At 64.5% G+C, this 55,582-nt stretch carries 51 protein-coding genes (2 of these 51 cut by a window edge); 28 read left to right on the forward strand and 23 right to left on the reverse strand.

Features of this window, described 5'->3' with window-relative positions; genetic code table 11:
• Positions 1–825 carry the 3' portion of a methionine ABC transporter ATP-binding protein gene (locus J5M73_RS06135; protein WP_115579988.1) on the forward strand. It extends 153 nt beyond the left edge of the window, so 825 of the gene's 978 nt are visible here — the last part of the coding sequence; the start codon falls outside the window, past its left edge; it ends in the stop codon at positions 823–825.
• Positions 822–1,493, forward strand: a complete 672-nt coding sequence (locus tag J5M73_RS06140; protein WP_115579989.1) for a methionine ABC transporter permease — start codon at positions 822–824, stop codon at positions 1,491–1,493. Before J5M73_RS06135 ends, J5M73_RS06140 begins: the two co-directional genes overlap by 4 nt.
• A 17-nt stretch (positions 1,494–1,510) precedes the next feature.
• On the opposite strand, the gene J5M73_RS06145 is transcribed toward J5M73_RS06140, so the two are convergent.
• Entirely contained in the window at positions 1,511–2,422 is a 912-nt protein-coding gene (locus tag J5M73_RS06145) for an AraC family transcriptional regulator (protein WP_102865116.1), read from the reverse strand.
• A gap of 104 nt (positions 2,423–2,526) precedes the next feature.
• On the opposite strand from J5M73_RS06145, the gene J5M73_RS06150 reads away from it, so the two are divergent.
• The 5 genes from J5M73_RS06150 to J5M73_RS06170 are packed head-to-tail and all read left to right on the forward strand — an operon-like array spanning position 2,527 to position 6,968.
• Complete coding sequence (locus J5M73_RS06150) at positions 2,527–3,087, forward strand: carboxymuconolactone decarboxylase family protein (RefSeq protein WP_102865115.1); 561 nt, start codon at positions 2,527–2,529, stop codon at positions 3,085–3,087.
• Positions 3,088–3,135: 48 nt separating this feature from the next.
• Positions 3,136–4,203: an acyl-CoA dehydrogenase family protein gene (locus J5M73_RS06155; protein ID WP_207815110.1), complete on the forward strand. Its 1,068-nt coding sequence runs from the start codon at positions 3,136–3,138 to the stop codon at positions 4,201–4,203.
• Positions 4,200–5,039, forward strand: a complete 840-nt coding sequence (locus tag J5M73_RS06160; protein ID WP_115579991.1) for an ABC transporter ATP-binding protein — start codon at positions 4,200–4,202, stop codon at positions 5,037–5,039. Before J5M73_RS06155 ends, J5M73_RS06160 begins: the two co-directional genes overlap by 4 nt.
• On the forward strand, positions 5,005–6,204 hold the full coding sequence (locus J5M73_RS06165; protein ID WP_115579992.1) for an ABC transporter substrate-binding protein: 1,200 nt from the start codon (positions 5,005–5,007) through the stop codon (positions 6,202–6,204). The genes J5M73_RS06160 and J5M73_RS06165 overlap by 35 nt, the downstream gene beginning before the upstream one ends.
• Positions 6,204–6,968 carry an ABC transporter permease gene (locus J5M73_RS06170; protein WP_102865111.1) on the forward strand — a complete coding sequence of 255 codons (765 nt, stop codon included), beginning with the start codon at positions 6,204–6,206 and terminating at the stop codon, positions 6,966–6,968. The genes J5M73_RS06165 and J5M73_RS06170 overlap by 1 nt, the downstream gene beginning before the upstream one ends.
• 75 nt (positions 6,969–7,043) lie before the next feature.
• On the opposite strand, the gene J5M73_RS06175 is transcribed toward J5M73_RS06170, so the two are convergent.
• The 4 genes from J5M73_RS06175 to J5M73_RS06190 form a co-directional block, all read right to left on the reverse strand.
• On the reverse strand, positions 7,044–7,838 hold the full coding sequence (locus J5M73_RS06175; RefSeq protein ID WP_115579993.1) for a type 1 glutamine amidotransferase domain-containing protein: 795 nt from the start codon (positions 7,836–7,838) through the stop codon (positions 7,044–7,046).
• Positions 7,839–7,950: 112 nt separating this feature from the next.
• Positions 7,951–8,793, reverse strand: coding sequence for a metal-dependent hydrolase (locus tag J5M73_RS06180; RefSeq protein WP_102865109.1), 843 nt, complete (start codon positions 8,791–8,793; stop codon positions 7,951–7,953).
• 38 nt (positions 8,794–8,831) lie between these two features.
• Complete coding sequence (locus J5M73_RS06185; protein WP_102865108.1) at positions 8,832–9,731, reverse strand: SDR family NAD(P)-dependent oxidoreductase; 900 nt, start codon at positions 9,729–9,731, stop codon at positions 8,832–8,834.
• Positions 9,718–11,286, reverse strand: coding sequence for an NAD(P)/FAD-dependent oxidoreductase (locus J5M73_RS06190; RefSeq protein ID WP_102865107.1), 1,569 nt, complete (start codon positions 11,284–11,286; stop codon positions 9,718–9,720). The genes J5M73_RS06185 and J5M73_RS06190 overlap by 14 nt, the downstream gene beginning before the upstream one ends.
• A gap of 265 nt (positions 11,287–11,551) precedes the next feature.
• On the opposite strand from J5M73_RS06190, the gene J5M73_RS06195 reads away from it, so the two are divergent.
• From J5M73_RS06195 to J5M73_RS06240, 10 genes are all read left to right on the forward strand, one after another.
• Positions 11,552–12,547 carry an alpha/beta hydrolase gene (locus tag J5M73_RS06195; RefSeq protein ID WP_207815111.1) on the forward strand — a complete coding sequence of 332 codons (996 nt, stop codon included), beginning with the start codon at positions 11,552–11,554 and terminating at the stop codon, positions 12,545–12,547.
• Between the two features lie 293 nt (positions 12,548–12,840).
• Positions 12,841–14,118 carry an alkane 1-monooxygenase gene (locus J5M73_RS06200; protein ID WP_207167875.1) on the forward strand — a complete coding sequence of 426 codons (1,278 nt, stop codon included), beginning with the start codon at positions 12,841–12,843 and terminating at the stop codon, positions 14,116–14,118.
• A gap of 145 nt (positions 14,119–14,263) precedes the next feature.
• Positions 14,264–14,755 (forward strand): alkane oxidation protein activator PraA, encoded by a 492-nt coding sequence (praA, locus tag J5M73_RS06205; RefSeq protein ID WP_102865104.1) that lies wholly within the window; start codon positions 14,264–14,266, stop codon positions 14,753–14,755.
• A 207-nt stretch (positions 14,756–14,962) separates the two neighbouring features.
• Positions 14,963–15,454, forward strand: a complete 492-nt coding sequence (praB, locus tag J5M73_RS06210; RefSeq protein ID WP_102865103.1) for an alkane oxidation protein activator PraB — start codon at positions 14,963–14,965, stop codon at positions 15,452–15,454.
• A gap of 123 nt (positions 15,455–15,577) precedes the next feature.
• Positions 15,578–17,014 (forward strand): outer membrane protein transport protein, encoded by a 1,437-nt coding sequence (locus J5M73_RS06215; RefSeq protein ID WP_102865102.1) that lies wholly within the window; start codon positions 15,578–15,580, stop codon positions 17,012–17,014.
• A 279-nt stretch (positions 17,015–17,293) separates the two neighbouring features.
• Positions 17,294–19,843, forward strand: coding sequence for an acyl-CoA dehydrogenase (locus tag J5M73_RS06220; RefSeq protein ID WP_207815112.1), 2,550 nt, complete (start codon positions 17,294–17,296; stop codon positions 19,841–19,843).
• Between the two features lie 30 nt (positions 19,844–19,873).
• Complete coding sequence (locus tag J5M73_RS06225; protein ID WP_207815113.1) at positions 19,874–21,226, forward strand: 3-oxoacyl-ACP reductase; 1,353 nt, start codon at positions 19,874–19,876, stop codon at positions 21,224–21,226.
• A 3-nt stretch (positions 21,227–21,229) separates the two neighbouring features.
• On the forward strand, positions 21,230–22,123 hold the full coding sequence (locus tag J5M73_RS06230; RefSeq protein ID WP_207815114.1) for a MaoC/PaaZ C-terminal domain-containing protein: 894 nt from the start codon (positions 21,230–21,232) through the stop codon (positions 22,121–22,123).
• Complete coding sequence (locus J5M73_RS06235; RefSeq protein WP_207815120.1) at positions 22,120–23,418, forward strand: acetyl-CoA C-acetyltransferase; 1,299 nt, start codon at positions 22,120–22,122, stop codon at positions 23,416–23,418. Before J5M73_RS06230 ends, J5M73_RS06235 begins: the two co-directional genes overlap by 4 nt.
• Positions 23,419–23,437: 19 nt before the next feature.
• Positions 23,438–25,141 carry an AMP-binding protein gene (locus J5M73_RS06240; protein ID WP_207815122.1) on the forward strand — a complete coding sequence of 568 codons (1,704 nt, stop codon included), beginning with the start codon at positions 23,438–23,440 and terminating at the stop codon, positions 25,139–25,141.
• Positions 25,142–25,340: 199 nt separating this feature from the next.
• Here J5M73_RS06240 and J5M73_RS06245 read toward each other — a convergent pair whose 3' ends face one another.
• Genes J5M73_RS06245 through J5M73_RS06260 form a run of 4 tightly spaced genes read right to left on the reverse strand, consistent with a single transcriptional unit; the run spans position 25,341 to position 30,009 of the window.
• On the reverse strand, positions 25,341–26,627 hold the full coding sequence (locus tag J5M73_RS06245) for an HlyD family efflux transporter periplasmic adaptor subunit (protein ID WP_207815124.1): 1,287 nt from the start codon (positions 26,625–26,627) through the stop codon (positions 25,341–25,343).
• The gene (locus tag J5M73_RS06250; RefSeq protein ID WP_102865095.1) at positions 26,617–28,116 is read right to left on the reverse strand and encodes a TolC family protein; all 1,500 of its coding nucleotides are present in this window, start codon (positions 28,114–28,116) and stop codon (positions 26,617–26,619) included. The genes J5M73_RS06245 and J5M73_RS06250 overlap by 11 nt, the downstream gene beginning before the upstream one ends.
• On the reverse strand, positions 28,109–29,308 hold the full coding sequence (locus J5M73_RS06255; RefSeq protein ID WP_207815125.1) for an ABC transporter permease: 1,200 nt from the start codon (positions 29,306–29,308) through the stop codon (positions 28,109–28,111). The genes J5M73_RS06250 and J5M73_RS06255 overlap by 8 nt, the downstream gene beginning before the upstream one ends.
• Positions 29,305–30,009, reverse strand: coding sequence for an ABC transporter ATP-binding protein (locus tag J5M73_RS06260; RefSeq protein ID WP_102865093.1), 705 nt, complete (start codon positions 30,007–30,009; stop codon positions 29,305–29,307). Before J5M73_RS06260 ends, J5M73_RS06255 begins: the two co-directional genes overlap by 4 nt.
• Before the next feature lie 353 nt (positions 30,010–30,362).
• Here J5M73_RS06260 and J5M73_RS06265 point away from each other — a divergent pair, with 353 nt between their 5' ends.
• Entirely contained in the window at positions 30,363–31,097 is a 735-nt protein-coding gene (locus J5M73_RS06265; RefSeq protein ID WP_102865092.1) for a TetR/AcrR family transcriptional regulator, read from the forward strand.
• A gap of 272 nt (positions 31,098–31,369) precedes the next feature.
• Here J5M73_RS06265 and J5M73_RS06270 read toward each other — a convergent pair whose 3' ends face one another.
• Genes J5M73_RS06270 through J5M73_RS06280 form a run of 3 tightly spaced genes read right to left on the reverse strand, consistent with a single transcriptional unit; the run spans position 31,370 to position 35,175 of the window.
• The gene (locus J5M73_RS06270; protein ID WP_207815126.1) at positions 31,370–32,683 is read right to left on the reverse strand and encodes an FAD-binding oxidoreductase; all 1,314 of its coding nucleotides are present in this window, start codon (positions 32,681–32,683) and stop codon (positions 31,370–31,372) included.
• Entirely contained in the window at positions 32,680–33,768 is a 1,089-nt protein-coding gene (locus tag J5M73_RS06275) for a polyamine ABC transporter substrate-binding protein (protein WP_207815127.1), read from the reverse strand. The genes J5M73_RS06270 and J5M73_RS06275 overlap by 4 nt, the downstream gene beginning before the upstream one ends.
• A 48-nt stretch (positions 33,769–33,816) precedes the next feature.
• Positions 33,817–35,175, reverse strand: coding sequence for a glutamine synthetase family protein (locus J5M73_RS06280; RefSeq protein WP_207815128.1), 1,359 nt, complete (start codon positions 35,173–35,175; stop codon positions 33,817–33,819).
• 163 nt (positions 35,176–35,338) lie between these two features.
• Between J5M73_RS06280 and J5M73_RS06285 the strand changes: the two genes are divergently transcribed.
• The 3 genes from J5M73_RS06285 (at position 35,339) to J5M73_RS06295 (ending at position 38,697) form a co-directional block, all read left to right on the forward strand.
• Entirely contained in the window at positions 35,339–36,244 is a 906-nt protein-coding gene (locus J5M73_RS06285; protein ID WP_207815129.1) for a helix-turn-helix domain-containing protein, read from the forward strand.
• 169 nt (positions 36,245–36,413) lie between these two features.
• A complete protein-coding gene (locus J5M73_RS06290) occupies positions 36,414–37,652 on the forward strand; it encodes a DUF4010 domain-containing protein (RefSeq protein ID WP_207815130.1) in 1,239 nt (412 codons plus the stop codon).
• Between the two features lie 121 nt (positions 37,653–37,773).
• Positions 37,774–38,697, forward strand: coding sequence for a universal stress protein (locus J5M73_RS06295; protein ID WP_115580006.1), 924 nt, complete (start codon positions 37,774–37,776; stop codon positions 38,695–38,697).
• Positions 38,698–38,742: 45 nt separating this feature from the next.
• Here the strand turns inward: J5M73_RS06295 and J5M73_RS06300 are convergent, their stop codons facing one another.
• Positions 38,743–39,306, reverse strand: coding sequence for a GNAT family N-acetyltransferase (locus J5M73_RS06300; RefSeq protein WP_102865085.1), 564 nt, complete (start codon positions 39,304–39,306; stop codon positions 38,743–38,745).
• A 256-nt stretch (positions 39,307–39,562) separates the two neighbouring features.
• Between J5M73_RS06300 and J5M73_RS06305 the strand changes: the two genes are divergently transcribed.
• Together J5M73_RS06305 and J5M73_RS06310 are read left to right on the forward strand one after the other, a co-directional pair.
• A complete protein-coding gene (locus J5M73_RS06305; protein ID WP_102865084.1) occupies positions 39,563–40,474 on the forward strand; it encodes a universal stress protein in 912 nt (303 codons plus the stop codon).
• 46 nt (positions 40,475–40,520) lie between these two features.
• Positions 40,521–41,894, forward strand: coding sequence for an MBL fold metallo-hydrolase (locus tag J5M73_RS06310; protein ID WP_102865083.1), 1,374 nt, complete (start codon positions 40,521–40,523; stop codon positions 41,892–41,894).
• Here the strand turns inward: J5M73_RS06310 and fnr are convergent.
• Positions 41,891–42,643, reverse strand: coding sequence for a fumarate/nitrate reduction transcriptional regulator Fnr (gene fnr, locus J5M73_RS06315; RefSeq protein ID WP_060843532.1), 753 nt, complete (start codon positions 42,641–42,643; stop codon positions 41,891–41,893). The genes J5M73_RS06310 and fnr overlap by 4 nt on opposite strands.
• 177 nt (positions 42,644–42,820) lie before the next feature.
• Here fnr and J5M73_RS06320 point away from each other — a divergent pair, with 177 nt between their 5' ends.
• Together J5M73_RS06320 and J5M73_RS06325 are read left to right on the forward strand one after the other, a co-directional pair.
• Positions 42,821–44,227 (forward strand): hypothetical protein, encoded by a 1,407-nt coding sequence (locus tag J5M73_RS06320; RefSeq protein ID WP_207815131.1) that lies wholly within the window; start codon positions 42,821–42,823, stop codon positions 44,225–44,227.
• 12 nt (positions 44,228–44,239) lie between these two features.
• Positions 44,240–46,519 (forward strand): P-loop NTPase fold protein, encoded by a 2,280-nt coding sequence (locus J5M73_RS06325; RefSeq protein WP_115580008.1) that lies wholly within the window; start codon positions 44,240–44,242, stop codon positions 46,517–46,519.
• A 91-nt stretch (positions 46,520–46,610) separates the two neighbouring features.
• On the opposite strand, the gene J5M73_RS06330 is transcribed toward J5M73_RS06325, so the two are convergent.
• The 3 genes from J5M73_RS06330 to J5M73_RS06340 all read right to left on the reverse strand — a co-directional run bounded on the left by J5M73_RS06330 (position 46,611) and on the right by J5M73_RS06340 (position 49,113).
• Positions 46,611–47,318 carry a peptidoglycan DD-metalloendopeptidase family protein gene (locus tag J5M73_RS06330; RefSeq protein WP_102879395.1) on the reverse strand — a complete coding sequence of 236 codons (708 nt, stop codon included), beginning with the start codon at positions 47,316–47,318 and terminating at the stop codon, positions 46,611–46,613.
• 176 nt (positions 47,319–47,494) lie between these two features.
• The gene (locus tag J5M73_RS06335; RefSeq protein ID WP_207815205.1) at positions 47,495–48,031 is read right to left on the reverse strand and encodes a histidine phosphatase family protein; all 537 of its coding nucleotides are present in this window, start codon (positions 48,029–48,031) and stop codon (positions 47,495–47,497) included.
• Positions 48,032–48,048: 17 nt separating this feature from the next.
• Positions 48,049–49,113, reverse strand: a complete 1,065-nt coding sequence (locus J5M73_RS06340) for an SDR family oxidoreductase (RefSeq protein ID WP_102865248.1) — start codon at positions 49,111–49,113, stop codon at positions 48,049–48,051.
• Positions 49,114–49,293: 180 nt separating this feature from the next.
• Between J5M73_RS06340 and J5M73_RS06345 the strand changes: the two genes are divergently transcribed.
• Positions 49,294–50,175, forward strand: coding sequence for a LysR family transcriptional regulator (locus J5M73_RS06345; RefSeq protein ID WP_207167893.1), 882 nt, complete (start codon positions 49,294–49,296; stop codon positions 50,173–50,175).
• A 19-nt stretch (positions 50,176–50,194) separates the two neighbouring features.
• Here J5M73_RS06345 and J5M73_RS06350 read toward each other — a convergent pair whose 3' ends face one another.
• From J5M73_RS06350 to J5M73_RS06360, 3 genes are all read right to left on the reverse strand, one after another.
• Positions 50,195–52,198, reverse strand: coding sequence for a U32 family peptidase (locus J5M73_RS06350; protein ID WP_207167894.1), 2,004 nt, complete (start codon positions 52,196–52,198; stop codon positions 50,195–50,197).
• A 124-nt stretch (positions 52,199–52,322) separates the two neighbouring features.
• A complete protein-coding gene (locus J5M73_RS06355) occupies positions 52,323–52,703 on the reverse strand; it encodes a RidA family protein (RefSeq protein WP_102865077.1) in 381 nt (126 codons plus the stop codon).
• 208 nt (positions 52,704–52,911) lie between these two features.
• Positions 52,912–53,532 (reverse strand): TetR/AcrR family transcriptional regulator, encoded by a 621-nt coding sequence (locus J5M73_RS06360; protein ID WP_207167895.1) that lies wholly within the window; start codon positions 53,530–53,532, stop codon positions 52,912–52,914.
• Between the two features lie 137 nt (positions 53,533–53,669).
• Between J5M73_RS06360 and J5M73_RS06365 the strand changes: the two genes are divergently transcribed.
• Positions 53,670–54,113 carry a nuclear transport factor 2 family protein gene (locus J5M73_RS06365; RefSeq protein ID WP_102865075.1) on the forward strand — a complete coding sequence of 148 codons (444 nt, stop codon included), beginning with the start codon at positions 53,670–53,672 and terminating at the stop codon, positions 54,111–54,113.
• A 9-nt stretch (positions 54,114–54,122) separates the two neighbouring features.
• Here the strand turns inward: J5M73_RS06365 and J5M73_RS06370 are convergent, their stop codons facing one another.
• A complete protein-coding gene (locus J5M73_RS06370) occupies positions 54,123–54,383 on the reverse strand; it encodes a hypothetical protein (RefSeq protein WP_102865074.1) in 261 nt (86 codons plus the stop codon).
• Between the two features lie 198 nt (positions 54,384–54,581).
• Here J5M73_RS06370 and J5M73_RS06375 point away from each other — a divergent pair, with 198 nt between their 5' ends.
• Positions 54,582–54,923: a hypothetical protein gene (locus J5M73_RS06375; protein ID WP_207815132.1), complete on the forward strand. Its 342-nt coding sequence runs from the start codon at positions 54,582–54,584 to the stop codon at positions 54,921–54,923.
• 12 nt (positions 54,924–54,935) lie between these two features.
• Here J5M73_RS06375 and J5M73_RS06380 read toward each other — a convergent pair whose 3' ends face one another.
• On the reverse strand, positions 54,936–55,079 hold the full coding sequence (locus J5M73_RS06380; RefSeq protein ID WP_082729243.1) for a DUF2256 domain-containing protein: 144 nt from the start codon (positions 55,077–55,079) through the stop codon (positions 54,936–54,938).
• Positions 55,076–55,582 carry the end of a cryptochrome/photolyase family protein gene (locus J5M73_RS06385; protein ID WP_115580013.1) on the reverse strand. 1,041 nt of this gene lie beyond the right edge of the window, so the window shows 507 of its 1,548 coding nt (coding positions 1,042–1,548); its start codon lies off the right edge, out of view; its stop codon occupies positions 55,076–55,078. Before J5M73_RS06385 ends, J5M73_RS06380 begins: the two co-directional genes overlap by 4 nt.

Genomic DNA, 55,582 nt, shown 5'->3' on the forward strand with positions numbered 1-55,582 from the left:
CTGGAGCGCCCCAGCAGCGGGCGCATCCTGATCGATGGCCAGGACCTCGGCACGCTATCCGAAGGCCAGCTGCGCAGGCAGCGCCAGGGCATCGGCATGATCTTCCAGGGCTTCAACCTGCTGCATTCACGCACGGTGCAGGACAACGTCGCCGTGCCCCTGGAAATCGCCGGCCTGGGCAAACCGCAGCGACAAGCCCGGGTCCTGGAACTGTTGGATCTGGTGGGGCTGAGTGATAAGGCCCAGGCCTTTCCTTCCCAACTGTCCGGTGGCCAGAAGCAGCGGGTAGGCATTGCCCGAGCCCTGGCCGCCGGTCCCCGTTATCTGCTCTCGGATGAAGCCACCAGCGCCCTGGACCCGGAAACCACCGCCTCGATCCTGCAACTGCTGGCGCAAATCAACCGCGAGCTGGGGCTGACCATCGTGCTGATCACCCACGAATTGGAGGTGGTCAAATCCATCTGCAGCCATGCCGCTTCCCTGGCCCAGGGCCGGTTGCTGGAGTGCGGTGCGATTGCCCAATTGCTTGCGGACCCGCAATCGGCCCTGGGTCGCGCCTTGCTGCCGGGCTACAACCTGCCGTTCAACGGCAGCCAGCCCGAGGCCGAGCTGACATTTTTCGACAACCAGCGTGCCGCGCCGCTGCTTGCGCAACTGAGTCGCCAGCAGGGGCTGGAACTCAAGGTGCTGGCCGGCGGGGTCGAGTCGGTGGGCGGCCGGCGGGTAGGGCGCCTGCGCATCGCTGCCGCCGGTGCCGACCACGGAAAATTCCAGCAACTGCTGACGGCCCTGGCCCAGCGAGGCATCCGGAGTGAACGCCTGTGAACCGCACTATTGATTGGCAGGAACTGGCGCAACTGCTGATAAGCGCCACTGGCGAAACCCTGTACATGGTGCTCCTGGCCTCGCTGTTCACGGTGCTGATCGGCCTGCCTCTGGGCGTGCTGCTGTTCGTCAGCCGCAAGGGCGGCCTGCGCCCCATGCCGCGGATCAATCGCCTGCTGGGCACCCTGGTCAACCTGGGACGTTCCTTGCCCTTTGTGGTGCTACTGATCGCCTTGATTCCCCTGACCCGGCTGGTGGTAGGCACTACCCTGGGCAGCACCGCAGCGGTGGTGCCCATCACCATCGGTGCCTTTCCATTTTTTGCACGGATCGTCGAGAACGCCCTGGATGAGGTGGACAAGGGACGGATCGAAGCGATCCTGGCCATGGGTGGGCATATCGGCCATGTGATCTTCAAGGCGCTGCTGCCGGAGGCCTTGCCGGCACTGCTGGCGGGGCTGACCCTGACCCTGGTGATGCTGATCGGCTTCTCCTCCATGGCCGGGGTCATCGGCGGCGGAGGCCTGGGCGACCTGGCGATCCGCTACGGCTATCAGCGTTTCAACAACCAGATCATGGTGGCCACGGTGCTGGTCCTGGTGTTGCTGGTGCAGGGAGTACAGAGCGCCGGCGACAGGCTGGTGCGCTCCCTGGCGCACCGCCGTTAAACCCTGTGCGGTGCGACTCAGCGCCCTTCATGCTGCTTGCGATAGGCCCCGGGCTGCAGGCCCACGGCCTTGGTGAAGGCCCGGGTGAAGGCGGCGATGGATTGATAACCCACGCTCGCCGCCGCCTGCTCCACGGTCTGGTTGGCCTTGAGCAACTGGCAGGCATGGCGCATGCGCAGGGCCAGCAGCACCTGTCCCGGGGACTGCCCGGCCAGTTCATTGAAACGCTTGAAGAACGCTGAACGCGACAGCCCGGTCAGGGCTGCCATGCTTTCCAGGGGCCAGGGCTGGCCGGGTTGCTGGATCAACTGTTCCAGCAGCGGGGCGAATCCCGGGTGCCGAGCCAGGGCCACCAGGCCGCCCAGGTCCTGGTTGTCGCTGACCTGTTGGCGCAGCACATAGAGGAACAGCAGGTGGCTGAGGCGCTCCAGCAAGGCCGAGGACGGTGCCGGGGTGCGCTGGCACTCGTCGAGAATCAGTTGGAACAGTGCGCGGGCGGCGCTGAGGGACGGATCGCCGGCCCGCAGGATCAGCCAGCCCGGCAAGCCGTCGATGATCAGCGAAGACAATCCCGACTTGAAGTGGAAGAAGCCGCAGACCAGGCCCACGCCATCCTGGGCGCTGGAATCCAGGGCCGTCATGGCCATGCGCGGCAGTTGTTGCGCCACTGCGGACTGCTGGGCGCTGGACAGTCGATAGCCCAGGTCCTGTAGCAGAAACACCGCATCCCCGGCGTCCAGGCGCAGCGCCTCGGGCACGCCATCGATGTGCAGCCAGCAATGGCCCTGGACGATCAGGTGGAAACTGGCCCGGGCCAGCCCCTGGGTGCTGGCGTGCCAGCCACCGCAGTAACGCCCGACATGAAACAGGCTGGCATCCAGTTCCAGGCCTTCTAATAACCAATCAACCAAGGGGCTTGATGAAATCATCTAAGGGAAACACTCAGGAGCAAGTAATCGCTACTTTAGAATATGGATCGGAATTCTTATAACCAACAGACTTGACGCACACCTACATACCAGGAGTCCACTCCATGTCCCGCGTCACTCTACACACCTTGCACAGCGCCCCAGAAGCCGCTCGGCCATTTCTTGAAAATGCCCTGAAAAATTCCGGCTACATTCCCAACCTGCTGGGCATCCTGGCCAACGCCCCGGCCGCCCTGGAGACCTACGTCACGGTCTCGGGCCTCAACGCCAAGGCTGATCTGAGCCTGGCGGAGCGGGAGGTGGTGCAGTTGATCGCCGCCACCACCCATGGCTGCGATTTCTGTGTCGCAGGTCATACCGCGGTGGCCCTGAACAAGGCCAAACTCCCGGACCCGGTGGTCAGCGCCCTGCGTGAGCAGAGCAGCTTGCCCGAGGCTCGTCTGGAAGCCCTGGCGGCCTTCGCCCGGGAAGTGATCGCCACCCGGGGCAAGGTCAGCGACCAGGGCTATGCCCGGTTCAAGGCCGCAGGGTACAGCGAAGGCAACGCCCTGGAAGTGATCCTGGGCATCAGCCTGGCGACCCTGTGCAATTTTGCCAATGTGTTCGCCGGGACCGAACTGAACCCCGAGCTGGCCCAGTATCGCTGGTCGGCCCAAGGTCAATGATTCAAGGCGCCGGTTATCCAACGGCGCCCCCTTCAAGGAGAAAACCACATGCTCAGTGCGCACTTGAGTGAATGGCTGGATGCCCAGGCCCAGGCGCTGGACCAGGGTCACTGCGATCCCCAGCAGGTACTCGCTCGACTGGCCGGGGCCGACGTGCTGCGGGTCGGCATCGACCAGGAACTGGGAGGCAGCGGCGGCGACCTGACCGATGCCCTGGAAGTCATGGCCGCGGTGGCCAGTCACTCCCTGGCGGCCGCCTTCGTGTTCTGGGGCCAGCGGGCCTTTATCGAATACCTGCTGCACAGTCCCAACCAGGCGCTGCGCGAGCGCTTGCTGCCCTCGTTGCTCAGTGGCGAGCTGGCCGGGGCCACCGGGCTGTCCAACGCCATGAAGTTCCTGTCCGGGATCGAGGCGCTGCAAGTCAAGGCGCGGGACCAGGGCCAGGGCTGGAGCCTCAACGGCCGCCTGCACTGGGTCACCAACCTGCGCAAGAGCGGTTTTGTGGTGGCGGCGGCCATCGAGCACGAGGAGGGCGGTGCGCCCTTTATCCTGGCACTCCCCGATGCCTTGCCCGGGCTGCAGCGCTCCGACGACCTGCAACTGATGGGCCTGCAATCGAGCAACACCGCGGCCCTGGACTTGAGTCAGGTGCAGGTTCCGCGAGACTGGCTGCTGCACGAGGACGCCCGAGTCTTCCTGCCAGCCGTGCGCCCGGCCTTTCTCGGTCTGCAATGTGCCCTGGCCATCGGCCTGGCGCGCCGGGCTCTTGGCGAAGTGGAAAGCCATGTCCAGGGTGCCCGCTCGATTCTCATGGAGCCGTTGCACGAGCAGCGCCAGCACCTGGAACAGACCGTTGCCGAACTCAAGGAGGGTTTGCTCGACGGGCGTTTCCTGACCCAGCCCGCAGCGCTGTTCCGGGTGCGCATCGCCTTGGCCGAGGCCACTGCCAACGCCGTGCAACTGGAGTTGCAGGCCAGTGGGGGCAAGGCCTACCTGAATGAATTCGGCAGCGGCTTTGCCCGGCGCTGGCGCGAGTCGGCCTTTGTGCCCATCGTCACGCCAAGCCTGGTGCAATTGCGTGCCGAACTGCAGCGCCAGGCGCGTAACGCAGCATGAGCCCGTTGTTGAATGCGCAGAACATCAGCCTGGGCTATCCCGGGGCCGAGGGCTGGCACGTGGTGCTGGAAGACTTCGAGCTGCAACTGCAAGCCGGTGAGGTGGTGTCCATCCTCGGCCCCAGCGGTGTCGGCAAGTCCAGCCTGTTGCGGGTCCTGGCCGGCCTGCAGCAGCCCAACAAGGGGCAGGTCAGCCTGCTGGGAGAAGTGCTCAGCGGTCCTCATCCTCGGGTCGCGGTGGCCTTCCAGGACCCCAGCCTGTTGCCCTGGCTGACCCTGGAGCACAACGTCGCCTTCGGCCTGGATTTTGCCCGCCAGCCGCACTTGAGCCAGACGCAGCGCCAGGCCCGTATCGACCACGCCATCGCCGCCGTTGGCCTGGACCATGCCCGTCGACAGTACCCGGCCCAGCTTTCCGGCGGCATGGCCCAGCGCACCGCCCTGGCCCGCTGCCTGGCCCGGCAGCCGCAAGTCTTGCTGTTGGACGAACCCTTCGGCGCCCTGGACGAGGTGACCCGGGCCGACATGCAGCAACTGCTGCTCAAGGTGATCGGCCAGCACCGCACGGCCGCACTGCTGATCACCCACGACATCGACGAAGCCCTGCTGTTGTCCGATCGGGTGCTGCTACTGGGTAACAGCCCGGCGCGCACCCTCGGCCAGTGGCACATCGACCTGCCGGCGCCCCGTGCCGAACGGATCGAGGAGCTGGGCGCCTTGCGTATCGAGATTCTCAAAACCCTTCGGCGGGCGAGCCGCAACCCCCTTAATTCCCCATTGCCTGCACCGTCGGAGATTGACCATGTGCCTGGACGACTTCACTCACACGCGTCGTGACTTCCTCAAACTCAGCGCGCTGCTGACCGCCGGCGGCGCCTTGCCGCTGCTCAACAGCCTGCACGCCCGCGCTGCCCAGGAGCCGGATGCGCCGGTACGCATAGGCTACCTGCCGATCACCGACGCCACGCCCTTGCTGGTGGCCCACAACAACGGCCTGTTCGAGGCCGAGGGCATCAAGGCCGAACGCCCGGTGCTGCTGCGCAGCTGGGCGCAGGTGATCGAGGCGTTCATTTCCGGGCAGGTCAATGTCATTCACCTGCTGTCGCCGATGACCGTCTGGGCCCGCTATGGCAGCCGGGTGCCGGCCAAGGTGGTGGCCTGGAACCATGTCGGCGGCTCCGGCCTGACCGTGGCCCCGGGCATTACCGAGATCAAGCAATTGGCGGGAAAGTCGGTGGCGATTCCGTTCTGGTACTCGATCCACAACGTGGTGGTGCAGCAACTGTTTCGCGACAACGGCCTGGTGCCGGTGAGCAAGGCCGCTGGCAGCGCCCTGGGGGCCAACGAGGTCAACCTGCTGGTGCTGCCGCCATCGGACATGCCGCCGGCCCTGGCCAGCCAGCGCATTGCCGGCTACATCGTCGCCGAGCCCTTCAACGCCCTGGCCGAAGAGCTCAAGGTGGGGCGGGTACAGCGCTTTACCGGGGACGTCTGGCGCAATCACGCCTGCTGCGTGGTGTTCATGCATGAGCACGACCTGAACCAGCGCCCCGAGTGGTCGCAGAAAGTGGTCAACGCCATCGTCAAGGCTCAGCTCTGGACCCGGGATAACCGCGCCGAGGCTGCGCAGTTGCTGTCCAAGGACGGCAGCAATCGCTACACGCCCCATGCGCCCCAGGTCCTCAATCGAGTGCTGGCGCCGGCGGCCAGCGACCGCGAGGCCTACCTGGCCAGCGGTGCGATCCAGCACAGCCACTGGGACGAGTCGCGCATCGACTTCCAGCCGTATCCGTTTCCCAGTTACACCGAGGAACTGGTCAAGCGCCTCAAGGACACCCTGATCGAGGGCGACAAGGGCTTTCTCGCCAACCTCGACCCGGTGCACACCGCCCAGGACCTGGTGGACGATCGCTTTGTGCGCAACGCCATCGCCGCAGTGGGCGGGCTCAAGGCGTTCGGCCTGGCGGACAGCTTCGAACGCAGCGAGGAGTTTGGTCTTTGATGGGCAAGCAACCTTCCTCCCTGAGCCATTGGGTCCTGGGCCTGGCGGGGCTGCTGAGCCTGCTGCTGGGCTGGTGGCTGGGGGTGCACCTGCTGGGAGGCGGCAATGGCCTGGCGGCGCGTTTCTCCCCCGAGGCGACCTTCGCCAGCCTGGTGGAACTGCTGGGGCGCGGCGAGCTGTATGAGCATGTGCTGGTGAGCCTCAAGCGCATCTTGGTCGGGCTGCTCCTGGCCTTGCTGATCGGTGTGCCCCTGGGTCTGCTGGTGGGCAGCTACCGGCACCTGGAGGCGGCGACCACCCCGGCGTTCCAGTTCTTGCGGATGATCTCGCCGCTGTCCTGGATGCCCGTGGTGGTGATGCTGATGGGGGTAGGGGACCAACCGATCTACTTCCTCCTGGCGTTTGCCGCCCTGTGGCCGATCCTGCTCAACACCGCGGCCGGCGTGCGTCAACTGGACCCGCGCTGGCTGCAACTGAGCCGCAGCCTCAGCGCCACCCGCTGGGAAACCTTGCGCAAGGTGATCTTGCCCGGGGTGGTGGGGCATGTCCTGACCGGGGTGCGACTGTCCATCGGCATCCTCTGGATCGTCCTGGTGCCTTGCGAAATGCTCGGTGTCAGCGCCGGCCTGGGCTACTTCATCCTCGACACCCGGGACCGCCTGGCCTACTCGGAACTGATGGCCATGGTGCTGTTGATTGGCGTGCTGGGGTTTGCCCTCGACGCCCTGGCCCGTGGCCTGCACCGACGCTGGTCCCATGCCTGATCCGGCTCCCTCTCCCGCAGGCGCCGGCTTGTCGGCGAACAGGTCATGGAGACAGTCGTGCGTGTCGCCACGCCTTCAAGCCGGGTCAGCGCTGCTCTGCTCCGGCTGAACCTGGGCCTGACGGGCCTCTTGCAGCAGGTTCACCCACTCCTCGGCAAAGCGGTGACAGTCTCCCGGCCAACGCGCGGTCAGCAGGTTGCGGTCGCGCACCACAAAGCCGCGCTCGGGGTGCTGCGCTGAATCCCGGCGCGGCAGCCAGGGCCCGGAAAGAAAATCCGCCGGGCTGGCCAGTACCTGCTTGATCTCGTGCTCGACGCTGTGGTCGTAGGTGCGGTAATAGCGCCCCAGCCACGGCGCGGTGACGATCCAGGCCGCCAGTTCCATGGGGCCTGCGAGCAGGGCGGTGACCTTGCGTCCGTAGAGCACCGAGCGCCCGCTGTCGGGGTCGATGCAGCGGGCCAGCGCGAGTGGGCCGTGACACACCGCGGCCACGGGTTTGTCGGCCTTGAAGAACGCCAGGATGATTCGCCTCACATCCGCGGACTCCAGCAGGCTGCGCATGCCCCGGGCATGCCCGCCCGGAATCAGCAGGCCCTCGAAGGCTTGCGGATCGACGTCGGCATAGTTCAGGGGGCTGAGAAACGCCGGGTCGCGGGTCATGCTGTGGTAGTGCTCAAGGTCGGCGGCGGGGGTCATCAACAGCGGGTTGAGTGGGCCGAAGCCCAGGCTCACCAGGCGCGAGTCGGCGTAGGCCGGGAACCCCAGGGGCGTGGCGAATTGCGCGTCAAAGCCCGCGTCCCTGGCGGCCTGCCAGGGCAGGCTGCTTTCGGTGGGGTCGTAGTCGGCGTGGGGCAGCAGGATCAGGATCATGGCGCGCGCTCGCAGCACAAAGGGTGCGCTGCAGGTTAGCAGCCCCTGGCGTGCGTGCAGGCGCTCATGGCACGCCGCTGTTGCGGCGTGTCACGGCTGCCCACTTGGCCGGTCACTTGGCCGCCACGGCGGCGCGGGTGCGTTCGATCTCTTGCACCAGGCCGTCGATGCGTTGCAGCTGCTCGCGGTTGTCGTGGTCCCAGGGATGGAAGCCCGGCTTGAAGAATTGCAGCCAGGGCAGGGCGATGCGCGGGAACACGCCCTTGGGACCGTAGAGGTACTTGATCACCTGCCACAGGCCGCGCCAGTGGCCACCGCGACGGCGGTCGGCGATGAGCATCCGCACATGGAAGTCGAACACCACCAGCCAGAAGGTCAGGGTGGTGAAGAGCATGGTCCCGGTGCGGATCAGGTAGCGCTTGGGCCCGGGCTTGAGCACGCTGTTAAAGACGTCGTAGGACACCGATTTGTGTTCGGTTTCCTCCAGGGCGTGCCACAGCCACATCTGCCGGTAGCCTTCCACCGAATCGCCGAAGCGGCTGGGGTCGCGCAGCAGCAGGTCGGCAAGGATCGCCGTGTAGTGTTCCAGGGCCACAGTGATGGCCAGGTTGAAGGCCGCAGGAAAGTGTTTTTTCTGGAAGTCGAGGATCATCCGCAGCCGCCGATCCAGCAAATGGGCCGGCAGCCCGGCGTCCTGCAGCAAGTCGTTGTAGCGCACGTGCTCGCGGCTGTGCATGGCTTCCTGGCCAATGAACCCCTGGATCTCGCGCTTGAGCTCGGGGTCGTGAATCTGCTCGCGGTAATGGCGCACGCTGTCCATGAAGAACAGCTCGCCGGCAGGAAACAGCAGGGACAGGGCATTGAAGAAGTGGCTCACGTGGCTGCCTTGTTCGTGCCAGTCGCAGGCACGTTCGGCAGGCAGTTCGACCTGGATGTCGCGGCGGATGGGCAGCATGGCTGGCGCTCCTCTAGACATGAAATGGGTACGCGGCGCTACAGGCCGCGCTCGTCCTGGGCCTCGTAGACTGCCGGCCGTTCCTGGCCCGGCTTGGGCGCCATGCGCCGGCTGATCCACACCACCAGGGCCTGATAGGCGCCGGGCAGCAGACGCACCAGCAGATCGAGGAAGTGCGCATCGCGGCCGATCAGCACCCGGCGCTTGTTTTTGCGCACCCCGTGCAGGATCACCTTGGCGGCGGTTTCGGCGCCGGTGATGAAGAGCTTTTCGAAGTCGTCCCGGGCCTGCTGTTCGTTGTCGATCAGGAAGCCCTTGACGTTGTCGCTGATGCGGCTGCTGCGGGCAATATCGGTACGGATGCCGCCCGGGTGCACGCAAGTGGCAGAGACGCCGTTGCCTTGCAGGTCCAGCTCCTGGCGCAGGGATTCGGTAAAGCCGCGTACGGCGAACTTGGTGGCGTTGTAGCCGCTCATGCCCGGTTGGGAGAACAGGCCGAAGACGCTGGAGGTGTTGATGATGTGGCCGTCGCCGGATTGCTTGAGGTAGGGCAGGAAGGCCTGGGTGCCGTGGACTACGCCCCAGAAATTGACGTCGACGATCCACTCCAGGTCCGCCAGGCTCGAACCTTCCACAGTGCTGGACAGGGCCACACCGGCATTGTTGAAGATCAGGTTGATCTGCCCGTGTTCGGCGGCGCTGGCGGCGGCCCAGGCGAACATCGCTTGGCGGTCGCCGACGTCCAGTTCCTGGCTGCTGATGCGCAATGGCAGCAAGGTCGCGGCCCGGGCCTGGGTCACGGTCTGGGCCAGTCCCTGGGGGTTCTTGTCGGCCAGGGCCAGGTGGCAACCCTCGCGGGCCAGGGCAATGGCCAGGGCACGCCCCATGCCGGAGGCGGCGCCGGTGATGGCCGCGACTTTACCGTTAAAATTTTTCATCGATGGCGGCCTCTTGCAGGTTCAACGGGCGCGCTGCGGCCGGCGTGGCGGCAGTCCCGGGGTGGAGCAGGTGAGTGGTCAGGTAGTCCTGGAGCTGGAAGTGCTGCACGGTCTTCCTGAAGCTCCAGGTAGAGCCGGGCCAGAGGGTGGTGTTCTGGCCGCTGCGGGGGTCCAGGTACCAGCTGCGGCAACCGCCGGTGGACCAGATGGCCCCGGCCAGGCGCTGTTGCAGACGCTGGTTGTACTGGCTCTCGACCTGGGGCTTGACCTCCAGGCTGGCGATGCCGTCCAGGCGCATCCGTTCCAGGGCCTTGAGGATGTAGTCCACCTGAGCCTCGATCATCAGGATCATCGAGTTGTGCCCAAGACCGGTGTTGGGGCCGACGATCATGAACAAGTTGGGAAAGCCCGGCAGGCAGGTGCCGAGGTAGGCATGGGCGCCCCCGGACCAGGCGTCCATCAGGTCCTGGCCCCGACGGCCGAAGAGCAGGCCCTGGGGAATCGGGTCGGTGGCCTGGAAGCCGGTGCCGAAGATGATGCAGTCCACCGGGTGGCGGGTGCCGTCGGCGGTGATCACGGCATCGCTGTCGATGCGCTGGATGGCATCGCTGATGACCCCCACATTGCCTCGGGAGAGGGCCGGGTAGTAGTCGTTGGAAATCAGGATGCGCTTGCAGCCGATGGTGTAGTCGGGCGTCAGGCGTTGGCGCAGGAGCGGATCGGCGACTTGCTTGCGCAGGTGCCGCAGGGCCACGCGCTGTACCACTCTCATCAGTTTCGGCCTGCGGGCGAAGGCGATCACCCGGCTTTCCAGGGCCCAGTACAGCGCCGAGCGCACCAGCCGCTGGGTGAAGGGCAGGTGCTTGAAGGCCCAGCGTTCCGCCGCGCTGAGCGGGCGGTCGGGCTTGGGCATGATCCACGGCGGGGTGCGCTGGAACAGCTTGAGCTGCGCCACCCGGGGAGCGATTTTCGGGACGAACTGAATGGCACTGGCACCCGTGCCTATCACCGCCACACGCTTGCCTTGCAGGGAGTAGCGATGGTCCCACTGCTGGGAGTGAAAGCGCTTGCCGGTGAAGGTGTCCAGGCCGGGAATCTGCGGGATCGCCGGACGCGAAAGGCCGCCCATGCCGGACACCAGCACCCGCGCGCTGACCTTGCGGCCATTGCCGAACCTCAGTTGCCAGCGCTCTGAAACCTCATCGAAGACCGCCTGCTCCAGGCCCATGTTGAAGTGCAGAAAGGGCGCCAGGGCGAAGTCCCTGGCGCAGTTCTCCAGGTACTCGCGGATTTCCGCCTGGGGCGCGAACTGCCGGGTCCAGTTCGGGTTGGGCGCAAAGGAAAAGGAGTAAACGTGGGATTGCACGTCGCAGGCGCAGCCGGGGTAGTGATTGTCGCGCCAGGTGCCCCCCAGGGACGCGGCTTGTTCGGCGACCAGGAAGTCTTGCAGCCCGGCTTGCTTGAGCTTGATCGCCATGCACAGCCCGGCGAAGCCGGCGCCGATGATGGCAATGTCAACGACCTCGGGGTCGTTGGGTGGCGAGTACGCATTCATGGTGTGTACCTCGATTGTGGTGATGCTTGGGGTGACTTTCGTCGGTGAGTGAAACCTCAGGATTGCACAATTTAAAATAATGTTTTAAAAATTAATTTAAATAAATCGCCTGAAAAAGTCACCAACGCCATTCGCTTGTGGATCTTGCAGGGCTCATCCGGAGCCGGAATGAGACGCCACAGGCGCTACCGGGCCAAGGCGACAGCCACTGCGGCGGATCATCCTGGTCCTGCAGCGCGGCGCAGGGAAGCTGAGGGGACGGGTTATGCAGTGGCTGGTAGCGGCGGCGGTATTTCTGGCGGTCAGCGCGGTGCTTTGGGTGGTGAGCTTGCGTATCAACCGCAGGATCGAACGCCAGGTGCCGATCAACGGGCGCTTTCTCGAAGTCGGCGGTGAACGCCTGCACTACACCGACGAGGGCCGCGGCCCGGCACTGCTGATGATCCATGGCCTGTCCGGTTGCGGTCGCAACCTGACCCACTCCCTGGCGCCGCAGTTGCGTGAACGGTTCCGGGTGATCACCCTCGACCGCCCCGGCTCAGGCTATTCCACACGGGCCCGCGGTGCGGCGGCGGACCTGCCGGCCCAGGCCAGTCTGGTGGCCAAGTTCATTCGCACCCTGGACCTGGGGCAGCCGCTGGTACTCGGGCATTCCCTGGGCGGCGCCGTGGCCTTGTCTTTGGCGCTGGATCATCCGCAATCGGTGTCCGGGCTGATCCTGGTGGCGCCCTTGACTCATCCGCAACGCATGCTGCCCTGGGTGTTCCTGTCCCTTGGAGTACGTCCGGCCTTCCTGCGTCGCTGGATGTCCCTGACCCTGGCGGCGCCCATGGCGATGCTCGGTCGTCGCGGTCTGGTGAAGGCGATATTCGCCCCGGACCCGGTGCCCGAGGACTTCGCCGAGCGTGGCGGCGGCTTGCTGGGGATGCGTTCGGACAACTTCTATAACGCCTCCAGCGAGATCGCGGTGGTCAATCGCGCCTTGCCGGGCATGGTCAAGCGCTACCCCAGCCTGAAGCTGCCGGTGGGGCTGATCTATGGTTCGGCGGACTCGATACTCAATTACCGCCGGCATGGCGAGGCCATGGTGGGCAAGGTGCCGGGGCTGCAACTTGAGATCGTTCCAGGTCGAGGGCACATGCTGCCCATCAGCGCCGTCGAGCGAGTGGTGGTCATGGTCGAGCACATTGCTGCACAAGCCGCACCGCAGCGCAGCGCCACCGTGCTGCGCCCGCCGTTCGCGGCATCCCGAGCAGGCTAGGGGCGTTGTAGATGGAGATTGCGATCGTCGCGCAACGACTCTGGCAGCAGCTGTAAAGGCTTCACGGGCGACATTCAAAACAGACCGAGAAAATAGTTGACGAGCTAACGAACCCGAGCTATTTTTTTAAAAAAATGTTTTGAATGTTTTTTTTGAAAGTGCAATTGAGCGATTAAAATAATGAAAATAACGCCATTTCACGCTTTTGTTTTTTCGTCTGTTCACGCTCCGTACAGCGCCGTCGCGCTGTCCTCTATGGCATCCCTGCCGACGGCCATCCTGCGGAGGCTGCCATGACTGTCTCCGTGGCGGCACCCGGCGTCTGGACCGATGGCAAGCGTCACCTCTGGTGGCTGGGCACCTTGCCGATGATCACCCCTTTGCTCGCAGGCCTGTTCGCACTGACCACCGGTGTCCAGGTGTTCTGGTGGAGCGGGGTGGTGGTGATCTTCGGCCTGATTCCCCTGATTGACGGCCTGCTCGGAGAGGACGCCAGCAACCCGCCGGAGTCCGCGGTTCCCGATCTGGAAAAACAACCCTACTACCGTTTCATCGTCTACAGCTGCGCCGTGCTCTCGGTGGTGTCCCTGGTAGTCACCGCCTGGATGGCCATCAAGGGGGTCGACTGGATCATGGCCGGTGGCTTGTTGCAGCTTAGTGAACAGCTGCACCTGCAGGGCAGCCTGGCGAGCTTCGCGGCCTTTCTGACCGACCGTGCGCAACTGCATGGCAGCGTCGGCTGGTTCACTTACCTGGGCATGGCCATGTCCACCGGTGCCGCCACCGGTATCGCCATCAACATTGCCCATGAGCTGGGGCACAAGAACCGCGGGATGGCCAAGTTCCTGGCCAAACTGGCCCTGGCCTCGACCTTCTACGGGCACTTCTTCGTCGAACACAACCGTGGCCATCACGTTCGCGTGGCGACCCCTGAAGATCCGGCCAGCTCGCGCCTTGGCGAGTCGTTCTGGAGTTTCCTGCCGCGCACCGTGTGGTTCAGCCTGCGCTCGGCCTGGCACCTGGAAAGCGAGCGCCTGCACAAGCTCGGACTGCCGACCCTGCACTGGAAGAACGGCGTGCTCAGTGCCTGGCTGTACAGCGTGGTGCTTTGGGGCGTGCTGATCGCCTGGCTCGGCGCGGCAGTGATTCCCTTCCTGGTGATCCAGGGCATCTACGGTTTCTCCCTGCTGGAAGTGGTGAACTACGTCGAGCACTACGGTCTGCTGCGGCAGAAACAGCCCAACGGCCGGTATGAGCGCTGCTCGCCACGTCATTCCTGGAACAGCAACCGCATCGTCACCAACATCTTCCTGTTCCAGCTGCAGCGTCACTCTGACCACCATGCCAACCCGACCCGTTCGTACCAGGCCTTGCGCCACTTCGACGAGTCCCCGCAACTGCCCTATGGCTACGCCACCATGATCGTCTGGGCCTATGTGCCGGCGCTCTGGCGGCGACTGATGGACCACCGGGTCCTGGCCCATTACTCGGGGGATGTGCGGTTGGCCAACCTGCATCCGGCCAAGCGTGCCGAACTGCTCAAGCAATACGGTTTCACCGACACCGATTGAGACACCGCTCTTTAGTTGGACCGCTCACTCCTTCAAGTGCCCGTGAACCGCCTGCGTTTGCCTGCTTGAAGGGTGAGCCCCGAATACAGAAGTCCTTGAACACGTTGACCGACAACAACAATAAGCAACTGTAAGGAAGTCACGGATGTCTATTTCACCTCTGCTCGCTGCCCGTCTGTTCGTGGTCATGCTGGGTGTGTCACTGATGGGCGCCGCCGATGCGGCGCGCATCGAGCCGGCCAACACCGAGTTCACCGCCAAAGGGCCCATCAGCTTCGCCAAAAGCATCATCAATGCCGACTGCACCATCCAGGTCAGCGGCAAGGTCAGCCCCGACGGCAGCTTCGCCAGCGTCGAGAAAGTCGACTTCAGCGGCGGCCTCAAGTGTGGCCAGGTGGAAGCCACGCACCTGCCCTGGAAGCTGATTGCCAAGGATGAAACCAGCGGCGCCATGTCCGGCATCCAGGTCACCGTACACGCCCCCCTGGTGGGCGGCGATTGCGGGCCGAGCACCGCCGAAGGCAGTTGGAACAACCGCACCGGCAAGCTGGAGGCGACCCAGGTCAGCCTTGAGGGCGGCTGCACCATCAAGACCGTATCGATCCAGATGCCGCCCACGTTCCGGGTTGCGCCCTGAGTCACAACAGATTCCATGGAGGGACGCTGATGAACGTGCGATCAAGTAGTCCGAAAGCGCCGGCAGCTCAAGCCCGGTCGGTATCGCCATAGCGTGCTCCAGCACCGAATTCGGTCGAACTGGAGAGCCGATGGCGTCATCGACACCCTGGCGAGGCTGATAACCCCCTGGCAACTGCCTGTTGCCTAAATCTTGAGGAAAACAACAATGCAAAGCATCAAGACTCTGGTATCCGTAGCTTCTTTCGCCATCTGCCTGGGCGCCGCGTCGATGGCCAACGCTGCCACCATTGCACCTGCCGGTGCGTCCTTCTCGGCACCGGGCACCATCTCGGTGTCTTCGCCGGCATCGTTTGGGATTCCGGTCAATTGCAACATCAACTTCACCGGTACCGTGGCGGCCGACGGCTCCAATGCCTCGATCACCGGCGCCACCGTCAGCGGTAGCAACTCGCTGTGCGGCGTGCCGGTTCTGCTGAACCTGCCTTGGACCCTGACCGCCTCCAGCGCTACCGCGGGCACCGTGACCGGGGTCAACTTCAAGATCCTCTCCAACTGCAGCAGCACGCCGGTGACCATCAACGCCACTTGGAACAACGCCACCAACACCCTGAGCATTCCTTCGGCGCAATCCGTCGGCAGTTGCAAAATCACGGCGTTGAGCGTCAAGCCGAACCCAGCCTTCACCGTAACCCCTTGAAGTTGATCTGACTTCAGCCTGTTGATCACTTGCTGAAAAAACAGGCGCCTCGTTTGAGGCGCCTGTTGCAACGCCCTGGGTCGGTGGTGGCCGATCGCGGTCGATAATAATAAGGAGTGGGGCATGAATAATAAGAAACACAAGATCCAGGCCGCTATTGGCTTGGCGGTGCTGGGTGGCCTGATCGGTTCCGGGTCGGTGCAGGCGGGTGGTTTCTCTACTCCGACCTATGGCGCTCCAGGCTGGGGTCGGGCGTTTGGTGGTGGTTCGCTGTTCAAGAATGATCCCAGTGCTGCGTACAACAACCCGGCGGCCATGGCGTTCATCGATCACAACGTGGCACAGATGACCGTGGATTACGCGCGGATCAAGATGAAGTTCAAAGGCAACGTCAACGACTATCAGGGGAATCCGGCCTCCATCACTCCCGTGGATGACACCGGCGCTCCCAGCGGCGCGGCGATGCCCCTGACCGGCGATGGCGGGGAAGGTGGTTTCACCGCCTGGTTGCCCACCGGTTTCATGGTGATGCCGATCAACGATCGCTTTGCTTTTGGCCTCAGCCAGGTCGTGCCCTTGGGCATGCGCAGCACCTGGGACGAAGGCTGGAAAGGTCGTGACTTCGCCGTGGATACCAAGATTGAGACTGTCGGCCTCACTGGGGCCCTGTCGTTCAAGGTCCGTGAGGACTTCTCCATCGGTGCCGGGGTCATCGTGCAGCACAGCAAGGGCTTCGTCAGCCAGAACCTCAACGTCAGTGGTTCGGCGGGCATGTCGGTGCTTCCTGGAGCGCCCTCGGGCATTGGCTCCAACCTGATGCGGGTCAAGGTCGATAACACCTCGGTCGGCTGGTTCACCGGCATCACCTGGAAACCCACCGAGCAGGACACCCTGGGCCTGAACTATCACGCCAAGATCAAGAACAAGATGGAGGGCAAGTACAACATTCGTGCCGACGCCCTGGGCCGCAATTTCATGACCCAGCCGGCCGGTCCCAACGGTGAAACCCTGACCGAACTGGCCTATCCGGGCCTCAAGCTAAACCCCGATGGCGCCAACGCCAGTACCCAACTGGACATTCCGGCCACCGCCGGCCTGGACTGGGTCCACGTGTTCAACGATCGCTTCACCATGGGTGCCAGTCTGCTCTGGACCCAGTGGTCGTCGTTCAAGGACCTGACGCTGAAGTCTGATGGCAACACCCTGGTGGCGATTCCTTACAACTACAAGGACTCGATGATGTACTCCCTGGGTGGCGACTATCGCTTCACCGATGAGCTGACCCTGCGCGCCGGTGTGGCCTTCGACCAGACCCCGACTCGCAATTCGACCCGTGACCCACGGATTCCGGATAACGATCGCTGGTTCACTTCCATCGGTTTTGGCTATGACATCAAGGCCATTCCCGGGCTGACTATCGACGGCGCCTATTCCCGACAGTTCGTCAAAGAGGCCAAGCTCAAGACCGTCAACGTCGACCGTCTCGGCGGTTCCACCATCGACGGTAAAGTCGACTCCAAAGGCGAAGTGGTGAGTCTCTCCGCGACCTATCACTTCTGAGGTCTCGCGCTTCATCCATGCCTTGAGATAACGGCAGTACCAAGGGAGTGTGCGACTGCCGTTGGCTGGACGGGTCACCTCAGGACCCGTCTCGACCTGCCTGCTTTTCCAACCTTTGGCTGACATCGTTCAGCCGTTATGCGTTACCGAAAACACTCAAAATAATATTTAAAAATAAAATTTGAAACATGCTTCTTTCCTTTGTAGGGTGATCGTCGAGGGGTCGGCACAACGCCCGGGCTCCCAGTGGTTGTCTCGTTAGAACAAGAGAGGTATTCCATGATTGTCTGGTTATTGGTGGGACTCGCCGCAGCCTGTGCACTGGCCTATCGCCAGGCCGCCGCGGCCCTGTGGCTGGGCGGCGGCCTGGTATGGCTGGCGGCAGGTTATCTGTTCAATCTGGTGGGCACCCTGGGACTGACCCTCGGCGTGCTGCTGGTGCTGACGCCGGCCGCGCTGCTGAGCATCAAGCCCCTGCGCCGTGCCTTGCTCACCCGCCGCGCCCTGGCCATGTTTCGCAAGATCATGCCGGTCATGTCCGACACCGAGCGCGCCGCCATCGAGTCCGGCACGGTCTGGTGGGACGCCGAGCTGTTCAGCGGCAAGCCCGACTGGCCGCGCCTGCTGCAGGCCGCCCCGGCCAGCCTGAGCGCCGAAGAACAGGCGTTCATGGACAACGAAGTGGAAACCCTGTGCAACATGGCCAACGACTGGGAAACCACCCAGATCTGGCAGGACCTGTCGCCCAAGGCCTGGCAATACACCAAGGACGCGGGCTTTCTGGGGATGATCATTCCCAAGCAGTACGGCGGCAAAGGCTTCTCCCATTACGCCCATTCCCAGGTGGTGATGAAGCTCTCGACCCGCTGCTCGGCGGCGGCGATCTCGGTGATGGTGCCCAACTCCCTGGGCCCGGCCGAGCTATTGCTGCACTACGGCACCGAGGCCCAGCGCCAGCATTACCTGCCGCGCCTGGCTCGCGGCGAAGACATTCCGTGCTTTGCCCTGACCAGCCCCTATGCCGGTTCCGACGCCGGGGCCATTCCCGACGTCGGGGTGGTGTGCAAGGGCCAGTTCGAAGGCCAGGAGGTGCTGGGCTTTCGCGTCACCTGGGACAAGCGCTACATCACCCTGGGCCCCATCGCCACGGTGCTGGGCCTGGCGTTTCGCGCCGAAGACCCGGACGGCCTGCTGGGCAGCAAGGGCAGCCTGGGGATTACCTGCGCACTGATTCCCACCACCCATCCGGGGGTCAATACCGGGCGTCGCCACTGGCCGCTGAACGCGGTGTTCCAGAACGGCCCGACCACCGGCAAGGATGTGTTCATTCCCCTGGAATGGGTGATCGGCGGCGGCGCCCAGGTGGGCAACGGCTGGCGCATGCTGATGGAGTGCCTGGCCGCCGGGCGCGCCATTTCCCTGCCGTCGGCCAACGTCGGCCTGGGCAAGGTGGCGGTGCGCGGCACCACCGCCTACGCGGCGATGCGCAAGCAGTTCGGCTTGCCCATCGGCAAGTTCGAAGGGGTGCAGGCGCCGTTGGCGCGCATGGCCGGGCACCTGTATGCCTGCGATGCGGTGCGCAAGGTTTCGGTGGCGTCCCTGGATGCCGGCGAGAAACCTTCGGTGATCTCGGCGATTGCCAAATACCACGTCACCGAGCGGGCCCGGGCCATCGTCAACGACGGCATGGACATCGTCGCCGGCAAGGGCATCTGCATGGGCCCCAACAACTTCCTGGCCCGGGCCTACCAGCAAAGCCCGATTGCCATCACCGTGGAAGGCGCGAACATCATGACCCGCTGCCTGATCATCTACGGCCAGGGGCTGATCCGTTGCCATCCTTATGTGTTCCGTGAAATGGAAGCCGCTCGCGATGGTGGACGCAAAGGCCTGGAAGCGTTCGACAGCGCCATGTTCGGCCATATCAGCTTTGTCTGCGCCAACACTGTGCGCGCCGCGGTGCATGCCCTGACCGGCGGCCGCCTGATCAAAGCCCCGGCCAACACCGACAAGGCCCTGGCTGGCTATTACCGGCAGATCCAGCGTCTGTCGGTGGTGCTGGCCCTGGCTTCGGACATTTCCATGGGCGTGCTGGGCGGTGCCCTCAAGCGCAAGGAAAGCATCACCGGACGCCTGGGGGACATTCTTTCCCAGCTGTACATCCTGTCCTGCGTGCTGAAGCGTTTCGAGGACGATGGCCGGCCCCAGGCCGATCTGCCGCTGGTGCATTGGGCGGCCCAGGATGCCCTGCTGCGGGCCCATGAAGCCCTGGCCGAGGTGCTGGACAACTATCCGTCCAGAGCGGCGGCGCGGATTATTCGTGGTCTGAGCTTCCCCCTGGGCATTCCCCAGCACAAACCCAGCGACCGCTTGCTGGCCGAGGTGGCCGAGCTGGTGCAAACCCCAGGTGCCACCCGGGACCGCCTGTTGGCCGACTCCTACATCCCGCAACCGGACATCGACAAACTGGCCTACGGCGAACTGGCGTTCCGCCTGCAACCGCAAGTGGAACTGATCGAGGCCCGGCTCAAGCCGGCGATCAAGCAGGGCGCCCTGGCGCCGTTGCCGATCTCCCGCGAGGCCTTCGGCGTGTGGCGGGTCCAGGCTCTGGAACAGCAGTTGATCAGCCAGGACGAAGACGAGCTGCTCAGTCGTTACGTGGAATACGGCGATCACGCGATCCAGGTCGACGACTTCCCCCAGGACTTCGGGCTGCTGGAAGCCTTGCAACAGCGTCAGGCGCACTTCGAGCAAAGCGCCAAGCCGGCCTCGCGCAAACGTGCCGCCAGCAGCGAAGACGCGGTGCTGGCCAGCGATTCGGCCTATTGAGCCTCTACTGGATTGGATCGGGATCTCTTTATGTCTGACGGTTATCTTTCGTTCGTCAATTCCGGGTGGGGCCGCTGGCTGGCCCAACGGACCGGCCTGCCGCAACCGCTGCCGCTGCAACGCCAGCGCGAGGGGCAGGGCGGCAACCTGATCAACCCGGTGGTCCTCGCCGCGGCGCCCGAGGGGCGCCTTCTGGGCGAGCTGCAACGGATCTTCGCCGCCACCGACACCGTGGCGGCCCAGGCCGCAAGCATCAACGCGCCCTCGACCGTGAAGGTCCAGGGCCTGGTCTTCGACGCCAGCGGGCTGGCGGATATCGCCCAGCTCGATGAGCTGTACCGCTTCTTCCATGCCAATGTCCGGCGCCTGACCGCCCACGGTCGGGTGCTGGTGCTGGGCACGCCGCCGGAGCACTGCAAGGCGCTGGCCCAGGCCGTGGCGCAGCGGGCCCTGGAGGGTTTCGTGCGCTCCCTGGGCAAGGAGTTGCGCCGGGCCATTACCGCGCAACTGCTGTATGTCGAGCCCGGTGCCGAAGCTGAACTGGACAGCAGCCTGCGGTTTTTCCTGTCCCGTCGTTCGGCCTATGTCTCGGGTCAGGTGGTGCGCATCGGCGAGCCGGTGGATGTGCCCCGGCACATCGACTGGGCCCAGCCACTGGAGGGCCGGCGGGCCCTGGTCACGGGGGCCTGTCGCGGCATTGGCCTGGCCATTGCCCAGGTCCTGGCCCGGGAAGGCGCCCAGGTGGTGTGCCTGGACATTCCCCAGGTCGAGGCTGAGTTGCAGCAGGCGGCAGCGGGCCTCAAGGGCAGCGCCCTGGCCCTGGACATCACCGCTTCTGGTGCCGGGCAGCGGCTGCTGGAGTTCGTCGGTGAGCACGGTGCTTTCGATATCGTCGTGCACAACGCCGGCATCACCCAGGACAAGACCCTGGCGAAGATGACCGAAGCCGCTTGGCGCAAGGTCATGGCCGTCAACCTGGAAGCACCGCTGCTACTGAGCCAGGCGCTGCTGGAGGGCCAGGGCCTGAACCCGGGGGGACGGATCGTCTGTGTCTCGTCGATTTCCGGAATCGCCGGCAACCTCGGGCAAAGCAACTACGCCACCTCCAAGGCCGGGGTGATTGGCCTGGTGCAGAACCTGGCGCCCCTGGCGGCGCGCCAGCAGATCACCGTCAACGGCGTGGCCCCGGGGTTCATCGAAACCCAGATGACCGCGAAGATCCCGCTGCTGATCCGCGAGGCGGGACGGCGCATGAACTCCATGAACCAGGGCGGGCAGGCCGTGGACGTGGCGGAAACCATCGCCTGGCTGGCCCATCCGGGTTCCGGCGGGATCAATGGGCAGGTGGTCCGCGTCTGCGGGCAAAGCCTGCTGGGGGCCTGAGCCATGAATAGCGACAGCGCCATTCGCATCATCGAACCGCCACCGTCCCGGGGCCAACTGCTCTATGACGGCATCCGCAGCCTGCGCAAGCCCAAGCCGGACGCCGCGCCGGCGCTGCCCGCCGAGCGCCTGGTGCGTCCGGCGGTGGAGTTGCAGGCCGCCGGGATCGCCCGCTACGCCCAGGCCTGCGGCTTTCGCCGGGAACACGGGGTGCCGCTGGCCTTTCCCCATACCCTGGCGTTTCCCTTGCACCTGTTGTTGCTGACCGACCGCAGGTTTCCCTATCCGGCCAGCGGCATGGTTCACCTGGCCAATCGCATTCGCCAGTACCAGAAGCTGGAGGAGGGCCAGGCCCTGCGCCTGGAAGTGTTCGCCGAACGCTGGCTGGCCCATCCCAAGGGCCAGGCGCTGTCCATCGCCACCCGGGCCCACAGCGGTGGCAGCCTGGTCTGGGAAAGCCACAGCCTGTATCTGCGCCGTGGCGTGTCCAGCCCCATCGGCGAGCCCTGGGAAGGCGCGCTGAAGCAGGATGAAGCGCCGCTGATTCGCACTCAGCGCTGGAACCTGGGGGGCGACCTGGGACGGCGTTTCGCCCAGGTCAGCGGCGATTTCAATCCGATCCACACCTCCTGGCTCGGCGCCCGGCTGTTCGGTTTCCGTCGGCCCATCACCCACGGCATGTGGACCCTGGGCCGGGCCCTGGCAGCGCAGCAGCCGCCCCATCCACTGGCGGCGGCGGAGCTGGACTGCGAGTTCAAGCTGCCGATCTTCCTGCCGGCGGCGGTGACCTTGTGGAACCGTCTGCCGGACGGTCCGCGCCATGCGTTCGAAGTGCGCAACAACGCGGGGGACAAACCCCACATGCGCGGCCTATTTATCTGGGGAGCTGGGCAATGACTGAGTACAGTTTCAATCCGGCGCCGGTGCGCCGGGTGGCGATCATCGGCGGCAACCGGATTCCGTTCGCCCGCTCCAATACGGTGTATGCCAACGACAGCAACCAGGACCTGCTGGTGGCGGCGTTGCAGGGGCTGGTGGATCGTTACGGCCTGTCGGGCCAGCGCCTGGGGGAGTTCGCCGCGGGGGCGGTGATCAAGCATTCCCGGGATTTCAACCTGGCCCGGGAAAGCCTGCTGTCCACCACGCTGTCGCCGCAGACCCCGGCCTACGACGTGCAGCAGGCGTGCGGCACTGGGCTTGAGGCGGCGCTGCTGGTGGCCAACAAGATCGCCCTGGGGCAGGTCGAAGTGGGCATCGCCGGTGGTGCCGACACCACTTCCGATGCGCCCATCGGCATCAACGAAGGGCTGCGGCGGACCTTGCTCCAGGCCAATCGCGCCAAGGGCGCCGGCAACAAACTGCGCAGCTTGCTCAAGGTGCGCCCGGGGATGTTGTTCAAGCCGCTGCTGCCGCGCAACGGCGAGCCGCGCACCGGGCTGTCCATGGGTGAGCACTGTGAAGAAATGGCCAAGCGCTGGCATATCAAGCGTCTGGCCCAGGATGAACTGGCCCTGGCCAGCCACCAGCAACTGCAGGCCGCTTATCAGCGCGGCTTCTTCGACGACCTGATCACCCCGTATCGCGGCCTGACCCGGGACAACAACCTGCGGGCTGATGCCAGCCTGGAGAAGCTCGCCGGCCTGGGCCCGGCGTACGACCGCCACAACGGCACCCTGACCGCCGGCAACTCGACCCCGCTCACCGACGGTGCCTCGGTGGTGCTGCTGGCCAGCGAGGAGTGGGCCGCCGCCCACAACCTGCCGGTGCTGGCCTACCTGCGGACCGGGGAAACTGCCGCAGTGAACTTCGTCGACGGTACGGAAGGGCTGCTGATGGCTCCGGCCTACGCGGTGCCGCGCATGCTCGCCCGGGAAGGCCTGGGCTTGCAGGATTTCGACTTCTACGAGATTCACGAGGCTTTTGCCGCCCAGGTGCTGTGCACCCTCAAGGCCTGGGAAGACGCCGATTACTGCCGGGAAAAACTCGGCCTTGAAGGGCCGCTGGGCAGCATCGAGCGCAGCAAACTCAACGTCAACGGCGGCTCCCTGGGCTGCGGGCATCCCTTTGCCGCCACCGGCGGGCGCCTGCTGGCGACCCTGGCCAAGGCGATCCACCAGCGCGGTTCCGGCCGCGGGCTGATTTCCGTTTGTGCAGCCGGCGGGCTGGGTATCACCGCCATCGTCGAAAAATAAAATAACCAGGAGACTGCCAATGAGTGTCGTGAGCCTGCAACCCGCCGAGCGTATCTGGCTGAACGCTTACCTGCCGGGTGTGCCCAGCGATATCGAAGCCGACATCGACCGCTACCCGTCGCTGCGGGAAGTGTTCCTCGAACACGTGGACAAGTACCGCCACCGGGTGGCCTACGTCAGCATCGGCACCGAGATGGGCTACGACCTCTGGGAGAAGCGCGTATTCGCCTTCGCCGCCTGGTTGCAATCCAAAGGGGTGAAGAAGGGCGATCGGGTGGCCCTGATGATGCCCAACTGCCTGCAATATCCGATCTGCCTGTTCGGCACCCTGTTGGTGGGGGCGGTGGTGGTCAACGTCAACCCGCTGTACACCGCCCATGAACTGCGGCACCTGCTCAAGGACAGTGGCGCCGAAACCGTGGTGATCTTCGAGAACTTCGCCCACACCCTGGAGCAGGCGATGCCGGGCAGCCAATTGAAGAGCGTGGTGGTGGCCGCCATTGGCGACTTGCTGGGCACCTTCAAGGGCGCGGCCTTGAACTTCGCCCTGCGCCATGTGCAGAAGCAGGTGCCCAAGTTCAACCTGCCAGGCTCGATCCGCTTCCCGGCGATGATGAAACTGGCCGCCGTGCTGGAGCCCCGTCCAGTGGACCTGAAGCAGGACGACATCGCCTTTTTGCAATACACCGGCGGCACCACCGGCGATGCCAAGGGCGCCATGCTCAGCCACCGCAACATCCTCGCCAACCTGATGCAGGCCAAGGCCTGGGTTGGCGACCAGTTGGACGAAAACCAGCAGGAAACCAACGTCACCTTGCTGCCGCTGTACCACGTGCTGTCACTGACGGTGAACTGCCTGATGTTCATGTGCCTGGGCGGGCGCAACATCCTGATCGCCAACCCGCGGGACGTGAAGCGGGTGCAGATGATCCTGCGCAAGGAGAAGTTCAGCGGCATCGTCGGGGTCAACACTCTGTTCAACGGCTTGCTGGAGAACGAAGAGTTTCGTGGCCGGGACTTCTCCGACCTGAAGCTGGCCATCGCCGGTGGCATGGCCACCCACACCGCCGTGGCCCGGCGCTGGAAGGAAGTCACCGGGGTGCCGATCATCGAAGGCTACGGCCTCACCGAATGCTCGCCGGTGGTGAGCATCAGCCCGATCGACATCGCGCGCATGCGCGAGGGTGACTTCACCGGGACCATCGGCGTGCCGCTGCCGTCGACCTGGGTGCGCTTCGTGCGCGAGGACGGCGAACTGGCGGAGCTGGGCGAGGAGGGCGAGTTGCAGGTGCGTGGCCCCCAAGTGATGAAGGGCTACTGGCAGCGTCCGGAAGAGACCGCCAAGGTCCTGGACCGTCATGGCTGGCTGTCCACCGGGGATATCGGGGTGATGAACGAGCAGGGCTTCATCCGTCTGGTGGACCGCAAGAAGGACATGATCCTGGTGTCCGGCTTCAACGTGTACCCCAACGAGATCGAGGATGTGGTGGCCTTGCATCCGGGCGTGGCGGAAGTGGCGGCGATCGGGGTCGAGGATGGGGTGACGGGGGAGAAGGTGAAGATCTTCGTGGTGCGCAAGGACCCGAACCTGACCCAGGAGCAGTTGCTGGCCCACTGCCGCGAGTACCTGACCGGCTACAAGGTGCCGCGCTACGTCGAGTTCCGTACCGAAGAGTTGCCCAAGACCACCGTGGGCAAGGTCCTGCGTCGGGCCCTGCGTTAGTTCCGAGGGCGTCCGAGGTTGTTCTGAAGATCGTCAAGCAAGGCCCTGCGGGCCTTTTCGCAGCCTCGCCGGGGCTCGGCAGCGGCTACCGCCACGGCGATCACTGTAGCCGCTGCCGAAGGCTGCGAACGGCCCGCAGGGGCGCATGCGTCCCGAGGGCGCTAGAGGTTCCTCGGCCAATAGCTAGGCAAGCCTGAACCTACAAGGCGTTGGGCAGGCGGACCTGGCCCGGCTGCAGGCCGAACACTTCGATACCCTCCGCCGTCGATTGGCCGACGCTCACCGGCAGCCGTTGTGCCGGCTGATCGGCGCTCGCCCGATATTCCACACTCATGCCATCTGCGCCGCGCTGGATCGCTGCCGGCGGGATGACGATTGCCTGATCGTTGCGGTAGGTGATGATGGTCAATCGCGCGCTCATGCCCAGGCGCACCCGCTGCAGTTGTTCCCGGGTCAGCGTGGGGATCGACAGGGTCACCGGGAACTGTGCGCTGGCGCCGCTGGCGTCGCCGGGCAGGGCCAGGCTGCTGACGATGTCCACCTGGCCATTGAGGCGTTCGCCATCAAAGCCGTCACCGAGGATTTCCACGCTCTGGCCCTGACGCAGCTGGTTGATGTCCAGCTCCGAGACCTTGCTGACGATCTTCAGTTGCTCGATGTTGGCCAGGCCGAACAGGGCCTGGCCCTGGCCGACCTTGCTGCCGGTCTGCACCGGGCCCGAGGCCCCTGCCGAGGCGATTTGGCTCAGGTTGACGCCCGGCGCCGGCACCACGATGCCGGCAAACGGCGCGGTGACGTCCTTGCCCGCCAGCAGAGCGCGCAGGGCTTCGTATTTGACCGTGGCATTGGTCAGTTCCATCTCGGCAATCTGCCGGTATTCGCCCTTGCCCTGATCCAGGGCCTGTTGCAGCTCGCCCTGGGCCGCGCTCAGGTCCAGGCGCTGGGTCTGCAGTTGTTGGGTCAGGTCGTCCAGTTCGTTGCGGGGAATGATGCCCCGGGCAAACAGGCTCTGGCTTTCACTGAGCTTGCGCTCGGAATTGCTGACCGTCATCTGCGAGGAACGCAAGGTCCGCCGGGCACGGGTGACCTGGGCGCTGTTGTTCCAGTCCTGCAGTTCCTGGACGCTGCGTCGGGCCTTGAGCTGGACCGACAAGGCTTCGCGCAACTGGATCTCGATCAGGCTGGGGTCCATTTTCAGCAGGGTCTGGCCGGCCTCCACCCGTTGGCCCTGTTCCACCAGGTTGGCCAGGACAATGCCGTCGAACGGCGCGGTCAGGCTGATGGTGCGCTGGGGTTCGATCTTGCCCACCAGGCCGATCTGATGAATCAGCGGCGCACTGCTGACCTCGATCCAGCGGCCCTTGTCAGTCGCTGTGTGGTCCGGGGCGTGGTAACCGATCAGGGCCACGCCGGCCAAGGCCAGCACCACCAGCGCCGCGCCCCCTTGCAGGTAGCGTTTGCGCGAGCTTTTCTGCTCAGTAGTCATTGAGCGCAATGTCCCAGGTCTCCAAGGTCGTGCCCAGGGTCAGGTCCAGTTGGGTCTGGGCGTTGAGGTAGGCGATAAGTGCGTTGAGGCGGGCGTTTTCACTGGTGCGCAGGTCGCTTTCATAGCTCAGCACCTGAAAGTTGCTGGAGCGTCCGGCGCTGAGTTTCTCTCGTTCGATCTCCAGTTTGCGCTTGGACAGTTCCACGGCGCGCTGGGCAATTTCATACTGGCGCCAACGGGTGCCGAGGTCGCGCACCACGTCATTGACACTGCGCTCCAGGGCCTGGCGGGCATCGGCCAGGACCAGCGCCTGGTTTTCCACGTCGACCCGGGCGTGGACTTCCGCCTGGCGGGTACTGAGGTCGCCAATGGGGATCTGCACCTGGACCCCGGCATAGCTGTCCCAGGTCCTGCCCGCGCCATTGCCGCCGTCGTTGTCGTAGCGGTTGCGCACCTGGTTGGCACCGGCCACCAGGGACACGTCCCAACGGCCCTGGTCCTTGGCGATCACCAGGTTCAGATCGGCCTGCTGGCTGCCGAGCAAGGTCGCCAGGTAACTGGGTTGCTGGAGCTGGGCCAGGCGCAGGGCGTCCTGCTGGTCGATGTTGATCCTGGCGGCCTCCAGGGCGTCGCTGGCGCGAATGCGCGTGGACAGGTCCAGGGCCAGCAGCCGCAGCAGCGACAGGCGATTGATGTCCACCTGATTGCGCGCTTCTTCGACCCCCAGTTCCTGGCTGGCGATATCGGCTTCGGTCTGCACGATCTCGAACTCGGCCATGCGCCCGGCAGCGATCAGCGCCTTGTTCACCTGGAGCAGGGCATTGGCGCGCTTGAGGGCATCCTCGACGATCGCCAGCTGTTGCTGGGCCCGCAGCAGCTCGCGGTAGGCGCCGATGATGTCGCTGATGGTCTGCGCCACGTTGGCCTTGAGGTTGAGGCGATAGGCCTGTTCGTTGATCCGCGCCAGGCGTAGCGGCGCGGTGGTCACATCCCAGCCGGCGCCCTTGAGCAGGGGCTGGATAATCGCCAGGTCGAGGCCGTCGCGTCGGTAGTAGCCGGCCCGATTGGCATTGCTCAACTCTTGCCGCCAGGCCATGTTCAAGCGGGTGCCGTACTCCCCCAGCAGACTGGAACTGGGCGTGAGCATGGCGTTGCGTACCCCGTCGTGGCTGCCCTTGTTGGCCTGATAGGTGCCACTGAGGAGCAGTTTGGGATTGAAGGCATCTTCCGAGACCCGCAGGTCGAACTTTTGCGCCACGCGCTGCAAGTAGGCGCTGCGAATCCCGCGGTTGTTGCGCAGGCCCAGGTAGACCGCGTCGGCGAGGGTCAGGTCGGTCTGCTGCTGGCTCAGCAGGACGCTGCGTTCATAGCCGCTGTGCAGGGTCGGGGCTGACGCCTGGCGAGCCACATTCATGTCCTGGGAGGCGGCGTGCCCCAAGGGGCTGATCAGCCACAGCAGCAACAGCCCGGCGCGTTGGCGATCATTCATCGCGCAGCGCCTCCACCGGTTGCAGGCGCGAGGCCGAGATGGCCGGGTACAGGCCGAAGAACAGGCCGATCAACAAGGTGCTGCCGATGCCCAGGGGCAGGGATGCAGAGGCCAGGGAAAACTGCCAGCCGGAAACCCGGGCATAGAGGTAGGCGGCGCTCATGCCCAGCACCGCCCCGGACAGAGCACCGACCGCCGTCAGGGTCACGGCTTCGAGCAGGAACAGGTTGCGGATATCCCGGCGCCTGGCGCCCAGGGCCATGCGGATGCCGATCTCGCGGCGCCGTTCCGAGACGTTCATCAGCATCACGTTCATCACCCCGACCCCGCCCCCCACCAGGGAGATGCCCCCCAGGGCCATCAGCAGGTAACCGAAGGTGCGGCTTTGCCGGGTCATGCCGTCGATGATCTTTTGCGGTATCTGTACTTCCACGCCCCGTCCCGGTAGCTGTTTTTTCAGCGCATCGCCCAGGGCCGTGGCCAGCTGGTTCATGTCCTGGGAGGGAGCGGCGCGGGCTATCAGGTTGCTGATCTGCGCACTGGAGGATATTCGCCGCATGCCCTCCAGAGGTACGAACAGGGATTCGTTGGTCTGTACCGGGATCAGCACGGCAGCCGGTTGCGAGTGCAGGATGCCAATCACCTGGAACAGGTAATCGTTGATACGGATTCTGTCGCCCAGGCGCAGTGGGGCATGGGGCTGGCTCAGGGCCTGGGCCACTTGCGCCCCCACCACCGCGTAGGTTTCGGTGGCATCGAATTCCGAGAGGAAGCGTCCTTGCTGCAGTTGCAGGCGCATGGCGTCGTTCAATGCAGCGGTGCTGCCCACCAGGTTGGCGTTGGTGGTGCGTCCCTGGAACACCACCGGGCCGCTGAACAACGCCACCGGGGCGATGTGCAGCAGGTTGGGCAGGGCCTTGTACAGGGTGGCCAGGTCCAGCGCCGCCGGCATGGGCGTGCGCGTCCCCGAAGTGTCGGGGAACTGCACTGCCAGGGTGTCGGTGCCCATGTCCTGGAAGATGGCCGCGGCGTCTTCGGCGGCGTTATGGCCGATATTGATCAGGGCCACCACCGATGAACTGCCGATGACGATCCCCAGCAAGGCCAGGATCGAACGCTTGCCCAGGGTGCGCAGGCTGACCAAGGCTTCGTGCAGCAACTGGTTGGCGCTTTGCTCGACCTTGAGGCTCATGCCGGGCAGACCTCCTGGACCACGCCGTTGGTGACCCGGATCTGCCGCTCCAGGCGCTGGGCGATGCCCGGGTCGTGGGTGACGATGATCAGCGTCACCTGGCGCTCGCGGTTCAGCGACAGCAGCAGGTCCATGATCTCCTGGGCGGTATGGCTGTCGAGGTTGCCGGTGGGTTCGTCGGCGAGGATCACCGAGGGTTCGCCCACCAGGGCCCGGGCAATCGCCACCCGCTGGCGCTGACCGCCGGAGAGGTCCGCCGGGCGGTGGTGGGCCCGTTGCCCCAGGCCCACCTGATCGAGCATGTGCTGGGCGCGTTCCAGCGATTCACGCCGTGCCACTGCGCGATAGCTCAGGGGCAGGGCGACATTGTCCAGGGCACTGAGGCGCGGCAGCAGGTTGAAACTCTGGAAGACGAAGCCGATCTGCTGGTTGCGGATCGCCGCCAGTTGGTCGGGGCTGGCGCGGAAGATATCGTGCCCGGCAAAGCGGTAGTCGCCGTTGTCGGGCAGGTCCAGCAGGCCGAGGATGTTGAGCAGGGTGCTCTTGCCGGAACCGGAGGCACCGAGAATGGCGCAGCTTTCACCGGCTTCGATGGACAGGGAAACGTTCTTGAGAATGTGGAGCGGTTGCTCCGCCAGCCGATAGCTCTTGCCTATGCCTTGCAGGGAGATAAAACCTGGGTCGATTATCGTCGCTGTCATCGCTTACCGCGCCGGCTGGCTCGACTGAATGCTTGAACACTCCCACCACGTACGGCTCGTGCAGCGGGGGTTCAGGGGCAACGCCAAGCTCTGGTTTTATTTATTATTTTAAAAAATTTGTTTGAATAGTAACTGCGTTCATCCTGGCGCGCCAGCTGTCTGAACCGGGTAATTGCGGGCTTTTTTCGGGATTTTTCGACCAGGAACCGGCGGGTCACAAAACGGCCTCGGGCCGCAGGGGACGTCCCTGGGACGCTTGCTTTTAGGGCTTCTCGCAGGTATAAAAAATCAAATTTTTTTTTAAAACACTGTTCGAACGGTCAGTTTTTCATCCCAGCAAAGGTTAGTCCTCCATGGTCGCCAAGAAACTCAGTGCCCCCAATGTCACCAAGACCCGACTGCTGGAAGCGACCGAGGCATTGTTCATCAAGTACGGCTACGACGCCGTGCTGCTGCGTCAGATCACCGAGCGCGCCCAGGTCAACCTGGCGGCGGTGAACTATCACTTCGGCGACAAGGATTCGCTGATGAAGGCCCTGCTGATGCAGCGCCTGGGCCCCCTCAACGATCAACGCCTGGAGCTGTTGGCCAAATGTGAAGAGCAGGCCCAGGGACCGCTGGATTGCGAGACCCTGCTGGGGGTGCTGTTCGCCCCGGCCATGGGCCTGGAGCGCAGTGATGAAAGCGGTGGCCTGGAAGGCCGGTCGTTCATCCGTTTCCTGGGGCGGGTGTACAGCGATACCTCGCCGTTCATTCAGGAATACCTCAAGGAACACTACCAACCGGTGTTCGAGCGCTTCTTCAAGGCCTTCGCCCTGGCGCTGCCGGACCTGCCGCGCAACGAATTGGGGGTGCGCCTGCAGTTTGCCCTCAAGGCGATTTCCGGGGTGATGGCCGGCACCGAACTGCGCTTGCTGATGCAGGCCATGAGCCTGGGCCGTCCGGCCACCGACGCCGAAGTCATGGCCAAGCTGATCAGCCTGGTGTCGGCGGCGATTCGTGCGCCCATGCAGGACCCCGACTCCGAGCAGGCCCTGGAAAAGGTCTTGAACACTCAGCGCCTGATTCGTCAGCACAGCCAGTCCTAGGTCGGAATGATTCCTGTCTGAGGAGCTGCCGCTCCTGCCAGCAGCGCACCGTGCCGGCAGGAGCGGCAGTGTCATTCGAAGCATCAATATTGCTCAGGGCTGCGGCCGCCATGTGCCAGGTTCCGCTCCTCGCATCTACCCTGGAGCGCCCGGCATTCAGAATGAGCAGCCACAACGGGTCAATGCGCTGTTGCTGGATTTTCCGCAGTGACGGTCTCCTGGAGAACCTGCCCGCCCCATAGCAAGCGGGGTGGGCCGGCGAAGGCGGGCGGTCAACCGAGCATTTCCCGCATCCGGTGCCAGAGCATGCCCAGGGCCAGCAGCGGTGCGCGCAGGGCTGGGCCGCCGGGGAAGGTCATGTGTGGGACGGCGCTGAACACATCCAGGCCATGGCTGTGCCCGGCATGGATGGCTTCGGCCAGCAGCCGTGCAGTCCAGTGGGTGACATTCAGGCCATGACCGGAATAGCCCTGGGCGTAGTACACGTTGGGGTACTGGTGCAGCCGACCTACCTGGGGGAAGCGATTGGCGGTGATGCCAATCTTGCCGCCCCATTGGAAGTCGATGGCCACATCGTTCAATTGCGCAAATACCTTGAGCATCTTCGGCCGCATGTAGGCGCCGATGTCCGCAGGATCACGCCCTGAATAGTGGCAGGCACCGCCGAACAGCAGGCGTCGATCCGCCGTCAGCCGGTAGTAGTCCAGGCCCACTTTCTGGTCGCACAGCGCCAGGTTCTGCGGGATCAACTGTGTCGCCAGCGCCTCAGGCAATGGCTCGGTGGTGATGATGTAGCTGCCGGCGGGCAATACCTTGCCGCTCAGGCGCGGTTCCAGTTCATCCAGGTGGGCGTTGCATCCGAGCACCACGCTGGCGGCGCGCACGGTGCCTGTGGCGCAACGCACCTCGACGCGGTTGCCATGCACCAGTTCCAGCACCGGGCTCTGTTCGAAGATCCTCACCCCCAGGGAGGCCGCGACCCGCGCTTCCCCCAACACCAGCTTGAGTGGGTGCAGATGCCCCGAGCCCATGTCCACCAGGCCCCCGGCATACACCGGGGAGTCCACCACCTGATGCATGTCCTGAGGCGCCACCAGGCGGGTAGGGTGGCGGTAGCCCAGGCTCGCCAGATGCTCCTGTTCTGCCTGGAACGCCGCGAACTGGGCCGGGGTATTGGCCAGCTCGCAGAAGCCCCAGCGCAGGTCGCAGTCGATACCGTGCTCGGCGATGCGCTGACGCACCACGTCCACCGACTCGATCCCGGCATGCTCGAGGTATTTCACCCCTTCCTTGCCGACGTAGCGGGCAAAGCCGCTGACGTCGTGGCCAATGCCGCGGATCAGCTGGCCGCCGTTGCGCCCACTGGCGCCCCAGCCGATGCGCCGGGCTTCCAGGAGAATCACCGACAGCCCGCGCTGGGCCAGCTCGATGGCAGTGTTGACGCCGGTGAAACCTGCGCCGATGACACAGACGTCGGCGCTCAGGTCACCGTCCAGGGACGGATAGCCAGGCAGGCTGCCGGCGGAGGCGGCGTAGTAGGAGCGGGCATGCTCGCTGGCGGTGCCCGAGTGTCTTGGCTGAATCATTTGTTGGACTTCACTTTGCTCCAGGAGCGGGTCATCAAGCGCATGATGGCCGGCGACTGGGTGGTGGAAATGTACAGTTTGTCGAGCACGTCCTGAGGCGGGTACACCTCGGGATTGTTCACCAGCTCGGCGTCCATGTACGGCTGGGAGGCCGGGTTGGGGTTGGCATAGCCGACATAGGCGCTGACCTTGGCGATCACTTGCGGGTCCAGCAGGTAATTGATGAAGGCGTGAGCCTCCTTGACGTTGCCGGCATCGGCGGGAATCGCCAGCAGGTCGAACCACAGGTTGCTGCCTTCCTTGGGAATGGCGTAGGCGATGTTCACCCCGTTCTTGGCTTCCTTGGCCCGGTTGGCGGCCTGGAACACATCCCCGGAGTAGCCGAAGGCGATGCAGATATCACCGTTGGCCAGGTCCGAGACGTACTTGGAGGAGTGGAAGTAGGTGATGTACGGGCGCAGGGTCAGCAGCTTGGCCTCGGCCTTCTGGTAGTCCTCGGGTTTTTCGCTGCGCGGGTCCAGGCCCAGGTAGTTGAGCACCGCCGGGAACACTTCATCCGGCGAGTCCATCATCGACACCCCGCATTGCTGGAGCTTCTTCAGGTTTTCTGGCTCCAGCAGCACCGCCCAGGAGTCGATGTGGTCGATGCCCAGCACCTGCTTGACCTTGTCGACGTTGTAGCCGATGCCGTTGGTGCCCCACAGGTAGGGCACCGAGTACTGGTTGCCGGGGTCGTTCTGCTCCAGCAGCGCCAGCAGCTTGGGGTCCAGGTTCTTCCAGTTGGGCAACTGCGAGCGGTCCAGCTTGAGGAACGCGCCGGCCTTCACCTGGCGCGCCAGGAAATGGTTGGAGGGCACCACCACGTCGTAGCCGGTGCGCCCGGCCAGCAACTTGCCCTCCAGGGTTTCGTTGGAGTCGAACACGTCGTAGATCACCTTGACCCCGCTTTGCCCCTGGAAGTCGGCGAGGGTGGTCTGGCCGATGTAGTCGGTCCAGTTGTACACGCTGACACTGGGTTGTGCCTGGACGGCGGCGCTCATCAAGGCCGCCAGTGCTGCCGGGATCACTGTTTGCAAAAGACGCATGTCGACACCTCTTCGGGTTGTTTTTGTTGATTGCGGACTGCGGACAAATCAGACGCTGAGCAGCAGGAACTCACGCTCCCAGGAACTGATCACGCGCTTGAAGTTCTCGTGTTCGGCGCGCTTGACCGCCACGTAGCCGCGGACGAACTTGCGCCCCAGGTAGTGCTCGATGGTCGGGCAATCCTCCATGTGCGCCAGGGCGTCTTCGATGGTGATCGGCAGGCGCAGGTTGCGCCGTTCATAGGCCCGGCCTTCCACCGGGGCGCTGGGCTCGATGCCCTCGACCATGCCCAGGTAGCCGCACAGCAGGCTGGCGGCGATGGCCAGGTAGGGGTTGGCGTCGGCGCCGGGCAGGCGGTTTTCCACGCGCATGGCTTCCGGGCTGGCGGTCGGCACGCGCAGGCCGACGGTGCGGTTTTCCTCGCCCCATTCGACGTTCACCGGGGCCGAGGTGTCCGGCAGGAAGCGGCGGAACGAGTTGACGTTGGGGGCGAACATCGGCAGCACCTTGGGGATGTACTTCTGCAGGCCGCCGATGTGGTGCAGGAACAGCTGGCTCTTCTGGCCGTCGGCATCGACGAAGATCGGCTTGCCGGTGGCGATGTCCACCACGCTCTGGTGCAGGTGCATGGCGCTGCCGGGTTCGTCGGCCACCGGCTTGGCCATGAAGGTGGCGGTGACGTTGTGCTTGAGCGCCGCCTCGCGCAGGGTGCGCTTGAACACGGTGATCTGGTCCGCCAGGTCCAGGGCGTCGCCGTGGCGGAAGTTGATTTCCATCTGCGCCGGGCCGTCTTCGTGGATCAGCGTGTCCAGGTCCAGGCCCTGGGCTTCGCACCAGTCATAGACGTCTTCGAACAGCGGATCGAACTCGTTGGCGGCGTCGATGGAGAACGACTGGCGGCCGCTTTCCGCGCGACCGGAGCGGCCCAGGGGTGCCTTGAGCGGCAGGTCCGGGTCCTCGCAGCGCTGGGTCAGGTAGAACTCCATTTCCGGGGCGACGATCGGCTGCCAGCCCTTGTCGGTGTACAGCTGCAGCACTTTTTTCAGCACGTTGCGCGGCGACAGCTCGATGGGGTTGCCGAACTTGTCGAAGGTGTCGTGGATGACGATGGCGGTGGGTTCGATGGCCCAGGGCACCAGGTAGATCGATGACGAGTCGGGGCGGCAGACCATGTCGATGTCCGCCGGGTCCAGCAGTTCGTAGTACAGGTCGTCGTCGACAAAATCCCCGGTTACCGTTTGCAGCAGGACACTTTCCGGCAGGCGCATGCCGCGCTCGTGCAGGAACTTGTTGGTGGGCGCGATCTTGCCGCGGGCAATGCCGGTCAGGTCGCTGACCACGCATTCGACTTCGGTAATCTTGTGATCTTTCAGCCAGGAGGACAGCTGATCGAAAGGGGCGTTCATAAAGACCTCGATGATTGTTCTTGTCTGCTCCGAGGTGAGCGGGAGTATCCCGGCAAGGCTTCCCCTGCGGCGCATTGGCGACTATCTTGGGCGAGCCTTGTTGTTCCATCTATCCACTTTAAGCAGCACCAAAGCGCACCAAAAGAGTGCGCAAGGTCCCCCGATGACAGCGTCCAATCCGCTTCAGGTTCAAGCGTTCAACACCTTCGATGTCGCCGATCAGATCCGTGCCACCCCGGGTTGGGTGCAGCACTACCAGCAGATGTCCCCCGGGCATTTCAACGGCCTGGTGCGCTACCTCGACCTGCAGGGCGTGGAGATCTACGAGGAGTGCATGAACACCCGGGTCGAGCAGAATTTCAGCGCCCCGCAAGGCGCCCTGGCGTTCTGTTTCGACCGCAGCGACAACGCCCTGTACCTGCTCAATGGCGAGAGCCGCAATATCTGGATCACCCCGGAGAACTACCAGGAAGTGGCGGTGGTGTTCGGCCCCGAGTTCGTCCAGCGCCAGGGCCTGGGGGTGGAGCGCCTGGACGGCCTGTTCATGGCGCCGCTGACCAACCAGCAGAATGCCCTGTTCTGTCGCTGGCTGAGCGCCACCCTGACCCGCCTGTCCCAGACCCTCGACCCACCCAGCCGCGAAGCCCTGACCCAGCAACTGCTGGACGACTGCCTGTACATCCTCGACAACGCCTGCGTGCGCCTGGACCCGGGCGGCCTGCAACGGCGCAACGAGGAGCGGGGCATCATGCAGCGGGTGGCGCAGTGGGCCGCCGACGTCCCCGAGGAAACCCTCAACCTGCTGGAGCTGTCCCAGGTGGCCGGGGTTTCCCTGCGTCAGTTGCAAAGCGCGTTCAAGGCCTTTACCGGCATGGCCCCCAGCCAGTGGCTGCGCCTGCGCCGGCTCAACAGCGCGCACCGCGAACTGCTCAGCCGCGGGCCCAGCGAGACCACCGTGGCCGAGGTGGCGATGCACTGGTCGTTCTGGCACCTGGGACGGTTTTCCAGCAGCTATCGGGCGCTGTTCAGGGAGTTGCCCAGCCAGACCCTGAAACGTCGCCCGAGCTGATCGGCAGCACTGGCCGCAGAAACTGGTTTGCCAGCGAAGAGGCCCGCAAACCCTGCATCACTCTCAGCCTTCGTCGGCAAGCCGGCTCCTGCAAGGCGCTGGGCGGCCGATTCGCGAAAGCGCCGGCAGCGCTCTATTCTCGGTGTGGGCTGTCTTCCTGGGGCGTGCAATGCTTGAAACCATCGACCTGACCAACGCCGCCGCGGCCCTGGGGATCGGCATGCTGGTGGGCCTGGAGCGCGAGCGGCGCAAAGGGCAGGGGCCTCAGCGTGGCAGCGCCGGGTTGCGTACCTTCGCCATCACCGCGCTGTTGGGGTTCATCGGCCAGCGAGTCGGCGGTCCGCTGCTGTTGGCCTCGCTGGCCATTGCTGTGGCCGGGTTGGTGACGGTGGCCTATTGGCGCAACGAGCAAGAGGACCCGGGGGTCACCAGCGAAGTGGCGCTGCTGGCGGTGCTGATCCTCGGGGCCTTGTGTGGCACGGCCCCGGAGCTGGCGCTGGCCATCGCCGTGGTCATGACCGCCTTGCTGGCCTATCGACAGACACTCCATCACTTTGTGCGCAGTCAGTTGAGCGACCGGGAAATCGCCGACGGTCTGACGCTGCTGGTGGCGGCGCTGGTGATCCTGCCCCTGGCGCCGGATCGTTTCATCGGCCCCTATGAGGCGTTCAACCTGCGCACCATCGGCACCCTGACCGTGTTGCTGATGGCGGTAGGGGCCCTGGGCCACGTCGCGGTGCGGACCCTGGGCGCCCATTACGGTTATGCCCTCAGCGCCGTGGCGTCGGGATTCGTTTCCAGCACCTTGACCATCGCCTCCATGGGCCAGCGGGTCGCCAAGGCGCCCGAGCAGGTCAGGGTTCTGGCCGCCGCGGCGCTGCTGTCCAACCTGGCCACGGTGACCCAGATCGCTCTGATCCTGGTAACGGTCGACAGCGCACTGCTGCAAACCATGTGGCTGCCCCTGGTGCTGGGGGGGCTCTGCACCGCGCTGTATGCCGCTTGCCTGGTGTTTCCACGCAGCCAGCCCAGCAGCGTCGAACCGGTCAGCGACAAGGGCGCGTTCAATCCCAAGCTGGCCTTGATCGTGGCCCTGACCATGAGCGCCATAACCTTCGCCTGTTCGCTGATGCTCAATTACTTCGGGCAGTTGGGCCTGATGTTGAGCGCCTTGATCAGCGGCTTTGCCGATGCCCATGCGTCCACGGCGTCCATTGCTTCGCTGGTCAAGTCCGGGCAACTGCCCGGCAGTGCCATCGGCAGCGCGGTGATGCTGGCGGTCAGCAGCAACTCCCTGAGCAAGTGCATGCTGGCGGCCCTCAGCGGTGGATGGCGCTTTGCGCTGTACGTCGTGCCCGGGCAAGCGCTGCTGACCCTGGCGATGTGGGTCGGTGTCTGGCTGCAATAAGCGGCTGCCGGGTCGAAAAAAAGCCGCGACGCCTGATAAAGATCAACTCGTGCCTGGCCATTGCGCTCAGTCTTGAATGACCCCCTAGCGGTTTCTTCAAGCTCCAGTGCCGAGGTGAACCATGTCGCAAACTCCGCGTTTACTCTTGATCGCGCCCCAGCAGATGCAGCGCACGCCGGCGTTCGAACGCACGGAGCAACTGGCCCTAGCCATGCAATTGCCGGTGCATATCGTCGCCCTGGATCATCTGCAGGCCCTGACGCTGGCCGGGCTGTTCGAGAGCCGTGAGGCCGAGCAGTTGCAGGCGGCCTATCTGGAACAGCACGGGCAATGGCTGGAGCTGCAGGCGCAAGGCATGCGCGAGCGTGGCCTGTCGGTGACCTGCGAAGCGCGCTGGGCCAGCCAGCCGTATCAGGAGATCCAGTTGTTCGCCAACGAGATGCCCCTGGCCCTGATCATCAAGGACGCCCATGCCGAGTCGGCGATGCGGCGGATCTTCTATACCCCGCTGGACTGGCAGTTGCTGCGCGATTGCGCGCTGCCGGTGCATCTGGTGACCGAGGCCCGGCACCCACGGCCACGCCGAGTCCTGGCCATCATCGACGTGCTGCGCAGCGAAGTGCAGGATTTGCAGTTCAACGATCAGATCGTCGACGCCGCGGTGAAACTGGCCGAGCAATGCGGCGCCGAGCTGGACCTGCTGCATGTGTATGACTGGGTGGCCGTCTATGCCAAAGACACCGGAGCCGGCGCGCTGTCCCTGGCCAGTGGTTTGTATGAAGCCCTGGGCGCGGCGCAACACGATGTCTATCGCGCTCTGGCGGAGCGCCACGGCGTGCCCCCGCAACGCAGCCACTTCATCGAGGGCATGCCGCTGCAGCAAATCTGTCGTTTCGCCGAGGAGCACCAGAGCGATGTGATCGTCATGGGCACCACCCAGCACCGCGGCCTGCACAAGCGCCTGGGCAGCACCGCCGAACATCTGCTGTTGCAGGCACCCTGCAGTATCTGGGCGGTCAAGCCGCCGCGTGACCCCTTGCCATGAGCCGCACCAGGCCACGCCGGTGCCACACCGGCGTGGCACCGCCGGTCACAGGAGCAAACGATGCACCACCTGATGGGCGTCGTCAGGGTCGGTGTGGGTGGTGAAACCCAGGTGCGCGGCCAGCTCGCGCATGGCCTGGTTGTTCACGCTGTCCACCGAATACATCTGCACAAACCCATGCTGGCGGGCGGCGCGGATCAGATGGGTCATCAGCAATGACCCCAGACCCAGATGCTGCCATTGATCGGCCACGGTGACGGCGCATTCGCATTCATCGTGGGACGTGGCGGCATAGCGGCTGACACCGATCTCGATCAACTGGCCCTGTTCATGCACCAGGGCGATGTAGGCCAGACGCTGCTTGCCGTCGACATCCATCAACTGCTCGAGCATGGCGGCGTCGGGCTCCTTGATCTGCGCCAGAAAGCGCATGTGTCGCGATTGCGGGGACAGGCGCTTGATGAAGTTGTACTCGCGCTCGCGGTCTTTCTCGGCCAAGGGCCGTATCAGCACGTGGCGGCCGTCGTTAAGCGCCTCGATCCAGTGCAGGCCGGTCACGGTGCCGTAGGCAGCGGCGGCCTGATCGTTGTGTTCCTTGATGCTGAACATGGGGCGATCCTCTGGGGACGATGAAGGTGGGCCCGCGACCCGCGGCCGCGTGCTGACTATCCTTTACCCCTGTTGCCCGGGGCAGGATCTGATCTGGATCAGATGCGGCCCACCGCCGCGGATATTGACTGCCGGCGCGGGCTTAACCCGAGGCTTTGTGACTTTTGTCAAATCGGCGGCCCGAGCGGCGCGCATCATCGGCGCATCGGCTCGGGATTCCCGTGCCGCTGCCCAGTGCGCCGCCCGGGAGGTGCCCATGTCCACACTGCAACGCGTGTTGTTGATCGCCCCCACGGCGCTGTCCCGCACGCCGGCTTTCGACCGGGCCAGTGCCCTGGCCCGGGCCATGGGCGCCAGCCTGCACATCGTCGCCTTCGACTTCATCGAAGTGCTGGAGGTCGCCGGGCTGTTCGATCACCAGGCCATGGCCCAGGCCCGGGAAGGCTACCTGCAGGTGCATCGGCAGTGGCTGGAGCAACAGGCTCGCTTCGAACGGGCCAATGGCCTGCGGGTGACCACCGAAGTGTTGTGGGCCAAGGCCCGGCTGCAGGACATCCTCGATTATGTGACCGACTACCACCCGGACCTGGTGATCAAGGACGCCCAGCCAGTACCGGCCCTGCGGCGGATTTTCTACAAGCCCCTGGACTGGTTGCTGCTGCGCGAGCTGCGCCAGCCGTTGCACCTGGTGACGGACTGTCGGCACCCCTTGCCGTTGAAGGTATTGGCCGCCCTGGACCTGTCCCATCTGGAATACCTGACCCAGGGCCTGAACCAACGCATTCTCGAGATGTGCGCGACCCTGGCCAAACACTGCGGTGCCCGGGTGCACTTGCTGAATGTGGTGGATTGGGCCACTGAGAACGCCACCGGCCTGCCGATCTACAGTCCTGACACCAACATCAGCTTGCGCGATGCGGTGAATGATGCGCAGCAGGAAGCGTTCGAGACCCTGGCCGAGCGCTACGCCATTGCCCCTGAGCACTGCTATCGCCTGGAGGGTGTGCCGCATCAGGTCATCGCACGCTTTGCCGCCGACAACGATTTCGACCTGATGGTCCTCGGGCGCGCACATCGCCGGGGCTTGCAACGCTTCATCGGCTCCAGCGCCGAGCAACTGCTGTATCACACACCCTGCAGCCTGATGCTGGTGGAGCCCCAGGAGTGAGGTGCGGCCATGCCCCGCAACCTCGCCCGACACGAAGGAGATGGAGATGCGCCTGAGCTTTCTCGGTGCCGCCGGCACCGTCACCGGCAGCAAATACCTGTTGCAGCATGAGGACCGGCATGTGCTGGTGGACTGCGGGCTGTTCCAGGGCTACAAGCAGCTGCGCCAGCACAACTGGGAAGCCTTCGGCCTGCCGCTGCGCGAGCTGGACGCCATCGTGCTGACCCATGCTCACCTGGATCACAGCGGCTACCTGCCGCTGCTGGTGCGCAATGGCTATCGCGGGCCGGTGTATGCCACGGCGGCCACCTGCGAGCTGGCCAGGATTCTGCTGCGCGACAGTGCGCGCCTGCAGGAAGAGGAGGCGGCCTATGCCAACCGCCATGGCTTCTCCAAGCACTCTCCGGCATTGCCGCTGTACACCGAGCGCGATGCCGAGCAGGCCCTGAAACTCCTGCATCCGCTGCAATTGCACCACCGGGTGGAAGTGCTGCCGGGGCTGCACATCCAGTTGCGCGGCGCCGGGCACATTCTCGGCGCCGCCACGGTCCAGGTCGACGCTGCGGGCATGAGCCTGGTGTTTTCCGGTGACCTGGGCCGCATGCAGGACCCGCTGATGTTCGCCCCCGAAAGCATCGAGCAAGCCGATTATCTGCTGGTGGAGTCGACCTACGGCGACCGCCTGCATCCCCGGGACGACCCCGAGCAGCAACTGGCCGATGTCATCAACCGCACCGCCGAGCGTGGCGGCATCACCCTGGTGCCGTCCTTTGCCGTGGGGCGCGCGCAGCTGCTGATGTACCACCTGTATCGCCTGCGCCAGCGCCAGGCGATCCCCGACCTGCCGATCTACCTCAACAGCCCTATGGCCACCGACACCACCCATCTGTACCAGCGCTTTCGCAGCGACCATCGACTGTCCCGGGAGGAGTGCGAAGGCATGTGCCATGTGGCGCACATCGTGCGCAGCACCCAGGAGTCCATGGCCCTGGACCAGCTCAAGAGCCCGGCGGTGATCATTGCCGCCAGTGGCATGGCCACCGGTGGCCGGGTGCTCTACCACCTCAAGGTGCTGGCGCCTGATCCGGCCAACAGCCTGCTGTTTCCCGGGTTTCAGGCCGGCGGCACCCGCGGCGCGCAGATCATCGCCGGCGCCGAGTCGGTGCGCATTCATGGCCGGGAGGTGCCGATCCGCGCCGAAGTCACGGCCATGCAGAACCTCTCGGCCCATGCCGATGCCGACGAGATCATGCAATGGCTGCGAGGCTTCAAGCGCCCGCCGAAACACACGTATGTGGTCCACGGCGAGGCCAACGCCGCCGACACCTTGCGTCGGCGCATCAGCCTGGAACTGGGCTGGTCGGTGTCGGTGCCGGAATACCGGGACAGCGTGGAGTTGCAGCCTGGCCCGGCGACCTAGTCCCTGGCCGCGTTCTGGCAACCCGCGACCCGCTGCTTCAGGCCCTCCAGATCGAGGATCTCCACCTGCTTGCCGTTGATGGTCACCAGGCCCTGGTCCCGCAGATGGGCTATGCCCCGACAAACGGTTTCCAGGCGCAGCCCCAGGTAGGAGCCGATTTCCTCGCGGCGCATGCGCAGGATAAAGGCCCGCGACGAATAGCCCCGCAGGCTCAGGCGCTGGGACAGATTGAGCAGGAATGCCGCCAGGCGCTCGTCGGAGTTCATGTTGCCCATCAGCAGCAACATGCCGTGATCACGCACGATCTCCCGGCTGAGGATCTTGTTCAGGTTGTGCTGCAGCGAAGGCAGGGCCTGGGACAAGTGCTCCAGCTGGGCAAAGGGAATCGGGCAGACCTCGCAGTCCTCCAAAGCAAAGGCGCTGCAGGCATGCTGGTTGGTGCTGATGGCATCCAGCCCGAGAATCTCGCCGGCCATCTGGAACCCGGTGACCTGCTCGCGGCCATCCACCGACAGCACGCAGGTCTTGAAGAACCCCAGGCGCACGGCGTACAGCGAATGCAAGGGGTCGCCGGCGTGATACAGCGCATGGCCTTTCTTCACCTTCAACCGTTGCAGGATCAAGGTGTCCAGGCACTCCACTTCCTGGTGGCTGAGGCCGATGGGCAGGCACAACTCCTGCACGCTGCAACTTGAGCAGGCGGTCTTGAGGTGCTGTACCTGAATCGGGCGTGCTTCGAATGGCGGCATGGGGGGCTCTCGACGGTTGAGCCGGCTCGGCAAGGGAGGAGGGCAAGCCTGACGATTAACTGTAGACCGATGCGATCGGTGCTGCTTGATGTCAATCGGAGGTCATGAACGAAGAAGTGGCAATGGGCCATAAAGTCATTAAAGTGAGCGTCCCCCACCCTCGTTCAAGGATTGACGATGCGCCCAACCGGATTCTGGACCCGCTGCCAAACCGCCGTATTGACCAGCTGCCTGCTCGGCCTGCCGCTGGCCGTTCTCAGCCCTGAGACTCAGGCAGCGGAGCCTGATTTCATCACCCTGGTGATCGAGAACGAAGGCGACTATCCCATCACGTTCGAGCCGCCGTTCCACGTCGATTCTTCGGATTTCGAGCGCAAATACCCGGTAAGCGTGCCCAAATACGCCACCGCCAAGGGCATGGAGTCCGGTCCCGTGGTGATCGGCGCGCGCCAGCAGGGCATGCTGGTGATGGCCTTGAGCAAGCCGATGTTCAACATCCTCGATATCTTCAGCAAGGACTGGGGGTTCAACCTCAAGTTCTGCCAGGAACGTGGGGCCTGTGACGAGGCCCGGCTCAGCGGCACCATCCGCTCCACCACCAGCTTCAACTGGAACCAGTCGAACAACTTCAGCCAAGCCCAAGTCAGCGATATGACCAACGACGAGCTGGAGGCCTATGCCAAGACCAAGGCCATGATCTCGGGCATTCTGACCACCCTAGGCAGCGTACTCGGCCTGCCGATCGGTGCGGGCGGCATGATCGGTGGCCTACCGGATGCGCAGAACTTCAAGGTGACCCTGAAGCAGCAATGCAATGCACGCTTCTCGATGAACCTGGAGCCCTCGCTGGCACAGAACGGCGATTTTCTCGTCGACTTGCGGGTCAACCGCGTGCTGCCCAGCGACATGACCAACTTCAACGGTTTTGTCATCGACGACAGCGCTGTGGTCGGCAAGGGGTTGCGCCTGGTGGAAAACAACTGCCGCGATGGCCGGCAAGCCCAGTGCCTGATCAGATTCAACGGCGGCACCGACATCAAGAACCTCAACACCACCGAGTTCTCCGTCACCGATCGCGCCGGTTGTATGGCCGGCGACAAGCTGGCCTATTCCCAGGGTGCGTTCATGCTCAGCAACAAGGTCGGCTTCCCGGTGCGCTACACCCTGTTCATCAAGGACCGCATGGTCGACAACGGCGAAGTCTGGCCCGACCAGAACAAGGACCTGCGCCAGTTGGTGGGTCAGGTCATGGCCACCGTTGGCGACCAGGAATGCCCGCAGGCCCAGGACCCCTGGATGGGTGGGCGGCGCATGGGTGTCTGCCCGTTGCGCCTGGAAGTCCAGGGTGACGGTGGCCCGGGGCTCAAGGGCAGCCTGCGTTGCAGCCTGTCCATGCGCCAGGGCACCGTGGGCGACCCCAATGCCGACTACATGAACCTCTACAGCCTGACCGGTTGCACCCCGGCCATGCCGGCGTCCATCAGTCCGGTGGCCGGTTTCTACCAGATGGACGTCAAGCGTCTGGTGCCCCTCAGTGGCATGCACAAAATGATTTCCATCGAGCTGATCAAGCCGCAGCAGTAAGGACGTAAGCAGATGTCAGCCACACAGGCTTTTTCCGCCCCGGGCGGGCACGACGCGGCGCTGACCCGACGCGACGACGACCTTCTGGACCGCTGGCCGGTGGCCAAGCTGGTCTATCGCATGATCACCGCGACGCCCTTGGGCTGGTCGGCGCGGATCGGCCTCTATGGTCAGTGGGGCAGCGGCAAGACCAGCGTGCTGAATTTTCTGCAGCTCATAGCCGAGGAGAAGGACGACATCGTAGTGCGGCTTCCCGCGTGGCGCACCACCGGGGAGCAGGAGTTCATCGTCCAGTTCTATCTGGCGCTGGCGGATACACTGCAACGTTCAGGTGTTGGCGAACCCTTCAAGCACTGGACCAAGCGTCAGTCGAAAAAGATCGCCGAGATCCTGGAAAAAGCCGCCAATAAAACCGCTGACCTCAAACTGCCCGAGTCGGCCAGCTACAGCGAAATCGTAACCTTGGCCGCCGGCGCGGCAGGGCTGGTCTTCGAGAAACTGAGCGAAATACTGCAGCTGGAAAAAAGCGACCTGGATGCCCTGCGCAAGCAACTGGGCGATAGACGCATCATTGTTTTTGTCGACGACCTCGACCGTGCCGATCCCCGGATGCTCCCGACGACCCTGTTGACGCTGCGCGAGCTCCTGGACTGGCCGGGATTCGTCTTTGTCCTGGCCTTCGACAAGGACGTGGTGGGCAAGGCACTTCGCTCCTATTCCGAAGCCTTCGGCGAGTCGGCCCTGCACTTTCTGGACAAGATCATCGATGTACCGGTGACCCTGCCCGAGCCAAGCCCGAAGCAGGTGCAGCGAATGGTCGCCAGGAACCTGAAATACTGCTGCCCATTCCTGCCGGACACGGCCATCGCGCAGACCGCCGAGTGGTTTCCCACCAATCCGCGCCAGGCCAAACGCATCTGCCGCAGCTTGTCGGTGTTTGGCGCGGCAGCTGATCGACATGCCGATGGGCAACTGGACTGGCGCGGAATCATCCTGCAAACCCTCTTGCGTGAGACCGAACCCAAGGTGGCCCAGGTGGTTGAAGAGCACCTGCTGGGTTTCCACTCGGCCTTCAGTGCCAGCATGTTCGGCAATGCCAATAACGCCAAACTGGAGCAGCACAAGCAGGCAGCGCTCAACGCCGCGCAATGTCCCAAGGACGAAGTCAATAACAAGCGCCTGTGGAAGCTGATCGAAGAGCTGGGCCGTGCCAGAAGCAAACTGTCTTTGGCAAACATTCACTATGAGATGAGCCTGGCGGTCCGCGAGGTGGAGTTCACCATTCCCGAGTTTTCCCGGTTGGTGAAATCCTGGGGGGAATACCCGAGTGCCCAGACCCTCAACGACTTCATTCGTGAGGCGGCCAGTCGTAGCGATGAAGGTGAGGTTGCCGTGGCCAGCGCGATGCTCAACATGGCGAATTTCCAGTATGGCGAGCAGTTGGGCAGAACCGCGTCCCTCTACTCACGGGAGGCGTTCGAACGAGCGATGCGCAGCGCCGCAGAGCTCCTGAGATTGATCGAGTTCTGTTACTCGACCGAGATTGAAGGGGCCGTGTCCACGGCGCGCGGCGACCATGAAGTGTGCATTGGCTTTATCAGGAGCTTTTATGGAAGCGTTGCCAAAGACGCTAGCGCATCTGAAAGGGCGCTCCGTGAGCGCGAGCTGCGACTGGCGGCGATCATTGCCGCTCAGTGTGACGATCCGCAGCGCCTGTATCTGGATGCCGAACCTTTTCATGGCACCCTGAGTGTCCCTTCTTGGGAATTCTCTCGTGCGCGCGAGCACTATGTGACGGTGTTACAAGAGGTACTCGCGCCTCGTTTGATACGCCGTGCCATCCATCTGTTCGCCATACCCAATGGCGTCATGAATGCACTGATCCTGGATGATGCGCGGCTCAAGTGGGTACTGACAGAAGAGCGCTCCCCCCTGTATACGCAGGCATGCAAAGAGCTGGGATGTGCTGCCTTGAAGCAACTGATCGAGAACCCCCAGGACCTGGTCAGCAGGGAAGTACTGGCGAAGAATGCCCTGTCCTATCTGGATGCGTTTATTACTCGCTGGGAGTCTGCCTCCACTAGTGCAGAGCAGGCCAAGCCCTATCTGGACTATATCCGGTTGGCTTGGCAGGCCCTCTGCCAGCTGGAGCCGACCCTACAGATGCGGGTGCATCTGAAGACGCTAAAGTCGCAGCTTGAACGGCAGGTGGCGATCCCGGAATTACTGGAGACTCCCACCTGGTGGGAGGGCGATCCCTATGCCATCGAGCACGAACTGCGAGGCATTTGACTCCGCGCGGCCTCCGCTCAATAGCGCGAGAGGCCATTGCCCCGGGTTTCGTTGACGTGCCTTGGCCCTGGGCGCAGGGGGCTTGGTGCACTCACCCCGGCGGCAGCAACCGCAACGGGTCCACCGGTACGCCATTGGCGCGGATCTCGAAGTACAACTGGGCGCGGTCGGTGTCCTGGGACCCGGCCTCGGCAATCTTCTGGCCCTTGATCACCATCTGGCCTTCCTTGACCACCAAGCGGCTGTTGTAGGCGTAGGTGCTGGTGTAGGAGGGGCCGTGCTGGAGGATCATCAGGTTGCCGTAGCCGCGCATGTAACCGGCGAACGCCACTTTGCCGCCCAGGGTCGCGTGGATGGGCTGGCCCTGGGTGGTGGCGATGCGGATGCCTTGGTTGAGCTTGCCGGTGGGGGAGAAACGGCCGATCAGCACCCCGCGCAGCGGCCAGCTCCAGCCTTGCAGGGTGACCTTGGGCATGGGCGGGGCGGGCGGTGCGGCCTTGACCTTGCTCTTGCTGGCGGTGCTGCGCGACTTGCTGCTGACTACGCGGGTGGTCCTGGTCGCGCCGCCAACTCGCAGTACCTGGCCGACTTCCACGGTGTAGGGCGCCTTGAGGCCGTTGAGCCGCGCCACTTCCTTCCAGTTGGTGCCATTGCGGCTGGCGATCGAATACAGCGTGTCGCCACGCTTGACCCGGTATTCACCGGCCTTGAGCGGCCCAGTGCCGCCAGGGCTGGAGGAATTGGAGCTGCAGGCCGATACCGCCAGCAGCAGTGCAATCAATAGAAGTCTTACCAACACGCGGCAACCATTAAGTCCTGACCAAGTCCTGTAGCCCAAGCTGCCTGTAGCGCGCCGGGCAAGCCGGCAACTATACCCGTTTGCCGGACAACCGGCGCGCAATAGACAGTGTTCGGTGCCGTTAAATTCCATCAGGACTCAGGGCGTGGCGGATTTCCCGGGCCGCCCCGGGCGGGCTATTGCCGTCGATAGACTGCCGCACTCCAGTAGCGACTGCCGTCGCTGTGCTGGCGTTTCCAGCCGGTCGCGGCCAACTGCTTGCCGATCAGGCGGTTCATCCAGCCATGGCCGAGCAACAGCACCGGCTCTTGCCCGGTCAGGGACTGCAATCGACGGGCGGCGACAGCGGCGCGCTGGCGGGCCGCAGCGGCCGATTCGACCTGCCTTGAGTAACCACACACCCAGAGGATTCTCAGGATCGCGGCCCAGGTAAAGGGCGACAGGCGTGGTCGTCTCCAGCGTGCGTAGGGCAGTTGCGCCTCGCCGAACACCGGGTCCACCAGGGTTGGCTCCCTCCTGAGCGCCTGGACGGACGCCAGGGCCCGCGGAGCGTTGCTGGAGACAACCACCCCGGCGCTGGCGGCCAGTTGCAGGCTGGAGGGCGGGGCCGGTTGCCCGCCGATGTCGGAACGTTCGTAGTCCTGTATCCAGCCCTGCATGTCGAGGGCGGAAACTTTCCGGGTGGCGATACCTTGGGGCTGACCGTGACGCATGAGAATGATGGTGTTGTTCAACGGCTTTCTACGTCCTTGTTGGTGCTGCTTGAGGAGGCGGGGGCAGCCTGGGCGATCCAGCCGTGATCCCGGTACCAGGCCAGGGTATCGCCAATGGTGCGTTCCAGGGAGCGAAAACTCAGCTCGAGTTCCTGTTCGCTCTTGCGGGGGTCGAAGTGGCTGCGGTCCGCTTCCCGAAGCATCAGGCGCACGGTCGCCAGGCTCAGCAACACCGGCTTGCCGGTCAGGCGCGCATAGACCTCCTGCACGGCGGCCAGGGTATAGAGCAAGGGCACCGGCAGCGGGCGTGTCGGCGTGGCGACCCCGGCGATACGCCCGATGATGGGCACCAACTGGGCCATGGTCATGTGCCGGCCCGCCGCCAGGTAGCGTTGGCCGCGGCGTCCGTAGCGGGCAGCGGCAATCTGCGCCAGGGCCACATCCCGGGCGTCGACCAGGGAGAAGCTGCCGGGAACCAGTCCCGGCAGGCGGCCGCGCACCACGTCCATGAGCAATTGCCCGGCGGAGGTCGGCCCGATATCGCCAGGGCCCCACATCCAGCCGGGCAGGACCATGCACCCCTGCATCTGTGGATGGCTGTCGAGAAAGGCCAGCAGGACGCGATCGGCGAGGATCTTGCTGCGGTAGTAGTGGTCCGCGCCTGCCGGGTCGCGCAGGCAGGTTTCATCGATCAGGCTGCCGGGCGCGCCGTTGAGCACGGCAATCGACGAGGTCTGCACGACGCGGCGGATGCCGGCGCCGTAGGCCCGCTCCAGCAAGTGCTGCGTGCCCAGGACGTTGATCTTGTGCAACTGCTCCCAGTGGCTGCCGCCCTTGTAATTGTCGCGAAAGAACGCCGCGGCATGAAACAGCGTGTCGCAGCCCTGCAACGCGGCGGCGAACCCGTCGACATCGGCCAGGTCGCCGACCACCAGTTCCAGGCCGTGCAGGGGGCCGAACTGCTGTTCGCCCTTGGCCCTGGAGCGCACCAGGGCCTTGACCTTGCAGCCTCGGGCCAGCAGCTCGCGTACCAGGTTGTTGCCCAGCAGGCCGGTGGCACCGGTGACAAAGGTGCAGTGCATTTCAGGGCAATAGCCGCTATCGGTGTCTGTGGGTACAGGGTGTTCGGGGGCGTTGCTCATTCAATCCGTTCCATGGGGAGGCGAGGGCGCTAGATATACCTTGGACGAGACCCTGGAAAAATGGCGAGTCCTGCATAATGGCTTTGCGAATTTGCACAGCTGACGGCAGGGAGTAGCACTTTGGAAGCCAATTGGGATGATCTGCGCCTGTTGCTGGCGGTCTGGCGACGGGGCAGCTTGCTACAGGCCGGGCAGTTGCTGCAGGTGGCGCCGTCGACGGTGTCCCGGCGCTTGAGCCAGCTGGAGGCGGCCCTGGGCGAGCCGTTGCTGGAGCGGGGCGTCGAAGGCTGCTGGTTGACCCCTCGGGGCCAGGCGCTGGTGGACGTGGCCCTGGCGGCGGAGGCCGGGCTCAGGCGACAGCGGGCCCTGGGCAACCCGCCGCGACCGAGCGAACTGCAGGGCAGCATCCTGGTCAGCGCCGGGGAGGGGTTTGCCTCCAGTGTGCTCGAGGCGGCCCGGCGCCTGACATCGGCCCACCTTGGATGCGCGGTGGAATTGCAGGTCAGTGCCGAGTTTCACAAGCTGGCTCGCGGTGTGACGGATATCGCCGTGCGAACCGCGCACCTGGGAGAGCCGTCGCTGATCTATCGAGCCCTGGGCAAGCTTGAATACGGGGTGTTCGCCAGCCCGGAGCTGCTGCGCCGCTGCCCGGGCATCACCCCGGCCACCGCCCCCACCATCGGCCTGCTGCCGCCCCTGGACAACTTGCCGCCGATGCGCACGGCCAAGGCCGCAGGCCTTGACGGCAAGCAGATCCGGGTCAACTCGTTCAGTGCGCAGGTCGAGGCGGTGCGTCAGGGGATGGGGGTTGCGGTGATGCCGCGGATTTTGGCCGGGGATCTGCTGGAGGTGTTTGCGCCCATGACATTTGCGCCGCTGGAGGTCTACCTGGTGACCCGGCCGCAAGCCTTGAAGCAGCCGCACATCAAGCAGTTTTTCGCGGTGCTGGAGCAGGTGCTGGGTGAGCGGCTGTCGGCTGCTGCAACCGGCGCAACCGCTTAGGATTGCGCCGGCCCGGCACTCAATGCGGTGCGCGGGGGATGGTCTTGAGCAGGTCTTCGGGGCTGATGTGGCCGACGACGGCTTCGGCGGCGGCGCTGCCGGGCAGCGGCAGGTCGAGGATGTGGCCCTTGATCTTGCCCACCACGTGCATCTCGCAGGGCTTGCAATCGAACTTCAGGGTCAGCACTTCGTCACCGTGCACCAGTTGCATCGGCGCCACCTTGGTGCGCACCCCGGTCACGCCCTTGGCCTGCTTGGGGCACAGGTTGAAGGAGAAGCGCAGGCAGTGCTTGGTGATCATCACCGGCACGTCGCCGTGCTCTTCGTGGGCCTCGAACGCGGCGTCGATCAGTTGCACGCCGTGACGGTGGTAGAAGTCCCGGGCCTTCTGGTTGTAGACGTTGGCCAGGAACGACAGGTGCGACTCCGGGTACACCGGCGGCGGGTTGCTCTCGGCCTTGCGCGCGCCCCGTGGATGAGCCGCGACGCGGGCCGTGTCCAGCGCTTCGATGACTTCCCGGCGCAGGGCCTTGAGCTGGGAATTGGGGATGAAGTACGCCTGGGGCGCATCCAGCTTGATGTTCGTGGCGTGGTAGAGGGTGGTGCCCAGTTGCCCCAGCAGGTCCTGCAGTTGGCCGAGGGCCTGCTCCGGTTTGTTGGCCACGCCGAACGGACCGTCCAGGGCGACGCTGGCGCTGATGCCTTCTTCGCTGGTGGCGGTCAGTTGCAGGCGTTCTTCCCGCAGGGTGGCCAGCCAGGACAGGCCAATGCGCCGCTCGGCGGAGGTACGGGTCAGGGCCTGTTGCCAGTTGTGATCGAGGTTGCGGCTCAGCGGATGGTTGGGCCGCAGGCGCTGCAGGGCTTCGGGCATCTCGTTGGGCTCGACCCGATAGCGGTAACGTTTCTCACCGTCTTCTTCGAACTCGCCGCGGGCTTCAGCGATGTTGGCGCGAAAACCCACCACCTCGCGCTTGACCAGCAGGTTGAGGCCGTCGCCGTTGGACAGCGGCTCGAAGGTCACCACTTGCAGGTCGCGCTTGCCGACTTTTTCCACGCTGCCCACTGGCAGGCCGGTAAAGGTCGGCGAGTCGAAGGCGCCGATGTCGATCTTGCGCTCGCTGACGAAGTAGTCGGTGCTGCCACGGTGGAAGGTCTTGTCCGGATCGGGGACGAAGAAGTGCGCGGTGCGGCCGCTGGAGGCGCGGGCCAGGTCCGGACGGTCTTCGAGGACGTCGTCCAGGCGCTGGCGGTAGTAGGCCGTGATGTTCTTCACATAGGCCATGTCCTTGTAGCGCCCCTCGATCTTGAACGAGCGCACGCCGGCTTCCACCAGGGCGCGGATGTTGGCGCTCTGGTTGTTGTCCTTCATCGACAGCAGGTGCTTCTCGTAGGCGATCACGCCGCCGTGCTCGTCTTTGAGGGTGTAGGGCAGGCGACAGGCCTGGGAGCAGTCGCCGCGGTTGGCGCTGCGACCGGTCTGGGCGTGGGAGATATTGCACTGGCCGGAAAAGGCCACGCACAAGGCGCCGTGAATGAAGAACTCGATGGCCGCGTCGGTTTCGGCGGCGATGGCGCTGATTTCTTTCAGGTTCAGTTCACGGGCCAGCACCAGTTGGGAGAAACCGGCCTGGTCGAGGAACCGGGCCCGCTCCAGGGTGCGGATATCGGTCTGGGTGCTGGCATGCAGCTCGATGGGCGGAATATCCAGCTCCATCACCCCCAGATCCTGGACGATCAACGCATCGACACCGGCGTCGTACAACTGATGGATCAGCTGGCGTGCCGGCTCCAGTTCGTTGTCGTGGAGGATGGTGTTGAGGGTGGTGAACACCCGGGCGTGATAGCGGCGGGCGAACTCCACCAACTGGGCGATCTCGCCCACCTCGTTGCTGGCGTTGTGACGGGCGCCGAAGCTCGGGCCACCGATGTACACCGCGTCGGCGCCATGCAGGATGGCTTCGCGGGCGATGGCCACATCGCGGGCAGGGCTGAGCAGTTCCAGGTGATGTTTGGGCAAGGACATGTTTTTTTAGTCAGGCTTATCAGGGTCAAGGCGCGCATTGTAGCGGCGAAACGCGTGCCCGGCATCCGTATGCTGCCCGGTGGCGGCCACGCGTTGCGCGCAGCCGCCGGTTACAGCCGTTGCGTCAGGCCTTGGCGGCCATGGCGGTGACTTCCACGCGCATGCCTTCCACCGCCAGAGCGGCCACGCCAACGGCGGCGCGCACCGGCCAGGGCTTGGCGAAGAAACGCTGGTAGACCTCGTTGAACGCGGCGCGGTCGGCCATGTCGGTGAGGTAGATGGTCAAGTGCATGACCCGATCCATGGAACTGCCGGCCCGTTCCAGGGCCACTTTCAGCGCCTGCAGGGTGCATTCGCTCTGCAGGGTGATGTCCCCCAGTTCCAGGCTGCCGTCGGCACGGGTCGGGATCTGGGTGGAAACCAGGATGCCGTTGAACGCGGCGACGTCGGAGGAGATGGAGTCCGCGTCCGGGTCGGGGGTGAAGATGAGGTCTGGGTTGGCCATGGGGGTCTCTTGTTCGAGGGAAAACGGTTCGCAAGGATGAGTGGGTGCCGATTGAAGTTCAAGTTGTGAGGGGCTTTTTCCGGTCCTCCTCCCATGCATCGTCCAGGTCACGCTTGCAGGCTCAGGCGCCTGTGCAAATCGCGGACCCGTTGCGCGTCGGCTGCGGGAGCGCTTTTGAGCATGACACTGAGCTTGTCGTCAGCGAACTTCATTCCCGGCTACCGGCCTGGAACAGTTGCAGGAAGCCTTGCAGGGTGTTGTCGACGAAGCGCTGGTCGGAGGTGCCGGCGGGAAAGTGCAGGACGCCATGGATCACCAGCGACGCCAGGCCGTGGGTATAGGACCAGCCGGCGAGGGCGGCCCGACGGACCTCGGGTTGTTCGATGTCCAGTTCGAGGATCTCGGCAATGATCCGTCGTAGCTCGCCAAAGGCTTGGCTGCGGGCATCGAGTAAGAGGGGCGGCATCTCGCCAGTGGCGAACTCGGGGCCGAACATCAGTTGGTACAGCGCCGGGTTGGCGCGGGCGAAACTGAAGTAGGCCAGGCAGGCATCGCGCAACTTGTGCTGACCGCTCTGGGTACTGTCCCGGGGCAACACCTGGGCCAATTCGTGAAAGCCTTGAGCGGCCAAGTGGCCAATGAGCTCCGCGCGATTGGCGTAATGGTGATAGGCCGCCGTGGCACTGACCCCGACCCGTTCGGACACAGCGCGCAGCGACAGCTTGGTCGGGCCGACTTCCTCAAGCATGTCCCGGGCCGCATCGAGCAGTTGCGGTGCCAGATTGCCCACGTGGTAGGAATCCCGTGAGCGCGAGGAGTGCTTGGTCATGTTTGGAAGGCCCCGAATGGCGTCGACGGAAAGGCAAAAAAACGCCGAAATCTTATCATGAGCCATAATCTTGACGGCGCTAAGATTGGCTCGTAGCCTTGGCGCCACAACAACAAGACCGCTTAAGGAAGCCCCCTATGTCAGAACTGAAACTGCAACCCCAGGCCGCTGTATCCTTGCAACGCTGGCACGCCATGGTCGCCGGGCAAGACCTGCACGGCTTGCCCGGACTGCTGGACCCCAAGGTGGTGTTTCGTTCGCCCATGGCCCATACCGCCTACCCGGGAGCCCAGGTCGTGGCGACCATCCTTGGCACGGTGCTCAATGTCTTCGAGGATTTTGCCTATCACCGCGAGCTGGCCACCGCCGATGGCCTGAGCGTGGTGCTGGAGTTCAGTGCCCGGGTCGGCGACAAACAGGTCAAGGGGATCGACATGATCCGCTTTGACGAGGGCGGCAAGATTGTCGAATTCGAGGTCATGGTGCGGCCCATGAGTGGGCTGCAGGCCCTGGGAGAGGAAATGGGCAAGCGTTTGTCCGCCTACCTCGCCGCCAGCAAGGGAGCGCCGTCGGCACCCTGAGAAGCCGGGTTATTCGAGGGTTTCACCGGCGGCCGGGCTCAACCAGGTCGCCACCACCCGCCGATCCAGCTCTTCCCAGTCCGCCATCCCCAGCACCCGAGTGGTGTTCAGGCCGCGCAAATAGCCGCGCAGTTGGTAGGCAACCGCCTGCAATGCCTGCGGTTCTGCGCTGTCGTCACGCAATACGCTTTCATACTCGATCAGGTAGTCGGCCACCCGCTCGCGAAATTCGGGCAGGACGGCATCGCGGATAAGGTCAAAAGTTCGCACGCAAGAATCCTTTTTAGTTGTAGTTGGACTGCCGGGCAGTCTGCCCGGAGGGCAACTATTGGTTCAAGTGATAGTGACAATCAGAAAACAGCTATTTTGTCGGACGCGTCAACCGTGGAAAATCGCCGCCCTCGATAGCGCCCGCAGGGTTCAACCCGTGGCGCCCTGTACCGCGTTCTTGACTCCAGGATTTGTCCGATGCGCCTTTTACCCCTGTTTGCCATGACTTCTGCCGTTCTCGTGCTGGCCGGCTGTGCCTCCGCGCCGAACGACCCGAGCCTGGTCATGCAGACCCGCAAAACACCCGCCCAGTACGCCGATTGCGTGATCCCCAAGCTGCAGAGCAACGACCAGACCGCCACCGTTTCGCAGTCGCAGCGCGGCTACCGGATCGTGGTCACCAGCAAGGTGGTGGCGGACAACGTACTGGAAGCCTACAAGGCCCCCAATGGCGGCAAGGTGTTCCTCTATGAGCGGCATCTGCTGGCCTCCAGCTTTGCCCCGTCCCATTTCGAAAAGGCCGCGCAAGACTGCCTGTAGCCTGCCCAGGGCTCATGGCTGCCTGGCGCGGGCGCTGCGGCGACAGCGTTCGGAACACCAGCGCACCTCATCCCAGCAACGCGCCCAGCGCTTGCGCCAGGTAAAGGGCCGGCCGCAGGCGGCGCAGTCCTTGCGCGGCAGTTCGGACTTCTTCACAGGGCCTCTCCAGCGTCCAGGCGCGCCAGTAACTCCTCGCCCCGTTGCCAGATGGCGTCCCGGCGCGGGGCGTCCATGCGCTGCAGGTTGCGATAGGTCAGCGCCAGGCGCGGATTGGCGCTCAGTTGCTCCTGGTGGCGCATCAGGAAATGCCAGTACAGGGCATTGAACGGGCAGGCATCGCTGCCGGTGGCCTGGTCCACCCGGTAACGGCAGCCGCCGCAGTAGTCGGACATCCGCTGGATATAACGACCGCTGGCGCAATAGGGCTTGGAGCCCAGGTAGCCGCCGTCGGCGTGCATCACCATGCCCAGGGTATTGGGCAGTTCGACCCAGTCGAAGGCATCCAGGTAGACCGCCAGGTACCAGTCGCAGATGGCCTTGGGGGCGATGCCGGCCAGCAGGGCAAAATTGCCGGTGACCATCAGCCGCTGGATATGGTGGGCGTAACCCAGTTCCAGGGTCTGGCCGATGGCCTGGGACATGCAGCGCATGTCGGTGGC

It is taken from the genome of Pseudomonas sp. 50_B, assembly GCF_017491625.1.
Taxonomy (GTDB): domain Bacteria; phylum Pseudomonadota; class Gammaproteobacteria; order Pseudomonadales; family Pseudomonadaceae; genus Aquipseudomonas; species Aquipseudomonas danubii.

Excerpts from the sequence above, each read along its gene's own strand:
- J5M73_RS06145 (WP_102865116.1), bottom strand. The coding sequence starts at position 2,422 with ATGATTTCATCAAGCCCCTTGGTTGATTGGTTATTAGAAGGCCTGGAA.
- J5M73_RS06150 (WP_102865115.1), top strand. The coding sequence starts at position 2,527 with ATGTCCCGCGTCACTCTACACACCTTGCACAGCGCCCCAGAAGCCGCT.
- J5M73_RS06155 (WP_207815110.1), top strand. The coding sequence starts at position 3,136 with ATGCTCAGTGCGCACTTGAGTGAATGGCTGGATGCCCAGGCCCAGGCG.
- J5M73_RS06160 (WP_115579991.1), top strand. The coding sequence starts at position 4,200 with ATGAGCCCGTTGTTGAATGCGCAGAACATCAGCCTGGGCTATCCCGGG.
- J5M73_RS06165 (WP_115579992.1), top strand. The coding sequence starts at position 5,005 with ATGTGCCTGGACGACTTCACTCACACGCGTCGTGACTTCCTCAAACTC.
- J5M73_RS06170 (WP_102865111.1), top strand. The coding sequence starts at position 6,204 with ATGGGCAAGCAACCTTCCTCCCTGAGCCATTGGGTCCTGGGCCTGGCG.
- J5M73_RS06175 (WP_115579993.1), bottom strand. The coding sequence starts at position 7,838 with ATGATCCTGATCCTGCTGCCCCACGCCGACTACGACCCCACCGAAAGC.
- J5M73_RS06180 (WP_102865109.1), bottom strand. The coding sequence starts at position 8,793 with ATGCTGCCCATCCGCCGCGACATCCAGGTCGAACTGCCTGCCGAACGT.
- J5M73_RS06185 (WP_102865108.1), bottom strand. The coding sequence starts at position 9,731 with ATGAAAAATTTTAACGGTAAAGTCGCGGCCATCACCGGCGCCGCCTCC.
- J5M73_RS06190 (WP_102865107.1), bottom strand. The coding sequence starts at position 11,286 with ATGAATGCGTACTCGCCACCCAACGACCCCGAGGTCGTTGACATTGCC.
- J5M73_RS06195 (WP_207815111.1), top strand. The coding sequence starts at position 11,552 with ATGCAGTGGCTGGTAGCGGCGGCGGTATTTCTGGCGGTCAGCGCGGTG.
- J5M73_RS06200 (WP_207167875.1), top strand. The coding sequence starts at position 12,841 with ATGACTGTCTCCGTGGCGGCACCCGGCGTCTGGACCGATGGCAAGCGT.
- praA (WP_102865104.1), top strand. The coding sequence starts at position 14,264 with ATGTCTATTTCACCTCTGCTCGCTGCCCGTCTGTTCGTGGTCATGCTG.
- praB (WP_102865103.1), top strand. The coding sequence starts at position 14,963 with ATGCAAAGCATCAAGACTCTGGTATCCGTAGCTTCTTTCGCCATCTGC.
- J5M73_RS06215 (WP_102865102.1), top strand. The coding sequence starts at position 15,578 with ATGAATAATAAGAAACACAAGATCCAGGCCGCTATTGGCTTGGCGGTG.
- J5M73_RS06220 (WP_207815112.1), top strand. The coding sequence starts at position 17,294 with ATGATTGTCTGGTTATTGGTGGGACTCGCCGCAGCCTGTGCACTGGCC.
- J5M73_RS06225 (WP_207815113.1), top strand. The coding sequence starts at position 19,874 with ATGTCTGACGGTTATCTTTCGTTCGTCAATTCCGGGTGGGGCCGCTGG.
- J5M73_RS06230 (WP_207815114.1), top strand. The coding sequence starts at position 21,230 with ATGAATAGCGACAGCGCCATTCGCATCATCGAACCGCCACCGTCCCGG.
- J5M73_RS06235 (WP_207815120.1), top strand. The coding sequence starts at position 22,120 with ATGACTGAGTACAGTTTCAATCCGGCGCCGGTGCGCCGGGTGGCGATC.
- J5M73_RS06240 (WP_207815122.1), top strand. The coding sequence starts at position 23,438 with ATGAGTGTCGTGAGCCTGCAACCCGCCGAGCGTATCTGGCTGAACGCT.
- J5M73_RS06245 (WP_207815124.1), bottom strand. The coding sequence starts at position 26,627 with ATGACTACTGAGCAGAAAAGCTCGCGCAAACGCTACCTGCAAGGGGGC.
- J5M73_RS06250 (WP_102865095.1), bottom strand. The coding sequence starts at position 28,116 with ATGAATGATCGCCAACGCGCCGGGCTGTTGCTGCTGTGGCTGATCAGC.
- J5M73_RS06255 (WP_207815125.1), bottom strand. The coding sequence starts at position 29,308 with ATGAGCCTCAAGGTCGAGCAAAGCGCCAACCAGTTGCTGCACGAAGCC.
- J5M73_RS06260 (WP_102865093.1), bottom strand. The coding sequence starts at position 30,009 with ATGACAGCGACGATAATCGACCCAGGTTTTATCTCCCTGCAAGGCATA.
- J5M73_RS06265 (WP_102865092.1), top strand. The coding sequence starts at position 30,363 with ATGGTCGCCAAGAAACTCAGTGCCCCCAATGTCACCAAGACCCGACTG.
- J5M73_RS06270 (WP_207815126.1), bottom strand. The coding sequence starts at position 32,683 with ATGATTCAGCCAAGACACTCGGGCACCGCCAGCGAGCATGCCCGCTCC.
- J5M73_RS06275 (WP_207815127.1), bottom strand. The coding sequence starts at position 33,768 with ATGCGTCTTTTGCAAACAGTGATCCCGGCAGCACTGGCGGCCTTGATG.
- J5M73_RS06280 (WP_207815128.1), bottom strand. The coding sequence starts at position 35,175 with ATGAACGCCCCTTTCGATCAGCTGTCCTCCTGGCTGAAAGATCACAAG.
- J5M73_RS06285 (WP_207815129.1), top strand. The coding sequence starts at position 35,339 with ATGACAGCGTCCAATCCGCTTCAGGTTCAAGCGTTCAACACCTTCGAT.
- J5M73_RS06290 (WP_207815130.1), top strand. The coding sequence starts at position 36,414 with ATGCTTGAAACCATCGACCTGACCAACGCCGCCGCGGCCCTGGGGATC.
- J5M73_RS06295 (WP_115580006.1), top strand. The coding sequence starts at position 37,774 with ATGTCGCAAACTCCGCGTTTACTCTTGATCGCGCCCCAGCAGATGCAG.
- J5M73_RS06300 (WP_102865085.1), bottom strand. The coding sequence starts at position 39,306 with ATGTTCAGCATCAAGGAACACAACGATCAGGCCGCCGCTGCCTACGGC.
- J5M73_RS06305 (WP_102865084.1), top strand. The coding sequence starts at position 39,563 with ATGTCCACACTGCAACGCGTGTTGTTGATCGCCCCCACGGCGCTGTCC.
- J5M73_RS06310 (WP_102865083.1), top strand. The coding sequence starts at position 40,521 with ATGCGCCTGAGCTTTCTCGGTGCCGCCGGCACCGTCACCGGCAGCAAA.
- fnr (WP_060843532.1), bottom strand. The coding sequence starts at position 42,643 with ATGCCGCCATTCGAAGCACGCCCGATTCAGGTACAGCACCTCAAGACC.
- J5M73_RS06320 (WP_207815131.1), top strand. The coding sequence starts at position 42,821 with ATGCGCCCAACCGGATTCTGGACCCGCTGCCAAACCGCCGTATTGACC.
- J5M73_RS06325 (WP_115580008.1), top strand. The coding sequence starts at position 44,240 with ATGTCAGCCACACAGGCTTTTTCCGCCCCGGGCGGGCACGACGCGGCG.
- J5M73_RS06335 (WP_207815205.1), bottom strand. The coding sequence starts at position 48,031 with ATGCGTCACGGTCAGCCCCAAGGTATCGCCACCCGGAAAGTTTCCGCC.
- J5M73_RS06340 (WP_102865248.1), bottom strand. The coding sequence starts at position 49,113 with ATGCACTGCACCTTTGTCACCGGTGCCACCGGCCTGCTGGGCAACAAC.
- J5M73_RS06350 (WP_207167894.1), bottom strand. The coding sequence starts at position 52,198 with ATGTCCTTGCCCAAACATCACCTGGAACTGCTCAGCCCTGCCCGCGAT.
- J5M73_RS06355 (WP_102865077.1), bottom strand. The coding sequence starts at position 52,703 with ATGGCCAACCCAGACCTCATCTTCACCCCCGACCCGGACGCGGACTCC.
- J5M73_RS06360 (WP_207167895.1), bottom strand. The coding sequence starts at position 53,532 with ATGACCAAGCACTCCTCGCGCTCACGGGATTCCTACCACGTGGGCAAT.
- J5M73_RS06365 (WP_102865075.1), top strand. The coding sequence starts at position 53,670 with ATGTCAGAACTGAAACTGCAACCCCAGGCCGCTGTATCCTTGCAACGC.
- J5M73_RS06375 (WP_207815132.1), top strand. The coding sequence starts at position 54,582 with ATGCGCCTTTTACCCCTGTTTGCCATGACTTCTGCCGTTCTCGTGCTG.